Here is a 43,204-nt window from a genome sequence, read left to right as displayed (position 1 = left end):
CTTTGCGCCGGGGGAGATTTCTGCGCAAAGCGCCGGGGGAGATCAGAGCGTTTTTTACTTGTTGAAGATCTTGAAGATCTCGTCGATATCGTTGATGTCCGAAGCGGCATCTGCGGGAATGCTCTGCTGCTTGCTGCCCGCGGTCGGCTTCGAAGAGGAATAGATTCCCTTCGACTCCGGCTTCTTCTCGTCAAAGCCGGTTGCGATGACCGTCACGCGCATCTCGTCCTCGAAGTCCTCAGAGAACGTCGCGCCGAAGATGATGTTCGCCTCGGGGTTCGCAGCTTCCATAACGATGTTCGCGGCAGTCTCGACGTCGTCGAGGCCGAGGTCCGCAGCGCCCGTCACGTTAATCAGGACGCCCGTTGCACCGTTGATGGAGGTCTCCAGCAGGGGGCTGGCGACGGCGGCCATGGCGGCCTGCTCAGCCTTCTCGCGGCCGGAGGCAATGCCGACGCCCATGTGTGCGCGGCCAGCGTTCTTCATGATGGAGGAAACGTCCGCAAAGTCGAGGTTGATGATGACGCGGTCGGAGTAGCCGACGAGCTCGGAGATGGAGGTCACGGCCTGCTTCAGCACATCGTCTGCGATGCCGAATGCGTTGGCGAACGTGATCTTCTGATCCGTAACGTACTTCAGACGGTCGTTCGGGATGATGATGAGGGAGTCGACCTTATCGGACAGGGCGGCGATGCCGGACTCTGCCTGCTTCATGCGGTTTGCACCCTCAAATTTGAAGGGCTTCGTCACGACACCGACGGTCAGGATGCCAGCCTCATGTGCGAGATCCGCAATGATCGGGGCTGCGCCCGTGCCGGTGCCACCGCCCATACCGGCGGTGATGAAGACCATGTCTGCGCCCTCAAGGCACTTGGAGATGGCCGCGCGGCTCTCCTCGGCGGACTTCTTGCCGATGTCGGGCTTGGAGCCTGCGCCCATGCCGCCCGTCAGCTTCTCACCGATCTGCAGCTTGTTATCGCACTTGGACTTATTGAGATCCTGACGATCCGTGTTCACAACGACGAATTCGACTCCGCCGATGCCGCTGGTGATCATCCGGTTGACAACGTTGTTGCCGGCGCCGCCGACACCGATCACTTTGATATTTACGACCTTATCTGTGTAAGTTTCAGACATTGACAATCTCCTCCTATGTATCCACTGTTCGGGCGCGGCGCGCCGTACATAATATATGCAGATTTATACCGTTTTATTTTATCGTGGAATGGTCCGTAGGTCAATAGACTTTCTCGGATTTCAAAAAATAATTTACATTTTCCGTATCGTTTTCACTGCTTCGGGGTGAATCTGGCCTCGCTTCCCTCGCTGAAGGACAGATCGATCGTGCCGGTCTGGTAATCCGCGAGGCTTTCGAGCACCTTTTCAAGATAGGCCAGCTTATAGGGGAGATTCTCGGAATTTCCCAGCTTGACCTCGTACTGATCGCCGTACCAGAACGAGAGCTCATAGGAGCTCGGCACGGCGACGGACGCGGCCTTCTTCGTAAGGCCGGCCTCCTCGAGCGCCTGCAGCAGCGCGCACAGCGCGTCGTGCTGGCCCTGCGCGGCGACGTCATCGTCCCCGGCGACTGTGAGCTGCTGGCCGACGACCGGGTCGGCGAGCTGCAGGCCCGTCACGGCGATGTGGCCGCGCGCGGCAGTTTCGTCGATCTTTTCCGTGATCTTGCCGTCCGCCGTGATAAGATAGGAAGCACCGTCCGCGCCCTGCGCCGCATAGGTGACGTCATATTCCGTCACGGTCAGCTCCAGCGTGTCCGGCAGGCGGCGCGTGACCTGCACCGTGCTGACATAGGGCAGCTCCGCCATGATATTCCCGGCGATGCGCGCGCGGGAGAGCGTGAGCAGGTTGTCGCCCTGAGCCACGCCGCAGGCGGCACGGATCTCGTCGGCAGTATAATATGCCGAGCCCGTCACCTCCACAGAGCGCACGCGGAAGAACAGCACCATGCTCAGCACGACGGCAGCGACGACCGCCGCCATGATGAGGATGCGCTTCCAGACGCCGGGATTGATCCGGCGGCGCGTGCGGTGCCGCGCGCGCTTGCGCTGCTTCTGACGCAGCTCCTCCAGGTGCGCCTGCTCGCGCCGCTGGTCGCGGCGCTGCTGCGCAGCCTGTGCTGCGCGGGAATTTCGCTCCGGCGGCCTGCGCCGCGGCTCGTTTTTCTCGTGTTCCATGGTGTCCACCCCTCCGTGGGTCTTGTCAGCGTTCTGTAATGTCCGCGCCGCAGGCACGCAGCGTCGGCACGAGCTCCGCATAGCCGCGCTTCAGGTGCGCAGTCCCGGCAAGCTCGCTCTCGCCGCGGGCGCAGAGTGCTCCGATGACCATCGCAGCCCCGCCGCGCAGGTCTGTTGCCGTCATGCTTGCACCGTGCAGCTCCCGCACGCCCGTCACAACGGCGTAGCGCCGTGCGGCATGGATGTGCGCACCAAGCGCCCGCAGGGCCGGGACATGGCGGAAGCGGTTCTCAAACAGATTTTCTTCAAATACCGTCACGCCCTCCGCAACGGCCATGGCGGCCATCAGGGGCGCCTGCGCATCCGTCGGAAAGCCGTCATACGGCGCGGTGCGGATCGGCCCCGCCGCCCGCAGGCGGCTGCACTGCAGACGGAGCGAACCGTTTTGCTGCGTGAGCGTGCAGCCCGCGCGTTCGAGTGCGGCCAGAACGGCCGTCAGATGCTCCGGCCGGACATTCGTGAGCGTCACGTCGCCGCGCGTTGCGGCAGCCGCGGCCAGATACGTCGCCGCCTCCATGCGGTCCGGCAGGACCGTGTGGCATGCGCCGGTGAGCGGAACGCCGCCGCGGATACGCAGCAGGCTCCCCTCGCCGCGGATGTCTGCGCCGCAGGCGCGCAGGAAGGCGATCAGGTCTCCGATTTCCGGCTCGCGCGCGGCGTTGCACAGCGTCAGCGTGCCCCGGCAGCCGAGCGCCGCAAGGATGAGATTCTCCGTTGCGCCGACGCTTGGAAGCGGCAGCGCGACCGTGCAGCCGTGAAGGCCGTCGGTCCGGGCCGAAATATGCTCGCCGTCAAGCGTGATCTCCGCACCCATCCGGCGCAGGCCGCGCAGGTGCAGATCGATCGGCCGCGCGCCGAGCACGCAGCCGCCGGGCAGGCTCAGCTCCGCCGTGCCGAAGCGCGCGAGCAGCGGCCCGAGGAACAGGACGGCAGCGCGCATTTTCCGCATGAGTTCTGCCGGAATATCTGACCGGCATGCGGAGCCGGCATCGACTGCAACGATCCCGCCGTGCTGCTCCACCGCGCAGCCGAGGTGGCGCAGAATGGCGCAGGCAGCCGTGACGTCGGAAATATCCGGGCAATCGAGAAGCTCGCAGCGCGCACCGGTCGCCAGCGTGGCGGCCAGCAGCGGCAGCGCGGCATTTTTTGCGCCGTGCAGCGCAATGCGTCCGTGCAGCGGCGTTCCGCCGCGGATGCAGAATATGTCCATGACCGACCTCCGGATGGGAAGATGCCCCATCCTATGCGGCGGTCAGGATTTGTGTGTTTTAGCCAGATTCAGAATGATATCACAGATGCGAGACGCGGAATCGACGACAGCCAGCTCCTGCAGCGCTTTGCGCATGGATGCGCGGCGCGGAGCATCGGCCAGCAGCTCCTGCGTCGTGCGGAACAGCAGCTCGCCGTCGCAGTGGTTCTCATGCAGTACGACGGCCGCGCCGTGCTGCTCGAGGATGCGGGCGTTTTTCTCCTGATGATCGTTCGTCACATTCGGCGACGGGACGATGATGCACGGCGTGCCCGCTGCGGCGATCTCGTTGAGTGTCGAGGCTCCGGCGCGGCTGATGACCACATCGGCCGCCGCCATAAGCTCCGGCATGTTATAGATATATTCCTGCATCGTGATGAGCGGGTGCTTTTCCAGCTCGACTCCCTGCTCCTTCACATAGTCCGGCATCCAGCGCCAGCCGAACGAGCCGGTCGCATGGATATGCCGCCAACAGTCCTGCTCGCATTCGAGCTTCATGAACTGCGCGATCTTCTTATTCATTTCCCGCGCGCCGAGACTGCCCCAAGCGGAGACGATCATTGGCGTCTTCTCGTCGAGGCCGAGGGCGCGGCGGGCGTCGGCGCGGCGGGTGAAGACGAACTCCTCCCGTACGGGCATACCGACCGCGATAACGCGGGACGGGTCGCGGTAGGCCGAGCGGCTGTCCGCGAAGCTCACCAGGATGCGGTCGACCTTGTCGGCCACCATTTTTGTGGCGAGGCCCGGCACGGCGTTTGACTCGTGCACGGCCGTGGGGATGCCGAGGCGCGCGCCCTCGTGGAGCATCGGATAGCTGGCATAGCCGCCCGTGCCGAGGATGACGTCCGGCTGGAAATCGCGGATGATGCGGTCCGCCTTTTTCAGTGCGCGGCGGATGGAGAGCGCAGCCCTGACGTTATGCCGGATGGCGCTCGGCTTCAGGCTGCGCATATAGCTGGAGATCTGCAGCGTTTCGAGCCGGAAGCCCTCGCGCGGGACCAGAGTGGCCTCCATGCCGTCCTCCGCGCCGACAAACAGGATCTCGCTGTCCGGACGGCGCTCGAGCAGCACGCGCGCAACGGCAAGGGCGGGATTGATATGTCCGCCCGTTCCGCCGCAGGTGAATACGGCCTTCATGGGCCTGCCTCCTTTGACTTATCTGGGACTTTGGGTAATGCTGCGCGACACATTCAGCACGATGCCGTTTTCGGCGAGCTGCATGATGAGCGCGGTTCCGCCATAGGAGAAGAACGGCAGCGAAATGCCCGTGGAGGGCAGAAGATTCGTCACAACGGCGACGTTCAGGAACACCTGCAGGGCCAGAAGCGTCGTCAGGCCTGCGGCCAGCAGCATGGAGAAGCGGTCGCGCGCATGCATGGCAATCCAGTAGCCGCGGATGATGAGCAGAGCGAACAGGATGAGGATGCCGATGGCTCCTACAAAGCCCAGCTCCTCGCACGCAATGGCGAAGATATAGTCGTTGTGCTCCTCCGGCAGGTAGAGATACTTCTGGCGGCCGCGGCCGAAGCCGAGGCCCAGCAGGCCGCCGGAGCCGATGGCATACTGCGACTGCAGCACCTGCAGGCCCTTGTCGAGCGGGTCGTTCTCCGGGTGCAGCCATGCGCTGATGCGTCCGCCGGTGTAGCCCTTCGTCAGAAGATAAACGGCAACGAGCAGGCAGCCCAGAATAACAAGGCCGACCAAATACTTCCAGTCCGTACCGCCGAGCGTCATGAGGATAAAGCCGAGTGCCAGAATGATGAGCGTCGCAGACATGTGCGGTTCGAGGTAGAGCAGCACGGCGATGATGCCGAGGATCACGACATAGGGCGCCACGCCGTAGCGGATCGTCTTCATATCCCGCGTGTGCGCCGCCATAATGGCCGCAAACGAGCAGATGACGCCGAATTTTGCAATCTCGGACGGCTGGAAGCTCACGAAGCCGAAGTCGAGCCAGCGCGTCGCGCCGCCGCTCTCCGTGCCGATGAACGGCACGAGGACCAGCAGGCCGATGGACGCAGCCAGGATCAGGAGCGACAGCTTCTGATACCATTCATATGGCACGCGGCTGATGAGCCACATCACACCGATGCCCATCACGGCAAAGATGAGCTGATTCACGAAGACTGAGGCCGCGTTTTTCGTCTCGTAATAAGCGCGGGCATAGCTTGCGGAGAACAGCACCAGCAGACCGATGGCCACCAGCAGCAGCGTCAGCAGCAGGTACGGCAGGTCAATGACGCCGAGATCGCTCTCCACAACACGCACCGCGCTCTTTTTCAGTTGCTTTTCTCTGTGGGACATGGCCGCACCTCCTCTCCGCGGGATAGCGTGCAGAAATCAGATCAGAACCAGATGCGCACGCCGAACCAGGCGATCACGCACATGATCACGGTGACGGAGACGAAGACCACCCAGATCTTTTTCTCCGACCAGCCGCACATTTCAAAATGATGATGGATCGGGGCCATCTTGAAGATGCGCTTGCCATGCGTCAGCTTGAAGTAGCTCACCTGCAGGATATCGGACAGCGTCTCAATGATGTAGATGAGGCCCACGAACAGCAGCACGAGCGGCATATCGAGCGCATAGGCAAGGCCGCACACCGCGCCGCCGAGATACAGCGAGCCGGTATCTCCCATAAATGTCTTGGCGGGATAGAAATTATAGAACAGGAAGCCGCCGAGCGCGCCGACAAGCGTCGCCGGGAACGTGGCAAGGCCCCACTGCTTTGCCGTCATGGACACGAGCGTGAAGAACAGCATCACGGGAAGCGTCACGCCCGTGGCAAGGCCGTCGATGCCGTCCGTCAGGTTGACGGCGTTGACGCAGCCGACGATGATGAACACGGACAGCGCCAGATAGACCAGCGGCGGGATGTGGACGAGCGGTTCCCGGACAAACGGGACATAGAGATCATACGTCAGGGCATTCGTAAAATGCATGCCGGCGAGGAACAGGCAGGCAGCCAGTACCTGCAGAACGAGCTTCTGCAGGCCCGTCAGGCCGAGATTGCGCTTTTTCTTCACCTTGATGAAGTCATCGGCAAAGCCGATCAGGCCGAACATCAGCGCCAGCGCCAGCACGAACAGGTGCTTATAGTCGCCGGTCTCGCGCATGGCATACCAGCCGGTGACGATGCACAAAAGCGACGACAGAATAAAGACGATGCCGCCCATGGTCGGCGTGCCCGCCTTGCCCTGATGCCACTTCGGGCCGACTTCCCGGATGGACTGGCCCGCCTTCAGCGCGCGCAGCGCCGGGACGAGCACCCGGCCGAGCAGCAGCGCCAGGACAAAGCCGCCCAGCACCGAAACAAGGATCCAGATCAGCGTAGGTTCCATTTTTCATTCCCCCATATGTTCTTTCGTTTTCAAAAGGCGTGCAAGCACCTGCTCCATATGCATGCCGTGGCTGCCCTTGAACAGCAGCGTGTCTCCTGCGCGGCAGGTCTCCTCCAGCGCAGCGACGAGCGCATCGTGCGTGGCAAAGGCCCGTGCCCCGGCAAGGCCCGCCTCGTGCGCGCCCTGCACATAGCATTCGCTGCACGGGCCGTAGGCCAGCAGCAGATCCGCCGTCTTTGCGGCCTCGCGGCCGACCCCGGCATGGAGCTCCGGCGCAAAATCGCCCAGCTCCAGCATGCCGCCGAGTACAGCGATGCGGCGCCCCTCCGTCGGCGTGCCTGCCAGCACCCGCAGCGCGGCACGCATGGACTCGGGTCCGGCGTTGTAACAGTCATCAATGATCGTCATGCCCGCCGCATGGCTGACCCGCTGCCGCAGCGGCGCATAGGACCGCAGGCCTTCTGCAATCTGCTCCGGGCTCAGCCCGAGCAGCAGGCCGACGGCCGCAGCTGCCAGTGCGTCGAGCACATTGTGCAGGCCCGGCACGCTCAGTGCGGCCTCAAAGCTCTTTCCGAAGGCGTGGACCGTAAATTTGCTTCCCTCCGCCGATTCGCACACGCGGGAGGCGCGCACGTCGCAGCCCTCGGACAGGCCGAAGCACACGGCGTGATACCGCGCGGCCAGCGGCCGCAGCAGGGCGTCGTCCCCATTGAAGATCACGCGTCCGCCGGGACGCAGACCCTCGAGGATCTCAAGCTTGGCGCGGAGGATGCCCTCGCGCGAGCCGAGATTTTCGATGTGCATCGTGCCGATGTTCGTGATCACAGCCAGGTCCGGCTGCGCGATGCGCGTGAGCACGGACAGCTCGCCGAAGTGGTTCATTCCCATCTCGAGCACGGCCGCCTCGCAGTCCGGCTTCAGCCGCAGGACGCTGACCGGCAGGCCGATCTCATTGTTATAATTCTTTTCCGTCCACTGCGTGCGCAGTGCCGTGCGCAGGACGGCGGCGATCATTTCCTTCGTCGTCGTCTTGCCGACGCTTCCCGTGATGCCGACGCAGCGGCACGGCAGGCTCTCGCGGTAGCCGCGGGCGATGTCACGCAGGGCGCGGGACGTGTCTTCGACATAGATCGCGGGGCCGTCAACCGGGCGGCTGGCCAGCACGGCAGCCGCGCCGCGCTCCAGCGCGGAGGCCGCAAAGTCATGGCCGTCGCGCGCGCCGGGCAGGGCTGCGAACAGCTCGCCGGGCCGGATCAGGCGAGAATCAAAATTTGCGCCGAAAAACGGCCGTTCTTCCAGCTCGGGGGCGATCTGACCGCCGCACCACGCGGCGGCCTGCCCGAGCGTCAGGGTCTTATTGCTCATGGTCTTCCTCTTGCAGACAAGCGGCGACTTCCTCGCGCTCGTCAAAGTGAATTTTTTCCGTACCGAGAACCTGATAGGTCTCATGTCCTTTTCCGGCGAGCACTATCATATCATCTTTTTGCGCGAAACGCAAGGTCATGCGGATGGCCCTGCGGCGGTTCTCCTCCACATAGACGGGCTTCTCCGTCTGCGGGATCCCGGCAAGGATCTCGCGGATGATGGCCATCGGCTCCTCCGTGCGGGGGTTATCCGACGTCACAACGAGCACGTCGGCCAGCCGCGCGGCGATCTCGCCCATGATGGGGCGCTTTGTCCGGTCGCGGTCGCCGCCGCAGCCGAACAGCACAATGAGGCGGCCGCGGCAGAAGTCGCGCACGGAACGGAGAATGTTCTCCAGTCCGTCCGGCGTGTGGGCATAGTCGATGAGAACGGTGTAATCGCGGCCCGGCGTGGGCACGACCTCGATGCGGCCCTTTACGCCCGCCGCCGTGCCGAGCGCGCGGCAGGCGTCCTCCAGCCCAATGCCGAGGGCGCGGGCAATGCCGAGCGTCAGAAGCGCGTTCGAGACCGTGAAGCGGCCGGGGATGCCGATGCGGACATGTGCCGCCTTCTCCCCTTCCCGCACGTCCATCGCCACATGATCCGGCGCAAGCTGCACCTGCTCTGCGCGCAGCGCGGCGTCCTTCCCGGTGCCGACGAGCAGCAGCGCACAGGCCGCGCCCTGCAGCATGGTCCGGTAGGCCGGATCGTCCGCATTGAGCACACCCGTCCGGCAAAGCCGGAACAGGCGGGCCTTGGCGGCTCCGTAGGCCTCCATGGTCTTATGGAAATCGAGGTGGTCCTCCGTCAGGTTCGTGAACGCACCGACCGTGAACGGGATGCCGTCCACGCGGTGCAGCGCCAGCGCATGGGACGAGACCTCCATCACCACATGCGTGCAGCCCGCATCGAGCATCTGCCGCAGCAGGCCCTGCAGAGCAAAGCTCTCGGGCGTCGTGCGCTCCGTGGGGACGACGGTGTCGCCGATGCGGTTTTCGATCGTGCCGATGAGGCCGACCTTCGCGCCGAGCGTCTGCTCGAGCACATGCTTGACAAGGCAGGTCACGGTCGTCTTGCCGTTCGTCCCCGTCACGCCGATCATGCACAGGCGCTCCGCCGGATGGCCGAACCAGTTGCAGCCGAGCTGCGCCAGCGCCGCGCGCGCATCGCGCACGCGCACCCACGGCGTGTGCTCCGGCATGTCGTGCTCGCACAGCACACAGGCCGCGCCGCGCGCAAGGGCGGCGGGAATGAAGCGGTGGCCGTCCGTGGCATAGCCCGAAATGGCGGCAAACAGCTCGCCGGGCGCGGTCGAGCGGGAATCATAGCTCACGCCCGTCAGCTCCAGCTCCGGGTCGGCGTTCTGTTCGAGCACCTCGATGCCCTGCAAAAGCTCGTGTAATTTCATTGCATTCAACCTTCTTTAATCCAGTGCGGTCGTATCCGTGAATGTGACGGCGATCATCGTGCCGCGCGGGACCTTTGTTCCGGCGTCGATGTCCTGCTTTGTCACCACGACGTACCATGCATTCGAATCCGTGCCCTTGGCCTGCAGATAGAGCCCGAGCTGGGACAGCGTCGTGCTGGCCTGCGCCACGGTCATACCCGTCAGGTTCGGCACCTCGACCTCGTCGGTCGGCATGGAATCGTCCGTATAGAGCAGCACGGTCGAATTGCCGGGCAGCTCACGGCCGTGGGCCGGGATCTGGCTGACGATCTTGTCGCCGTCGCCGATGATCTTGTAGTTCAGGTGATCTTCCTCCAGAATGGCAGCCGCCTCGGACTCGGTCTTCCCGGCCAGATTCGGCATGCGAACCGTCACGCGGGACATATCCACCTCGGAATAATCCGGCTCGACGCCGAGATAGGGCAGGATATCCTCCATCACGCGGGCGACGGTCGGCGCGGCCATAACGCCGCCGGAGATATACGTGCCGGTGGCGGGGTTCGGCGTATCAAGTGCGATGAGTACCACATACTCCGGATCGTCCATCGGCGCAATGCCGACAAACGAGACGATCTTGTCGTTCGTCTGCTGGCCGTTCGAATCGGTCTGGTCGGTCTTTTCGGCCGTTCCGGTCTTGCCGCCGATGCGGTAGCCGACGACGCTGCCGTTCTTTGCCGTGCCCTCCGTGACGACGGACTCAATGATCTGCCGCATCGTGGCGGACGTCTCCTCGGAGATGACCTGCCGCACGACGGTGCGGGCGTTCTGCTGCACGACGTTGCCCTCGGAGTCGACGATCTCCGAGACGACATAGGGCTCGAGCAGGTAGCCGCCGTTCACCACGGCGGAAATAGCCGTGACGAGCTGGATGGGCGTCGGCTTGATGGTCTGGCCGAACGACGTTGCGATGAGGTAGCTCGTGCCGTAGGAGGCGGTGTTGGCCAGGCGCTCGCGCGTGTGGAACACGCCGGAGGCCTCGCCGGGCAGGTCGATGCCCGTCTGCTCCATCAGGCCGAAGGCGCGGCAGTAGTCATACAGCGTGCCGCCGCCCGTCCGCAGGCCGATGTGGGCGAAGGCGATGTTGCAGGATTTCTGCAGGGCCTGCGCCGTGGTCTCGCTGCCGTGGCCGGCATGGTTCCAGCAGTTGAGGATCTGCTCGCGGCCCTCGATCTTCTCGGAGCCGCCGCAGTAGAACGTATCGGCCGTCGTGACTGCGCCGGAATCGAGCGCCGCCGCCAGCGTGAGGATCTTGAACGTCGAGCCAGGTTCATAGCCGTCGGAGACGCAGCGGTTGCGCCACTGCTTCAGGCGGGCGTCGCGCACGGCGGCGTTATAGGCGTTGAAGGCCTCCGTGCGGGCCGTGGAATTTTCGGGCTGCTTTTCCGCCTTGGTGTAAAGCTCCTCGATCTGTGTGCGCAGGTCCTCGTCATAAATTTCCTGATAATCGTTCGGGTCATAGCTGCCGAGCGTGCACATGGCGACGATCTCGCCCGTTTTGCAGTTCATAACGATGCCGAACGCACCGTTGAGCACGTCATAGCGGTCCACGGCATCCTGCATCTGCTTCTGCAGATAATACTGCACCGTCGTGTCGAGCGTCAGGTGGATGCTGTCGCCGTCGGACGCCTGATAATACTTCTCATAGGAATAGAGCATCTGCGTCTCGTAGTTGCCCTTCGTCGTGATGACGGCTCCGGCCGTGCCCTGCAGCTCGTCATTATAATAGGCCTCCAGCCCCTCGGAGCCGACATTCTCGGTGTTCGTAAAGCCGATGATCTGCGCCGCGACATCGTGATAGGGATAGTAGCGCTGCGAATCCGGCTCGAGATGCACGCCGATGATCTTATCCTCCGCAATGATCTCGCGGACCTTGTCGCAGACCTCCTGCGCCTGGCGGCGCTTGATGACCTTGTAGCGCAGGCTCGTATCGGCGGCCTGCTCCTCGATCCAGCCCGCATCCAGATCGAGCACGGCCGCGAGCTTCTTTGCCAGCGCCGGGACGTCGACCTTGTTCTGCGACAGCTCCAGCGGGTCGAGGAAAACATTCTCCACGCTCGACGAGGCCGCCAGCACATTGCCGTTGCGGTCATAGATCGTGCCGCGCGAGGCGGTGACGCTCGTGCTGCGGGTCTGGTTGCGGATGGCCTTTGCCTCATAATAATCGTGGTCGACGAGCATGAGCTTCACGAGCATGCCCGCCACAGCGCAAAAGCTGACGACACCCAGCAGGATCATCAGGAAAAAGATGCCCTTGCGCACATGGGTCGTCGAGACCTCCTCGCGCTTCGGCGCGCGGCGGCGTCTTCTCTGCGGTTGCTGCTTCATAGTATTCCCTCCCGGGGCAAAACAGTGGAAAAAAGATGGGCGGCAATTCTCACTCACCGCCCATGCTCTGTATACGATATGAATCGGGCGGCGGGACCATGCCTGAAATGGCCGTCCCTCCCGAAATTCTGCGGCAGGCTCAGGAGAAGTAGTTGATGGCGTCCGTAAAGGCGCTGCGGAATGCGTCGATCACGCGGACGAACACATTCTTCTCCGCAGGCGCGGCATAGACCTCCGTCGTATCGTCCGCATCGACCTGCACATAGATGATCTGCGAGCTGCCCGGCTGGCGCATGCCAAGCTCCTTGGCGCGCTTTTCGATCTGCTCGAGATCGAGGGCATTGTCATACTGCGACTGCAGTCTGGCCTGCTGCTCCTCCAGCGTGCTGAGCTGCGTCTGCAGCTTGCCGACATCGCTGCGCGCCTCATAGAGGCGGATATAACTGAAAACCACCAGAGCAAGCATCAGCACGGCGGCGGCCGCGCCGAGCGCCGTCAGGGGCGAGATACCCAGACGTGCACGGACATGGCGCGCCGGCTTGCGCCGCGCAGGCGCGTCCGGCAGACGCTCCGGCTGCTCCAGAGGCTGTGCGGTATTCCGGCGGCGGACATCATAGGCCGCCGAGCCGTTGCTGCGATAAGGGTCTGCCATGGTGGCTCATCCTTTCTGTCAAAGTTTTTCCGCAACGCGGAGCTTTGCGCTCCGGGCGCGGGGATTTTCCTCCAGCTCCGCAGGGCCGGAGACGATAGGCTTGCGCGTAACGAGCTTCACGAGCGGCTTTTTGCCGCAGACGCACACCGGGAATTCCGGCGGGCAGGTGCAGCCGCGCGCCGCCTGCTGCATCTCGCTCTTGACGATGCGGTCCTCGAGCGAATGGAAGGTGATGACGGCCAGTCTGCCGCCGGGATTGAGGCGGCCGACCGCAGCCTGCATCATGCGGCTGACGGCGCCGAGCTCATCGTTCACGGCGATGCGGATGGCCTGAAAGCTTCTCTTTGCGGGGTGCTGCTTTTCGCGCAGCGCCTGCGCGGGCATGGCCGAGCGGATGATGTCCACCAGCTCCAGCGTCGTTTCGATGGGCGCTTTCTCACGCGCCCGGCAGATGGCTGCCGCGATCTGCGGTGCATAGCGCTCCTCGCCGTAATCATAGAGAATGCGGCGCAGCTCGCCCTGCGGCCAGGTGTTGACGACCGCCCCCGCCGTGAGCGCGTCGTCCTTATCCATGCGCATATCGAGCGGGGCGTCCGCCATGTAGGAAAAGCCGCGCGAAGCATCGTCGAGCTGCGGCGACGAAACGCCGAGGTCGAACAGCATGCCGTCCACGGCCGGAATGCCAAGGGAATCGAGGATCGCGTCGATCTCCGCAAAATTGGAATGCACGAGTGTCACGCGGTCGGCATAGGGGGCTAAGCGCTCCTTTGCGGCGGCCAGCGCCGTGCGGTCGCGGTCCACGCCGATGAGACGCCCACCCTCCGTCAGGCGGCGGGCGATCTGACTGGAATGCCCTGCGCCGCCGAGCGTCCCGTCGAGGTAGATCCCGTCCGGGCGGATGTTCAGCGCGTCAATACACTCCTGCAGCAATACGGATTTATGTTGAAATTCCATCAGATCCCGATCTCTTCCATCAGTGCGGCCAGCTCCTCGGCGGAGACATTGGCCTCTTCCTCCTCGTAGCGCTCTGCCGCCCAGATCTCAGCGCGGCCGGCCTGCCCGAGGAAATAGACCTCCTGCTGGATCCCGGCATATTTGCGGAGATCGTCCGGCAGCAGGAAGCGGCCCTGCTTGTCCGGCTCACAGCGGACGACGTTGGCAAAGAACGTGCGCAGGCCGCGGGCCTTGGACGACGGCGCAGCCTTGCTGCGCTCGACGATGCGCTGCCACTCCTCCTCGGTATAGACCGTCAGGCAGGGGTCCAGTGAACGGGCAACATAGAACGCGCTGCCGAGCTCCTCGCGCAGCTTGGCGGGAACGAACAGCCGTCCCTTGGGGTCAAGCGTGTGCTTGTATTTGCCGAACATTCCCTCACCTCCGCTCCATTTTGCTCACATTTCATCCATTTCGCTCCACTTCGCTTGTAGTATACTATTCCTGCCCCAAAAATGCAATCACTTTTTCGGATTCTGCCCGAGATTTTTCCGGAAATTTTTCCCATAAACCCGCGAAAACCGAATTTTTGAACATATGTTTGTCTATATTATGGTAACAAGCCCCAAGGCGCACAAAAAGGCCCGTACAGCAAATCGCTGCACAGGCTCAACTGCCGGGAAACCCCTTCGGGCTTTTCCGGCAAAAGGCTTGCAGTCCGCTGCGCGCACGAATCGCCCGCCAAGGGCGGACAATTCGCACACTGGCGGACTGAGCGGTATTTTCTCCGACGTACACGCCGCCGGAGAAAATGATCTTACTTCATTCGCCGCCTGCGGGCGGCGAACTCTGCGAGGCATTTGGACGTGCAAAAAGCCCGTGCAGCGATCCACTGCACGGGCTGATTGGCTTTTCAGCTGCACCACGCGGTCCGGCGGAGGCCGAAGCCGCAATGGCGCGGGAATTTTATTTACTTCTGCTCGTTATCGATCATGCTCTGCGTCACGGAGGACTCCGGCCAGTTGGTCGGCTCGAAATCGCGGTAGATATCGAGGCCGGAACCGGCGGGGATGAGCTTGCCGATGATGACGTTCTCCTTCAGGCCGACCAGATGGTCTACCTTGCCCTTGATGGCGGCTTCGGTCAGGACCTTCGTCGTCTCCTGGAAGGAGGCTGCGGAGAGGAAGGACTCCGTGGCAAGGGAAGCCTTCGTGATACCCATGAGGATGAGGGAATCCGTGGCCAGACGGAGGTCCGTCTCGCCGGCATCGATGCGTGCCTGCACAACGGCATTGGCGTCCTCGAACTCATAGACATCCACGACGGTGCCGCTCAGGAGCGTGGTGTCGCCGGGATCCTCGACGCGCACCTTGCGCATCATCTGGCGGATGATGACCTCGATGTGCTTGTCGTTAATGTCAACACCCTGCTGGCGGTACACGGCCAGAACGCCCTGCGTCAGATATTCCTGCACGGCCTCGACACCGGAAATGCGCAGCACGTCATGCGGGTTGAGCGCGCCGTCGGTGATGGGCTCGCCCTTGCGCACACGCTTTCCCTGCTCGACCTTCAGGCCGACGGAATACGGGACCTGATAGAGCTTGACCTCGCCGTCGTCCGCGGTGATCGTGATGTCGCGCAGCGCGCTGCGGTGGCTCTCGTCGATCTCGACGACGCCGTCGATCTCTGCAATGGCCGCCATCTTCTTCGGCTTTCTGGCCTCGAAGAGCTCTTCGACTCGCGGAAGGCCCTGCGTGATATCGTCGCCGGCAACGCCGCCGGTGTGGAAGGTACGCATGGTCAGCTGCGTGCCCGGCTCGCCGATGGACTGGGCGGCGATGATGCCGACCGCCTCGCCGAGGTTCACAAGCTCGGACGTTGCAAGGTTCATGCCGTAGCACTTGGCGCAGACGCCGCTGCGGGCGCGGCAGCCGAGCACGGTACGGGCATAGACGGAGTGAATGCCGTGTGCCTCGAGCATCTTGGCATCGTCCTCATGCATCATGCGGTTATTCGGGATGAGCACCTCGCCCGTCTCCGGATCGACGATATCATGCACCGGGAAGCGGCCATGGATGCGGGAGCCGAAGGACTCGATGACCTGGCCCTTTTCCACGACCTCGGACAGGTGGATGCCATGCGTCGTGCCGCAGTCGGGGATGCGGATGATGACCTCCTGCGAGACGTCGACCAGACGGCGCGTCAGGTAGCCGGAGTCGGCGGTACGCAGCGCAGTGTCGGTCAAGCCCTTACGGGCGCCTCGGGAGGAGATGAAGTATTCCAGAGCGGAAAGGCCTTCACGGAAGTTTGCCTTGATCGGAATCTCGATCGTGCGGCCGTTCGTATCTGCCATCAGGCCGCGCATACCGGCGAGCTGACGGATCTGGTTCATGCTGCCGCGGGCGCCGGAGTCGGCCATCATATAGATCGGGTTGAAGCGGTCAAGGTTCTCCTGCAGAGCGCCGGTGACGTCCTTGATCGTCTGCTCCCACTGGTGGACAACGAGGCGATAGCGCTCGTCGTTCGTGAGGAAGCCGCGCTTGTACTGGCGGTCGATCTTGACCGTCTGCTTCTCGGCCTCTTCGATGAGAGCGTACTTCTTCTCCGGGATGGCCATATCGGCGATGGAGACGGTGATGGCGCCCTTCGTGGAGTACTTGTAGCCGAGGGCTTTGACGCGATCGAGCATCTCGGTGGCGATGGTGAAGCCGTGACGGCGGATGCACTTGTCGATGATGACGCCGAGTTTCTTCTTGCCAACAAGGAAGCTGACCTCAAGGTCGAACAGATGCGCGGGATCGCTGCGGTCCACGAAGCCAAGGTCCTGCGGGATCGGCTCGTTGAAGATCAGGCGGCCGACCGTCGCCGTGATGATGCGATACTGCATCACGCCGTCGATCTCCTTGCCGTAGCGCACGCGGATGGGCGCATGCAGGCCGATGCAGCCGTCGGCATAGGCCGTGATGGCCTCATCGACGCTGGAGTAGGCATGCAGCGGCAGATAGGACGGGGCGCGCTTCTTCTCATTCTCGGCCTTCTCGACCGCGGCTTCCACAAGGTCGCCGTCGACGAGCTGGTTCACGGGAAGGTCGAAGTCGCCCGCATCGGTCACAAAGACCTGCTCCGCACCCTTCTCCTCCTTGCCAAGACGGACATAGGTCAGGTAGTAGGTACCGAGGATCATATCCTGCGTCGGCACGGTGACAGGCTTGCCGTCCTGCGGACGCAGCAGGTTGTTTGCGGAGAGCATCAGCACACGGGCCTCAGCCTGGGCCTCTGCCGACAGCGGGACGTGGATCGCCATCTGGTCGCCGTCGAAGTCGGCGTTGAAGGCGGTGCAGCACAGCGGGTGCAGCTTCAGGGCGCGGCCCTCGACCAGCACCGGCTCAAAGGCCTGAATGCCGAGGCGGTGCAGCGTCGGCGCACGGTTGAGCATGACGGGGCGGTCCTTGATGATGTCCTCGAGGGCATCCCAGACCTCGGGCTCGCCCTTGTCGATCTTCTTCTTGGCGCTCTTGATGTTGTTGGCAACACCGTCCTCGACGAGCTTCTTCATGACAAACGGGCGGAACAGCTCAATGGCCATTTCCTTCGGCACGCCGCACTGATAGAGCTTCAGCTCCGGGCCGACGACGATAACAGAACGGCCGGAATAGTCGACGCGCTTGCCCAGCAGGTTCTGACGGAAGCGGCCCTGCTTGCCCTTGAGCATGTCGGACAGGGACTTCAGCGCGCGGTTGTTCGCACCGGTGACAGCGCGGCCGCGGCGGCCGTTGTCGATGAGGGCATCCACGGCCTCCTGCAGCATGCGCTTTTCGTTGCGGATAATGATATCCGGCGCATTGAGCTGGATGAGGCGCTTGAGGCGGTTGTTGCGGTTGATGACGCGGCGGTAGAGGTCATTGAGGTCGGACGTTGCGAAACGACCGCCGTCGAGCTGGACCATCGGGCGGATGTCCGGCGGGATGACCGGCAGGACATTCATGATCATCCACTCGGGCTTGTTGCCGGAAGCGCGGAAGGCCTCGGCGACCTCGAGCCGCTTGATGATGCGCAGCTTCTTCTGGCCGCTGGCGTTGACGAGCTCGCTGCGGAGCTGGCTGCACAGGGCCTCGAGATCGATCTCGGCCAGCAGCTTCTGCACGGACTCGGCGCCCATACCGGCCTCGAAATCGTTCTCATACTTTTCGCGCATGTCGCGGTATTCTTTTTCCGTCAGGATCTGGCACTTGCTCAGGGGCGTGTCGCCGGGATCCGTGACGATATAGTTGGCAAAATACAGGACCTTCTCCAGAATGCGCGGGCTGATGTCCAGCAGCAGGCCCATGCGGGAGGGGATACCCTTGAAATACCAGATGTGGCTGCACGGCGCGGCCAGCTCGATGTGGCCCATGCGCTCGCGGCGCACCTTGCTCCGGGTGACCTCGACGCCGCAGCGATCGCAGATCTTGCCCTTGAAGCGGATCTTCTTATACTTGCCGCAGTGGCACTCCCAGTCCTTCGTCGGTCCGAAGATGCGCTCGCAGTACAGGCCGTCGCGCTCGGGCTTCAGGGTGCGGTAGTTGATGGTCTCCGGCTTTTTGACCTCGCCGTAAGACCAGTCGCGGATCATTTCCGGAGAAGCAATGCCGATTTTGATCGCGCTGAAGGTTTTATTGCTCATCGTCTGCCTCCTCCTTATTCTTCGTCCTCGGGCGCATCGGAGATGTCATACGGGCACTCCGGCTCGGGGTCTTCCTCTTCCTCGTCATCGTCGATGCCGATGATCTTTTCCAGAGCGTCGAGGCCCTGCTTCGCCTCGCTGTCGGCATCGATGCCGTAGCCGGAGGAGAGCACCTCGTTCTCATCGGTGACCAGATTCTCGCGGCCGGAGTCGGTGTAGACGATCTCATCATCATCGTCATCCTCCCGCAGCTCGATCTCCTCACCCTGATCGTCGAGCACGCGAACGTCGAGGCACAGGGCCTGCAGCTCCTTGACAAGGACCTTGAAGGACTCCGGAACACCGGGCTTCGGCACGTTGTGGCCCTTGACGATGGCTTCGTACGTCTTGACACGGCCGGTCACGTCGTCGGACTTCACGGTCAGGATCTCCTGCAGCGTGTGGGCTGCACCGTAGGCCTCGAGGGCCCAGACTTCCATTTCGCCGAAGCGCTGGCCGCCGAACTGTGCCTTGCCGCCGAGCGGCTGCTGCGTGACCATGCTGTACGGGCCGGTGGAGCGGGCATGGATCTTATCATCGACCAGATGATGGAGCTTGAGGTAATACGGATAGCCGACCGTGACAAGGTTATCGAACGGCTCGCCGGTGCGGCCGTCATACAGGACCGTTTTGCCGTCCTCGCGAAGACCGGCAAGCTTCAGAGTCTCGCGGATGTCCTTCTCGTTCGCGCCGTCGAAGATCGGCGTTGCGACCTTCCAGCCGAGGGCGTGGGCGGCGTAGCCGAGGTGGACCTCCAGGACCTGTCCGATGTTCATACGGGACGGAACGCCCAGTGGGTTCAGAGCGATATCCAGCGGCGTGCCGTCCGGGAGGAACGGCATATCCTCCTCCGGGAGGATGCGGGAAACGACGCCCTTGTTGCCGTGGCGGCCGGCCATCTTATCGCCGACGGAAATTTTACGCTTCTGTGCGATATAGACGCGGACGATCTTATTGACGCCGGGGGCCATCTCGTCGCCGTTCTGGCGGGTGAAGACCTTGACGTCCACGATGATGCCGGACTCGCCGTGCGGGACCTTCAGGGAGGTATCGCGGACCTCGCGGGCCTTTTCGCCGAAAATGGCGCGCAGCAGGCGCTCCTCAGCCGTCAGCTCGGTCTCGCCCTTCGGGGTGACCTTACCGACGAGATAATCGCCGGACTTGACCTCTGCGCCGATGCGGATGACGCCGTTCTCGTCGAGGTCCTTGAGGGTGTCCTCGCCGACGTTCGGGATATCGCGGGTGATCTCCTCCGGCCCGAGCTTCGTGTCGCGGGACTCGGTCTCGTATTCTTCAATATGAATGGACGTAAAGACGTCCTCGCGCACCAGGCGCTCATTGAGCAGGATGGCGTCCTCGTAGTTATAGCCTTCCCAGGTGACGAAGCCGACAAGCACGTTCTTGCCCAGTGCGATCTCGCCCTGCGAGCAGGCGGGGCCGTCGGCCAGGACCTGCTCCGTCGTCACACGCTCGCCGACCGCGACGATCGGGCGCTGGTTGACGCAGGTGCCTTGGTTGGAGCGGGCGAACTTCGTCAGGGTGTAGTCGCGGACGCTGCCGTCGTCATAGCGCACGCTCACGCCGTCGGCGGAGACGCGGGTAACGACGCCGTCGCCCTCGGCCTTGATGCAGACCTCAGAGTCCACGGCGCACTTCTGCTCGACGCCGGTGGCGACGATCGGGGCCTCCGTGACCATCAGCGGCACGGCCTGACGCTGCATGTTCGCGCCCATCAGGGCACGGTTCGCGTCGTCGTTCTGCAGGAAGGGGATGAAGGCCGTTGCGATGGAGGTCATCATCTTCGGCGAGACGTCGATATAGTCGATGACCTCGCGATCGACGGCGATGATCTCGTCGCGGTGGCGGCAGGTGATGCGCTCATTGAGGAGCATGCCGTTCTCGTCGACCGGCTCCTTTGCCTGCGCGATATGGTAGTCGTCCTCGACGTCGGCGGACATGTATTCCACCTCATCCGTCACGCGGGAGCCGACATATTTGCCGTTTTCGTCATAGATGCGCTCGACCTTGCGGTACGGCGCTTCGACGAAGCCGTATTCATTGATCTGGGCGTAACTCGCCAGATAGTTGATCAGGCCGATGTTCGGACCTTCCGGCGTCTCGATCGGGCACATACGGCCGTAGTGGCTGTAGTGGACGTCTCGGACATCGAAGGAAGCGCGCTCACGGCTCAGGCCGCCGGGGCCGAGGGCAGACAGGCGGCGCTTGTGCGTCAGCTCTGCCAGCGGGTTATTCTGATCCATGAACTGGGACAGCGGCGAGGAGCCGAAGAATTCCTTGATGACCGCTGTGACCGGGCGGATGTTGATGAGGCTCTGCGGCGTAACGGTATCGAGATCCTGCACGGTCATGCGCTCGCGGATGACGCGTTCGAGGCGGGTGAAGCCGACGCGGAACTGATTCTGCAGCAGCTCGCCCACGCAGCGCAGACGGCGGTTGCCGAGGTGGTCGATGTCGTCCGTCGTGCCCGCGCCGATGACGACGCAGTTGAGATAGTTGATGGTGGCGAGGATATCGTCGCGCGTGATGTGCTTCGGAATGAGCTCATCGCGGCGCTCCTCAATGGCATCCTCCCAGGCCTCGGGAGCCGCACCCTTGAGCTGCTCGAGCATCTCGAACAGGACCTTGCGGCAGACCTTCTCGTGGATTCCGTACTGCTCCGGGTCGAAGTCCACGAAGTTCTTCATGTCGACCATGTAGTTCGAGAAGACCTTGTGGTCCTTGTCGCCGACGCGGATGACGGCGTCGCACACGCCGCGGGCCGACAGGGCCTGCGCCTGTGCACGGGTCAGGACAGTGCCCGGCATGGCAAGGATCTCGCCCGTCAGCGGGTCAGCGACCGGCTCGGCCAGCTCCTGACCGCTCAGGCGGGTCCAGATGTCCATCTTCTTATTGAACTTGTAGCGGCCGACACGGGAGACGTCGTAGCGGCGCGGATCGAAGAACAGCGCGTCGAGATAGGCCGCGGCGTTGTCGACCGTGGGCGGCTCGCCCGGGCGCAGACGGCGGTAGATCTCGAGGAGGCTGTCCTCGCGGGTCTTGCACGGGTCGCGCTCCAGCGTGGCGACGATGCGGGGATCCTCGCCGAACAGCTCCAAAATCTGCGCGTCGGTCTCCACGCCGAGAGCACGGATGAGGCAGGTGATGGGGAGCTTGCGGTTCTTATCGATACGGACGTAGAACACGTCCTGCAGGTCGGTCTCATATTCCAGCCATGCGCCGCGGTACGGGATGACCGTTGCGGTATAGATGTGCTGGTCGGCCTTATCCACGGTATCGCCGAAGTACATGCCGGGGCTGCGGACGATCTGGGAGACGATGACGCGCTCTGCGCCGTTGATGACGAACGTGCCGCCGTTGGTCATGAGCGGGAAATCGCCCATGAAGATCTCCTGATCCTTGATCTCGCCGGACTGCTTGTTGAGCAGGCGCACGCGGACCTTGATCGGCTTCGCATAGGTGGCGTCGCGCTCCTTGCACTCTTCAATGGTGTACTTGGGCTTCTCGTCGAGGGAGTAGTCCAGGAAGGACAGCTCGAGGTTGCCGGTGTAGTCGCTGATGGCGGCCACATCGCGGAAGACCTCATGCAGGCCCTCCCGCAGGAACCAGTCGTAGGAGTCCTTCTGGATCTTCAGCAGGTTGGGCATCTGCAGGATCTCCTGATACTTGGCATAGCTCTTGCGAACGGTCTTGCCATAGTTCACGTCCTTGACTTGCATTTGCTTGATCACGCCTTTCTGTCGTCGTTTCGTGCGCTGTCTCAGCAATGACACGCGTGGGTCAGTTGCTGTTTTTTCATTTTAGTCCCTTGCCGTGCGGCGCGGTCTGTGGTATAATCTGACCATGAGGTGGAGGTTGGCCTGCGCCGCACTTCACAGCATTGGGTATTGATTTTACCACATTTTTTCTTCCGCGTCAATGCATTTCTTTGGAATATCCCCTGATTTTTTCGTCTGGCTTCCCGAAAGCCGGGCTTTTTTTGCCCGATTTTTCCGCCCATTCGTCCATTTTTCAGGGAAAAATCCTGTTTTTGTACATTCTGACGGATTCCGACCCCGAATTGCGCGAAAAAATCAGAAGGTTGCGGATTGTATTTTTTTCGGTCAGAGAATACAATGCAGACGTTTTTTGAAATTGAAATTTCTATGGACTCCGGAGGGACTCTTATGGCAAAAACCGCATCCCGGAACCTGACGACCGGTTCCCCCACGCGGCTGGTCATCGGCTTTCTGCTGCCGCTGCTTGGTGGCCTGCTGTTCCAACAACTATATAATATGGTAGACACGCTCGTCGTCGGCCGTTTTCTCGGCATGGACGCGCTTGCGGGCGTCGGCTCGACGAGCTCCGTCAATTTTCTGGTGCTCGGCTTCTGCATCGGCATCTGCAACGGCTTCGTCATCCCCGTAGCGCAGAAATTCGGTGAGGGCGACGAGGCGGAGCTGCGCCGCTTTGTGGCAAACAGCATCTGGCTCTCGGCTGCGTTCGCCGTGGTGCTCACCGTGGCCACGGCACTGCTGTGCACGCCCGTGCTGCGCTGGATGAACACGCCGGACAATATTTTCCGGTATGCCTACGACTACATCTTCGTCATTTTCCTCGGCATCCCCGCCATCATCCTTTATAATCTCGTCTCCGGCGTCATCCGCTCGCTCGGAGACTCCCGGACCCCGATCTATTTTCTCGTTCTCTCCTCCCTGCTGAACGTTGCGCTCGACCTGCTGGCCGTCGCCGTGCTCGGCATGGGCGTGGAGGGCCCGGCATGGGCGACCGTGATCTCGCAGGCCATCTCCGGCCTGCTGTGTCTGGCCATCATGGGAAAGCGCTATCCCGTTCTGCGTTTTCGCCCCGGTGAGCTGCGGCCGAGCCGCACACATATCACGCGGCTGTTTGCCATCGGCGTGCCGATGGGCCTGCAGTATTCCGTCACCGCCATCGGCACCATCGTCGTGCAGACGGCCGTGAATGGCCTCGGCGCGGTCTCCATCGCAGCCGTCACCGCAGCAAACAAGGTCAGTCAGCTCTTCACCTGTCCGTTCGACGCCGCAGGCACGACCATGGCCGTCTACGGCGGGCAGAACTATGGCGCAATGAAGCTCGACCGCATTCACCGCGGCGTGCGCGCCTGCGTGCTGCTGATGTTCGCCTATTCCGCCCTCGGCCTCGGCGTTCTTGCCCTCTTCGGCGGCAAGCTGTCGCTGCTGTTCCTCGACTCTGCGGAGAGCGCCGCCGTCCGGAACCAGATCGGTCTGCTGGCGCAGCAGTTTCTGGTGTGGAACGCCAGCTGCTATTTCCTGCTGACGCTTGTCAACGTGCTCCGATTCCTCATTCAGGGCGTCGGCTTCACGCAGCAGGCCGTGTTTGCAGGGGTGTTTGAGACGATCGCCCGCTGCTTTGTCGGCTTTGCCGTCGTGCGCTGGATCGGCTACACCGCCATCTGCCTTGCAAACCCCGCCGCATGGCTGCTGGCCGACTGCTTCCTTGTCCCCATCTATTTCCACGACATGCACATTCTGCAGCGCCGTTTCGCGCAGCGCCGCGCAGAGGCTTGACGAACGCCTGCTTTGCCCGTATAATCATCCCATAGAAAATCGGAAAGGCGGGCCTGCGAATGGACCATCTCTGTGCGCTTCAGCGCGACTTCATCAACCTCCGGCTCGGCACGTTTATCCACTGGAACAGTGCCGCCGTGCAGTTCCACGCAAACCCCGACATCATCGACTGGGAATTCGATCTGGAAAACGGCGGAGAGCCGCGCCGTTATCCCTTCCCCGAATCAGACTGGGCGCCCCGCGCGCCGGACTGCGATCGCTGGGCGCAGATCGCCAAAAGCGCAGGCTGCCGCTTTGCCGTCCTGACGGCAAAGCACCACGAGGGCTTCGCACTCTGGCCGTCCGAATTTGGGAACCACAGCGTCGCGCAGGCCACGGTCCGGACGGACATCGTCGCGGAATTCCTGCGGGCCTTCCGCGCAGCCGGTCTGCAGGCAGGCCTGTACTTCTCCGTGCTCGACCTGACGGCCGGGATCGGGCGGCGCTCCTTTCCCCCTGCGCAGCGCGAGCTCGTGCTCGGGCAGATCACGGAGCTGCTGACGAACTACGGCGAGATACCTTATCTTATTATAGACGGCTGGAACGCCCCGTGGGGCGGCCCGTCCTACCGCGAGCTGCCGTTCGAGGAAGTCGATGCCCTCGTCAAGCGCCTGCAGCCGAACTGCCTGCTCATGAATATCGGCTGCACGGAGGGCATCTCCGGCACGGACGTCGTCTTCTTCGAAAACGGCGCCGGGCAGGAGCTGACGCCCGGCTTTGCCGGTCCCGGCGCACTGTGCCAGAAGCTGACGCGGACGTGGTTCTACCGCGACGACGAAAAGGAGCCGAAGAGCGCCGACTGGGCGCTCGGCCTCATGGAGCAGTGCTTCGCCAGCCACGCCAATTTCATGCTGAACCTCAGCCCGGACCCCGACGGCCGCATCCCCGCGCCGCTGGCAGAGCGCTTTGCCGAGATCGGCGCGCGCGTCTCGTTCCCGGCCCCGCTCACGGAGCTGCCCGCAGGCTGGCTGCGGCGCTGAGCCGGGTTCCCGATCGCCCTCCTTCGGCATATGCTGTCGAAGGAGGGCGATGTGCTCTCCGGAAAGGAGAAATACTATGGCAACCTTTACGAATCAGGCCACGCTGACCTACAACGGCGGCACCGTCAACTCCAACATCGTCACGGGCGAGCTCGTGCAGGTCCTGACCGCCTCGAAAACGGCAGCCGCAGAGAGCTACCGCACCGGCGACCTTGTGACCTATGTCGTCCAGCTGCGCAGCACCGGTGCGGCGGCGCTGACCGGGCTGACCGTGACCGACACGCTCGGCACGACGAACTTTCCTGCCACGGGCGGCACGGTGCAGCTCACGCCGCTGACGTATCAGGCAGGGACGCTCCGCTATTTCATGAACGGCGTGCTGCAGACGGCCCCGGCCGTCACAGTACTGGCAAACGGCATCCGCATCGAGGGCGTCACCGTTCCAGCAGGCGGCGTAAGCACACTGGTCTATACGGCCCGCGTCAATGCCTTTGCCGATCCCTCGGCAGAGGGCACGATCGAGAACACCGTGACCGTCACCGGCGGCAGCCTGACCGAGGCTGTCACGGCCGTGGAGACGCTCCCGGCAGCCACAGAGCCGGACCTGCGCATCACCAAGGTGCTCGAGCCCGTGCAGGTCAGCGACAGCGGCACGCTCACCTATACGTTCGCGATCGAAAACTACGGCGGCGCTGCGGCCGACGCAGCCGCGGGCATTACCGTCACCGACCGCTTCGATCCGATCCTGCGCGGCATCGCCGTCACCTATAACGGCGACACCTGGCTTCCGGCCAACTACACCTACGACACGGCGACCGGTCTGTTCCGGACCGTGCCCGCCGCGATCACTGTCCCGGCCGCTTCGACCGTGCAGGACCCCGAGACCGGCGTTTGGACAGTCCGCCCCGGCACGGTCACCCTGCAGATCACCGGCACGATCTGATTCGAGCCAGCCAGCCGCGGATGCGGCGGGCATTTTTTTGAGATTTCCGGCTTGCATCCTGCAGCGATTTATGCTACCATGTGGTTAGTATATACTAACCACAATAGGAGGCGCCTATGACAACATTCTATGGGATCCTCATCCCGTTTCTCGGCACCACGCTCGGCGCGGCCTGCGTGTTCTTCCTTCGCAGAGCGCTCGGCGACCGGCTGCAGCGCGCCCTGACCGGCTTTGCCGCCGGTGTGATGGTCGCGGCCTCCGTCTGGAGCCTGCTCATCCCGGCCATTGATCAGTCTGCCGCGCTCGGCCGTCTTTCGTTCCTGCCCGCCGCCGTCGGCTTCTGGATCGGCGTGGCCTTCCTGCTGCTGCTCGACCGCGTCATCCCCCACCTGCACCGCAACGCCGGTCAGGCCGAGGGCCCGCGCACGCAGCTGCAGCGGACGACCATGATGATCCTCGCCGTGACGCTGCACAACATCCCGGAGGGCATGGCCGTCGGCGTCGTCTACGCCGGATATCTGACCGGAACGGCCCAGATCTCGGCCGCTGGGGCGCTGGCGCTCTCGCTCGGCATCGCCATCCAGAATTTTCCCGAGGGGGCCATCATCTCCCTGCCGCTGCGCGCCGAGGGCCAGAGCCGCATGCGCGCCTTCGCGGGCGGCGTGCTCTCCGGCATCGTCGAGCCGGTCGGCGCAGTGCTGACCGTTCTGGCCGCGCGCTTCGTCGCCCCCGCCCTGCCCTATCTTCTGAGCTTTGCGGCAGGCGCGATGCTCTATGTCGTCGTGGAGGAGCTGATCCCCGAGATGTCCGAGGGCAAGCACTCGAACATCGGCACGATCTTTTTCGCCGTCGGCTTCAGTGTGATGATGATCCTGGACGTCTCGCTGGGCTGAATCGTGCCCGTTTTCGCAGCGATTCCATGTAGAGTCTCATACATATGGTCAAAATGCCGAAAAGCGTTTTTCGTGCTGTCCTTAGCAGGACAGCACGTTTTTTATATTGCATATGCAGCATATTGTCCAGAATTTTCCTGTTTTTTCTGTCAAAATCCCGCCGGACACGCTGTGGCTCCCTTTGCTGCAAAAAATGCAGGAAAACGTTGCGACAGCGGCGCTTTGCGCAGTTTTTGCTGTTTTTCACAAAGAGAAAATCAGCTTCCCGTAACAAGACTTCCTTGTCAGTTCTCCCAATTTTTCCCTCAGGTCTCCCCGCTTCCTTTACAATTTCTTTACAAAGTGTTAGAATATTGCCGACGGAACCTGTGATGAATGGTGGATTTTTGTCACGATTTCCAAAACGTGCAGCGCAGCTGCAACTACAAACAAAGGAGTCTTGAAATGAAACACATTGCAAAGCGTCTTCTCTCGCTTCTGCTCGTGGTCTGCCTCGTTCTTTCCGTGGCAGTCATCCCGGCAGGCGCGGCAGAGACCAAGCTGACCTCGGTCTACGCGTCCTACGCAGCCGAAGGCCACACGAATGCCCCGGTCGCGGATGACGTCTTCGAGGCGAAGTCCGATTCGATCACCGTCAGCATCCTGACGACCACCGATATGCACGGCCGTGCATACGACTGGAACTCCTACACGAACAGTGCCCTGAGCAACAACTTCCTGCAGGCGGCGAAGCTCGTCGCAGAGCGCCGCGCCGACGTGGACGACAGCATTCTTATCGATGTTGGCGACATTCTGCAGGGAAGCGCGCTGAGCAGCTACAACATTCTCCAGGAGGGCGGCGAAAACAGCCCCATGGCGACTGCGCTGCGCTACATTGGCTATGATGCCTTTGTGCTGGGCAACCACGAGTTCAACTATGCGCCGCAGATTCAGTGGAACTACTACAATCTGCTGACCTCCACGGACAAGGCCGTCGCCGGTCAGCCCGTCGACGTCATCTGCTCGAACGTCGTGGAGACGGAGACGAACGAATCCGTGTTCTCCCCGTACAAGACCTTCACCTACAAGTTCGAGGATGGCACGACCTTCACCATCGGTCTGCTGGGCTTCGAGAACATGAACAACGCGAACTGGGACGTCGCCAGCCACTATGAGGGCTGCACGTTCGGCCATCCCGACAACACCGAAAAGTCCTATGTCTATGAGTGGGAAAACTACTACGGCAAGGAAATGCAGGAGAAGTGCGACTACATCATCGTCGCCATGCACAGCGGCGAGGGCAATCCTGACATCTACAATCAGGAGAACCAAGGCGGCTACTTTGCAACGCATACCACCGGCGTTGACATGCTGCTGACCGGCCACAACCATCAGAGAAGCGCCGTTACCCTGCAGAACAAGAACGGCGAGAACGTCCTCGTCATGAACGGCGGCGGCTCCACCCTCGGCGAGACCGTCCTCACCCTCACGAAGGGCGCCGACGGCAAGGTCACCGTTACCGCAGCCGAGTCCACCATGCATCCTCTGAACTCTGCCCTCGGCAAGGACGAGAACGGCAGGGACATCCGCGTCCCCAGCCCGGATTTCAAGTCCGGCGACCCCAACTACGACGGTCTGAAGGACCTCATCACTCCGCTCTTCGAGCGCTCCGATGCCTTCGTCAACAAGAAGATCGGCACGGTCTCCGGCACCTGGGACACCATCTCAAACTACTACCTCACGCAGAGCGATTCCTATGATCTCGTCCACAAGGCACAGATCTGGGCCGCCTGCACCGACAACAACATCGACCCGACGAAGGAGCACGTCATCTCCATGACGACGCCGGTCGCAAAGCGCGGCTGGAGCGTCAGCTCCCTGCTGGCCGACGGCGCAACCTCCGGCGACATCAGCCTGCGCGACTGCTACTCCCTGTATCAGTACGACAACAACACGCTCTACATGATCCGGATGACCGGCGCCCAGCTCAAGAGCTGGATGCAGCACACGGCACAGAACTACCGTGTCAAAGACGACGGTCAGCTTGGCGGCGGCGGTTTCGGCTGCGACACGTTCTACGGCGTGAACTACGACGTCTATGTCGGCAATCCCGACAACCAGCGCGTGCAGAACATCACCTACGCGGACGGCACGGCCGTGAAGGATGACGACACGATCTACGCCTGCCTCAGCTCCTACCGTCTGAGCGCGACGAAGGACTCCGACGCCTACGGCTGGTTTGCCTCCACCGGCATCACCTCCAGCAGCGACGAGGTTCTGTGGGATGCCACCATCTCCGAGCGCTTCAACAACGTCGGCGGCTCCGTGCCCCTCATCATTGGCGAATACATCAAGGAAATGACCGCCGAGGGCAAGGACATCACCCCGGGCCGTGAAACGAAATGGGCCGTCCACGCAGAAGCAAATCCCGTGAAGACCATCGAGGTCTTTGAGACCACCGACGTGCACGGCTACCTTGTCGACACATCCTCCGGCAACGAGTCCACGTTCCAGTACCGCATGGCCTACATCGCCAATGCCGTGAACGAGGCCCGTGCCAATGCCGAAAACGACGCCGTTCTCCTGCTTGACGGCGGCGACATCTATCAGGGCACTCCCGTTTCGAACCTGACCTACGGCAACGCTCTGCGCGCCGCCTTCGACGCCATGGGCTATGACGCAGTCTCGCTCGGCAACCACGAGTTCGACTGGGACGTCAAGGCCTATGCCGCCGATGAGAACGGCACCATGCCCGCCTATGAGATCGGTGAGTTCAAGGGCGACAGTAATATCCCCGTTCTGGCCTATAATCTCTATGATGCAGGTACGACGAACCGCGCCTCCTTTGTCAAGGACTATGTCATCGTTGACAAGGCCGGTGTGAAGGTCGCGCTTGTCGGCTACATCCCTGACTACTCCATGGATATCATGACCGCCAAGATCGCCCCGTATGACATCGACCCGAGCATTGAGAAGCTCAATGCGAAGATCGAGTCCATCGTTGCAGCCGAGAACCCTGACGTCGTCGTCGTTGTGGCGCACGCCAGCCCGCGCGGCCTTGCAAACAGCGTCAACTCCGAGCTTGTCGACCTCGTCGTCGGCGGCCACTCCCACAGCGTTTCCTACGGCGTCGCCGACAACGGTGTAGCCTATATTCAGGGCAACTGCCAGGCGAAGGGCTATGCCAACGCCAAGATCCAGTTCAACACCGAGACGAAGGAAGTCACGGTCGTGAACCCGAGCTATGTGAACACTACCGGCCGCGACAACACCCAGAACCTCTATGACACCGAGGGCAACACGAAGCTCGACCCGACCGTTCTCGCCATCAGCCACGCCTCCTGGGATGCGGTAAAGGGCGACATGTCCGAGGTCCTCGGCGTTGCCGACCAGAGCATCACCCGCCGTGCACCCATCGGCAACAGCAGCAGCACCATCGCGGGCAACTGGCTGACCGGCCTGATGCTCGAGGCTACGAAGGAGCTCAACACCGTCGTCGCCTTCACGAACAGCGGCGGCATCCGCTGCGACCTTCTGGCCAACGAGGGCGAGACGACCCGCACCGTCACCGTCGGCGATATCTACGCCATCACCCCGTTCGGCAACCGCCTCTACACCTATGACCTCACCGGCGCGGAGCTTGCCGCTACCGTTGAGAATTCCTTCAGGAACAGCAATTACGGCGATCAGTTCTCCGGCATGGTCGTAAAGTACACGGCAGAGCCGGACGGCAAGGATGAAAACGGCCGACCGGTCCGCGGTGCCCGCACCGTCGTGTCCATCGTGCTCGATGACGGCACCGTCGTCGACATCAAGGACAACACGAAGACCTACCGCGTTGCCGTCAATGAGTACTGCGCCACCCTGCCCGGCTCCGTCTTTGAGAACAAGACTCCCGTGCAGAACGTGAACGAGGCTCCCGTTGACAACATCAGCGCCATCGAAGCTCTGCGCGCCATCGGCAAGGCCAACAACGGCAAGCTGCCGCTGGACCTGACCGAGCGCTGCGTGAAGGTCGAGCTTGTGGAAGAGGATCCCTGCGAGCAGTACACCGACCTCGATGCAAACGCCTGGTACGCCGAGAGCGTCCACTTCGCTCTGGTCAACGGCCTGTTCGTCGGCTTCGGCGATGGCACGTTCCGTCCGGAAGCCGCGCTGAGCCGCGCCATGGTCGCCACCGTCCTGTACCGTCAGGCGGGCAGCCCTGCCGTCACCGGCACGAGCACCTTCCCCGACCTCAAGGATGACTGGTATGCTGACGCCGTCGCATGGGCACAGGAGGCCAAGGTTGTCATCGGCGATGACAAGGGCCTGTTCCGTCCGGATGACGACGTCACCCGCGAGGAAATGGTCACGATGCTCTATCGCTTCGCCGCCTCCCAGAACATGGACACGACGACGACCGGCGATCTGAGCAACTTCACTGATGCCTCCAGCGTGCAGAGCTATGCCACTGAGCCCATGACCTGGGCTGTCGGCAACGGCATCATCCTCGGCATGGGCAACAACGAGCTCGCCCCGCGTGAGAGCGCGACGCGCGCCCAGTTTGCCGCCATCACGGCCCGTCTGGCTGCGCTGAAGTAAGCGCAGGGATACGGCCCTGAACGCATAAAAATGATCCAGCCAGGGTTGGGAGTGATCCCACCTTGGCTGGATTTTTTACGATTTATGTTCTCTTATTCCGCGCGGTACACGACCTCGCCGTTCACAAACGTCATCCACGCCTCGCCGCCGATCGTCGTAAGCGGGTCCGCCGTCCAGAGGACGAGGTCCGCATCCTTGCCCGGCTCAAGACTGCCGACACGCGCATCGATGCCGAGGCTGCGGGCCGGGTTGATGGTGATGGCGCGCCACGCCTCCTCCATCGGCAGACCGGCCGAAGCCGCCAGTCCGGCCGCCAGCGGCAGATACTGCAGCGGAATGACCGGCGCATCCGTGATGATGCTGACCGTCAGGCCCGCGCGGTACAGCGTGCCCGCCGTTGTGAAGCTCTTGTTGCGCAGCTCGACCTTCGTCTTGCCGCCGAGCGACGGTCCGACGAAGACCGGGACCTGCTCCTTTGCCAGCTCGTCGGCGATCAGCTCGCCGTCCGTACAGTGGTCCAGCGTGAGCTTCAGGCCAAACTCGCGCGCGATGCGCACGGCCGTCAGGATATCGTCCGCGCGGTGGGCGTGGCACTTGAGCGGGATCTCGCCGTTGACCACGGGCAGCATGGCCTCGAGCTTCATGTCGAACGCCGGATTCTTGCCCGCCTCCTTGTCGTCGCGGTAGCGGAGCGTGCGCAGCAGCAGCTCGCGCAGCAGGGCGGCGACCGCCATGCGCGTCATGGGGCTCTGGCGCTTGTCGTGGCCGTAGCAGCCCTTGGGATTCTCGCCGAAGGCGCACTTCATCGCGGCGGGTGCGCGCAGAATCATCCGGTCGACGCGCTTTCCGGCCAGCTTTACGATGACGAACGTGCCGCCGACGACGTTTGCGCTGCCGGGTCCGGTGCAGGCCGTCGTCACGCCGCCGCGCAGGGCCAGCCCGAAGGCCTCGTCCTGCGGATTGATGGAGTCGATGGCGCGCAGCTGCGGCGTCAGCGGCTCGACGATCTCATTATAATCCATGCCCTCCCAGCGCATGCCCTCGTTGTCGAGGCCGATATGGCAGTGCGCCTCCACGCAGCCGGGCGTGAGCAGGCGGCCCTGCGCATCGAGAGTCTCAACGCCCTCCGGCGCGTCGACCGTCTGGCCGACGGCGGCGATTTTCCCGTTTTCGAGGAGCAGGCAGCCGTTTTTCAGGTCCGGCCCGGCCATGGTCTTGATATTTGCGTTGCGGATCAGCAGCATCGTTGTTCTCCTTTCGTGCGCGGTGCGCACCTGGTTTCTATTTCCAGTATAACGGCACGGCGTGCTTCTGACAAGTGCTTTTCTTTTTCATTCCAGCCGGCTTCGTGTTAAATCCGCATAAATTTCATGTAAAATCGTCATTTTTTCATGTTTTTCCGAGCTTTTCTGACGAAAAGACATATTTTCACGCAAACGAAAAAATTTTTCGGCCAAACCTGTGATATAATCAAGTTACGGCAGCAGGGGCGCGGTCCGGATCATCCGCACGAGCCTGCCAACCGCCGCACAAAGGGAGGCCCGCCATGCAAAACCGGATCGTCATCTTCGATCTCGACGGAACCATTTATCAGAACAGCGTCTTTCACCGCGGCTATCTGCGGACGCTTGTTGCCGGGACGTGGGCCGAATCACTGGAGGCGGACCTTGTCCGGCTGGCAGAGGCGATCTTCGCCGGGCGTGAGCTGGACATGAACCGTTTTTACCGCCGTGGGCGTGCAGAGGCCGCCACCGTGCCGGAGCTCGTGCAGGCCCTGCGGAAGCGGGTGCTTCCAAATATGACCTATGCCGAAGCGCTGCAGGCAGACGATGTGGTCTATCTCGGCGATGCGTGGGCCGTTCTGGCCTACCTTGGCGATGCGCTCGGCTGTCTGGACGGCGACCGCGCCAATGAGGTCTATCGCCTGACCCGCCTGCAGATGGAGCAGGCCGGGATGCACGGTGACCGCGGGCTTTATGAGGCCATCATGCGGCTGGAGCAGCGCTGCCGTGTCGTTCTGCTGAGCAATTCCTACGAAGAGACCGTGCGGGAGTTCCTGCGGCAGCTCGGCTTTGCCGGAGCGTTCCGCGAGATCTGCAGCAGTGCGAACAAGCCCTACGGCATGATCGCGAGCCTGCAGGCCCTTGACCCTGCGCTGCTGGCGCGGCCGGAGGCCCTGATCAGCATCGGAGACCACGCCTTCAATGATCTGATGCCCATTTCTGCCATCGGCGGGCAGACGCTCTGGATCGACCCTTATCCGGGCATCCACGAGCCGGAATATACCTGGTGTGTCCACACGCTTGCGGAGCTTGCCGCATTTCTGGACACCATTTCCTGAGCAGTGAGCGTCATCCGACGTTCCGATAAAAACACGAGACAATGGAGGAGAAAACACATGAAAGCACGCATTCTTGCCCTTCTGCTTGCTCTGGTCATGGTCGCGAGCCTGTTCGCGGCATGCAGCGCAGGAAAGACGGACGCTTCGGGCGCCAGTACCGGAGCCTCGCAGACCACCGATGACAGCAAGACCACCGAAGACACGAAGCCCGTAAAGACCGAGAAGACGAAGATCGTCTACTGGCACGCCTACACCGACCAGCACGAAGAGAAGTTCCTCGAGCTCGCAGCCGCCTTCAATGCCTCGCAGGATGAGTACGAGCTCGTCGCCGAGCAGCAGCCGTACAGCGAGATCGACAGCAAGACCATGCAGGCCGTCCGCAACGGCACCGGCCCTGACCTTGTGAACATGTATCCGTCCGACGCCGTCAACTATCTGAACGAGGGCCGCCTTGTCGACCTGTCCGTTTACATCAACGACCCGGAGATCGGCATCCCGAACTTCAAGGACAACGTTCCCGCCGGTCAGTACAGCGAGATCACCCAGTGGGGCGACGGCATCTACGTCTTCCCGTGCACCACGGCGGGCGAGGTCCTGTTCTACAACAAGACCATGTTCGACAAATATGGCCTCGAGGCCCCGAAGACCTGGACAGAGCTCGCAGAATGCAGTAAAATCATTCACGAGAAGGAAGGCATCCCCGGCTTCGGCACCGACTCCCTCGTGGACACCTATCAGTGCCTCATCATGCAGGCCGGCAGCGGCTACATCGACGAGGACGGCAACTATGCCATTGACGAGACCATCGCCAAGGAAAAGCTCAACTGGTTTGCAGACCTTGTGAAGTCCGGCGACTTCCGCCTTGTCGGCGAGGACGTCTTCTTCTCCGGCCCGTTCGGCAGCCAGGCCGTCGCCTCCTACATCGGCTCGAGCGCCGGTGTCAGCTATGTCGAGCTGGCCGTAAACGATGCCTTCGAGATCGGCTGCGTGCCCATCCCGCAGGAGGGCCCCGTCCGCTACATCTCCTCCTGGGGCAACAACTTCGCCTGCCTCAGCACCGATGAGGATCACGCCCGCGGCGCCTATATGTTCCTGAAGTTCCTCACGTCCACCGAGAACATCGTGCAGTGGGCCGAGGCCTTCGGCACCGTCCCCATCTATAAGGAAGCCCGCGAGAGCGCCGAGTTCCAGCAGTTCGCCGAGACGAACATCGCCGTCAAGGCCCTGACCGAGGAAGCCGACGACATCGGCATGCTGGCCAGCGTCCCCGGCGCAGCGGCCATGCGCACCGAGATCGACAAGATGGTCCAGAGCGTTGCCCTCAACGTCAGCGACGCCGACACCGCCTATGCGGCCTTTGAGACCGCCTGCCGCGAAGCCCTCGCAAAGTAATACCCGCCCACTCCAACAGGCGGACGTCCCGGCGGACGTCCGCCTGTACGCAGACCAGCGCATTCCGGTCGGGCCCACACCCGCCGCCGTTCCAACAGGAAGGAGAACCTATGTCGAAAGTCCTTGTATTCTGTATCGATGCCCTCTGTGCCTCCGACGTCGCGCGCATGCGCCGCATGCCGCACTTCGCGCAGCTTCTGGAGCGCGGTGCGCTCGTCGAAAAGATCGAGCCGGTGCTCCCGGCCCTGACCTACACCTGCCATACCTCGATCCTGACCGGCACCTATGCCGGGCGGCACGGGATCGTGCACAATGAAAAAATGACCCGCGGCGGCCATCTTGACGCGCCGTGGTACTGCATGAAGTCCGATGTCCGCGGCAAAACGCTGCTGGACCATGCCCGCGAGAACGGCCTGACGACCTGCTCTCTGAGCTGGCCCGTCTCCGGCGGCGCGGACTATACCATGAATATGCCGATGATCGTTCCATACAGCTATCAGGGCTACCAGCCCCAGCAATGGCTGGAGCACACGGCCACTGCAAACCTGATGGACCGTTACTTCTATAAACACGGCCGCTACCTGATGGGACCGACGCGCAGCCTTGACCTGTTCACCATGGCGCTGGCGCTGGACATCCTGGAGGACGGCCCGCAGCCGGACATCATGCTCGTCAAGCTGTGCGACCTCGACTCCGCCCGGCACACCTACGGCGTGGAAAGTGAGCAGGCCGAGACGCAGCTGCGCATGCACGACGAGCAGCTCGGCGCTATTCTGGAATGCCTGCGCCGCAAGGGCACGCTGGACGAGACGAACATCATCGTCCTCGGCGACCACGGCCAGACCGATATCCGCGATGCCTTCCTGATGAACGTCTACTTCCGGCAGCTTGGGCTTCTGTCCGTTGACGCCGAAGGGCAGATCACCTCGTTTGACGCCGTCTGTCACTCCACCGGCCTTGCCGCCCTCATCGAGGTGCGCGACCCGGACGATGCTGCACTGATGGCACGCGTGCGCGAGGCGCTCGAGGCCCTGCGGCATGACCCGGACGTACAGCTCAGCATGGTGCTGGACGCCGCCGAGGCGCAGGCGCGCTACGGCCTGTCCGGCCCGTTCGACTTTGTTGTGGAGAGCAGTCTTCCCATTGCGTTCGGCGAGTACCCGGACGGTGACACGCTCTGGCGCAGCTGCCAGCCGGGAGACAAGAAGACCGGCGTGGCGACCCACGGCGGCAGCCCGGCCCGCGAGGAGGTCACAACATTCTTCGCCGCCGGACCGGATGTGCGGCCCGGCACGGTGCACGGCAGCCGCTCCATGGTCGACGAAGCGCCCACCATGGCCGCCATGCTCGGGCTGACGATGCCCGATGTCGACGGCGCACCCATTTTCGAAATATTGAGGTGATACGGACATGCAGATCAAACTCGAACATCTGACCAAGCGTTTCGGCGACACCGTTGCCGTAAACGACCTTTCCATCACACTGGAAAGCGGCAGGCTCATCGCCCTGCTCGGTCCGAGCGGCTGCGGCAAGACCACAACGCTGAACATGATCTCCGGCATTCTCCCCGTGAGCGGCGGCAGCATTTTCTTTGACGACCGCGATGTAACGAATCTGCCGCCGGAAAAACGCGGCATTGGCCTCGTCTTCCAGAACTACGCGCTCTATCCCCACATGACGGTCCTGCAGAACATCTGCTTCCCGATGGAAATTCAGCGCATCCCCAAGAAGGAGCGCATCCGCCGCGCCGAGGAGCTGGCGGAGATGGTGCACATCACCCCGTATCTCAAGCGCAAGCCCGCGGAGCTCTCCGGCGGCCAGCAGCAGCGCGTCGCCATTGCGCGCGCCCTGTCCAAACGGCCGGACGTGCTGCTGCTCGACGAGCCGCTGTCCAACCTCGACGCCAAGCTCCGCGTGGAGATGCGCGAGGAGATCCGCCGCATCCAGCGTGAGGCCGGCATCACGACCGTCTTTGTCACGCACGATCAGGAGGAGGCCAGCAGCATCGCCGACCGCGTCGTCCTGCTGCGTGACGGCGTGCTCCAGCAGGAGGACACCGCCCGCGGTCTCTATGAAAACCCGGTCAACCTCTTTGCTGCGGACTTCCTCGGCACGCCTCCCATCAACCAGCTGCACGGCGTTGTGCAGAACGGCCGCCTTGTGCTGGACGGCGGCATTCCCGCTGCGCTGGCGCTGCCGGACGGCCTTGCAGAGGGGCAGGAGATCGTTCTGGCCGTCCGCGCCGAAAGCATCCTGCCGCAGAGTGATACGCCCGCCTTCCGCACGACTGTGCTGGAGCGCTATTCCCTCGGCAAGGACGAGCTCGTCCGCCTGCAGGCCGGCCCCGCCGAGCTTCGCGGTCTTGTCCCGGCCGAGCTGGAGATTCTGCCCGGCGCAGAGCTGGCCGTCGGCCTGAAAAAGCGCGGCGTGTTCCTGTTTGACGCCAAGACGGGGGTGCGGTACTTATGAGCCGCCGCAAGCTGCGCACGCGCGCAGACGGCGAGCGCGTGACCTTCCGCACCTTTGCGGAGCCGGGGCTGTTCCTGCTCCCGTTTCTCATCGGTCTTCTGGTCTTCACCGTCTATCCGTTCATCAATGTCATTCTGCTGTCGTTCCGGCAGGACTACAGCCTGATGACCGGCGAATTCTCCGGCATCGGTCTCGGGAACTACGCCGAGATCTTTCATGACGCGAATTTCCTCAACGGCCTGCGCAACACGGCACTGTACGTCCTGTTTGTCGTGCCGATCGTCACGGTGCTGTCTCTGTTCCTCGCCTCGCTGCTCAACTCGTGCACAAAGCTGCAGGGCCTGTTCCAGACGTGCTATTTCCTGCCGATGGTCACGTCCGTCACGGCGGTCGGCCTCGTGTGGAAATGGATGTTCAACTACGATTACGGCCTGATCAACTATGCGCTGTCGCTGTTCGGCGTTTCCCCCGTGAACTGGCTGAACGACCCGCACTACAATCTTGCCGCCCTCATCATCTACGGCATCTGGAGCATGCTGCCGTTCACGATCATTCTGCTGCTCTCCGGCTTCCAGAACATCAACCCGCAGTATTACACGGCCGCGCGCATCGACGGTGCGTCCTCCGGGCGCATCTTCCGCCGCATCACCGTGCCGCTGCTGGCCCCGACGCTGGGCCTGACGATGATCGTGAACGTCATTTCGGCTTCGAAGGTCTTCTCGGAGCTGTTCCCGCTGTTCAATGGCAATCCCGGCTCGGCCTACTCGCTGTATACCGTCGTATATTACCTGTTCGACATGTTCTACAAGCAGTGGCAGCTCGGCCCGGCTGCGGCCAGCGCCGTCGTGCTGTTCGTCATCGTCCTGATCTTCACCATGCTGCAGCTCTTCATCCAGCGCAAGTGGAAGAATTATTGAGGTACCGCCATGAAAACTGCAAAAAAATCCTTTGCCTATCTCGTTCTGATCATCGGCGCGCTCATCATGGTGCTGCCGTTCTTCTGGATGATCATCTCCTCGCTGAAAACGGCCGCCGAGGTCAACACGACTCCCCCGACGTTCTGGCCGAAGGAGCTCGTGTTTGAAAACTATGTCTATGCGTTTGAGAAGGCCCCGTTCCTGCGCTATTTCTGCAACTCGCTGCTCGTGACCATCGTCTGCGTTGCCTGCACCATGTTCACAACCATCCTCGCGGCCTTCGCCTTCTCCCGGCTGAAATTCCCGGGGCGCGACCTGCTGTTCTCCCTGCTGCTTTCGCTGATGATGATCCCGTTCGAGATGCTCATCATCACGAACTACACGACCATCGTGAAGCTCGGGCTCAACGACACGCTCATCGCGCTGATCCTGCCGTTTACCTCCAGCATCTTCTACACCTACATCCTCCGGAATTTCTTCCTTGCCATTCCGGACAGCCTCTATTATTCCGCCCGCGTCGACGGCGCGAGCAACTGGCGCTACCTCTGGCGCGTCATGGTGCCCATGTCCCGCCCTGCCCTCGTGACGATTGGCCTGCTCGACGCCATTGCCTGCTGGAACTCCTTTCTGTGGACCGTCATCGCCACGAACACGAAGGAGGTCCGGACGCTGCCGTTCGGCCTTTACGCCTTCATGACCTCCAGCGGCATCCGCTATGAGCGCCTGATGGCCGCCTCGACCATCGTCGTGGTGCCGATGATCCTGCTGTTCATCTTCTGCCGCAAGAGCATCGTCACCGGCGTGTCGCGCGGCGGCCTGAAGGGATGAGCGCCATGGGAGAGCTCGTTCTAGACCTGCTTTGCCACGCCGATTTCTCCGGCCGCATCCGTCCCTCCCGTGAGGATATCGGCTTTCCGGCCTTTTCCGCCGAGATCGCAAAGCTGCGCGCGCAGAATCCGGAGGGAACGCTCCTGCTCGACGCCGGTGACGCCTTCAGCACGAACTACTGGCCCGGCCTGCCGCTTGTCGGCGCCATGATCCGCAGCAAAACGGACGTCATGACGCTCGGCAACCACGAATTTGACCGTGGCCCAGCCTTTCTGGACAGCTGCATCAGCGCCTGTCCCTTCCCGATCCTCTGCGCCAATGTGCGCCGGAAAGCGGATAGTGCGCCCGTCCCCGGCACAAAACCGTGGGTATTGCTCGAGCGCTGCGGCATTCGCATCGGCGTGCTCGGCCTCACGACGGAATACACGCCCTACATGGTGGAGAAAAGCGCGTTTGCCCCGTTTGAAATGACCTCCGCCGCCGAAGCAGCCGCGCGCCATATCCCGGCAATGCGCGCCGCGGGCGCGGACGTCGTCGTCGTGCTGACGCACATGCCGTTTTATCAGGCGGCGGACGGCACGCTCACGGGTGAGCTGCCGGAGCTGATCGACGCCTCGCCCGCTGCGGACGTCTGGATCGGCGGGCACATCCCCGGCGACTGCGCGCAGGTCCGCAGCGGAGCCTGCGTCGTCAAGGCCGGGTTCGGCGGGGCAAGCATCGCGCATGTCCGCCTGACACTGGACGCCGCATCGCACCGCATTCTGGACCGCAGCTGCGCCGTCGTGCAGACGGACCCGAACGGGCAGGCCGATCCGGAGATCACCCGGTATATCCGCTCCGTCACCGACCCGTTCGAGCCGTATTTCCGGGAGCCCCTCGGGTCCCTGAACGAGCGCTGGCGCATGACGCTGGCCCACGAGTCGAAGCTCGGCGACTTTCTGGCGGACTGCCTGCGCTATGGCGGGCAGACGGAGCTGTCCTACATGAACACGACCAGCGCCTGCGGTGAGCTGCTTCCGGGTGAGATCACGCGTGAGGAGCTGCTCTACTGCGCTGCATTTGACGACGAAATGTTCACCGGGATCATCACGGGCGCGCAGCTCCATGCCCTGCTCGAGGCCGTCTATGAGCCGGAGCGCTTCGGCAATAATGCTGCCATCGCCTTCTCCGGCTTCCACGCCGCAGTGGACCATACCCGCCCCGGCGGGCAGAAGGTTCTCTCTGTCACGCGGCCGGACGGTACGCCCATTGCGCCGGACGAGCGCCTCAGCGTCACGGTCAGCGCCTATATGGCCTCCGGCGGCAATGACACCGGAGCCATTGCCGGACAGATCGCCTGGAAACCGACCGGCCGCCACTATCACGAAGCCGTCAGCGCCTATGCAAAGTCCCTCGGCGTACTCACGGTCGCAGACTACCCGCGCCTGCACGAGACCGGCGAACCGGAAAACAACCACGCGCCCTATTGAGCGCACGGAAAAGGCCATAGATTTGTCATTGCGAGGAGCGAAGCGACGTGGCAATCTCGCAGCAGAGGACCTTCTGTTCCCGGAATGCTCCGGCGAATTCGCAGCGCAGTCCCCGCACACCGGAATGACGCAAAGAGCCGCTGCGGCGCACCGCAGCGGCTCAAATGAAACATATGCATCTTCTTATCGGAAAAGCCGTCCCATCAATTCCTCGAACGCGAGGATGACCTTGCCGAAGAACTGATTCGGCACGGCGCTGATGAGCGTCTGGTTGGAGGCGTCGACGAGGAACGTCAGGTCCGACATTCGCGCCAGCTTGGAATCCGAGCGGCGCGTGAAGCAGATGGCGGAAAAGCCCTTGCTCTCCGCTTCGCGCACGTCGTTGATGATGGCCTCCGTTTCGCCGCTCTGCGAGATGGCGATGATGAGTGAGGACTCCACGTTGCTCGTGATCTGGCGGTTCGCCTCCTCGCGGAAGAGCATGTAGTCATAGAAGTGGACGTGGTTGAACACCATGAAGCCACAGATGGCGAGCCGCTTGACGATGTAATTGGCGACCTCTTCTGCAAAGCCCTCGCCGACGACGAAGATCTTGCGTTCCTTGTACTGCATCAGCATTTTGCAGAACTGCTCGGCCTGCTCCGGCGTATAGCCGTCGATAAGGCCGCACAGCGGGTCCGGATCGCTGGAGCGGTGGCCCTCGCCGCTGGACTGTGCCAGATTATAATAAAGCTCGCTGTAGCCCGCAAAGCCCAGCCGCTTGCACAGCTTCATGATAAACGCCGTTGAAACATAGTTTTCGCTTGCGATCTGCTGAATGCCGACCTTGTTCCCGCCAAGCTCGATATGCCGGACGATGCTGGTAATCACCCGGCGCTCATCATCCGAGAGCAGGTTCGTCAGAATATAGTAGTTACTCACCTCAAGTGCCGCCTTCCTGAAATTTTACTCCGCCCATGCACCCGGCACAGCCGGTGTGCGGAAAGGAATCATTCATGTCATACATCATTTCACCGCCCGAAGATGCGGCACTGCAGGCGCACCTGCATAAGCTCCGCACGCAGCTCCACGAAGACCCGGAGCTTTCGTGGCAGGAGCACCGGACCACCCGGCTCGTCCGCCAGGAGCTGGAGGCTCTCTGCCTCGAGCCGGTCCCGCTCGGTCTGCCGACCGGCACTGCCGCGCTCCTGCGCGGCGCCCTGCCCGGCCCCACCGTCGGCCTGCGCGCCGATCTGGACGCCCTGCCGATCACGGAGCGCACCGGAGCGGAATTTTCCTCCCGCGTTCCCGGCGTCATGCACGCCTGCGGACATGATATCCATATGGCCGCCCTGCTCGGCGCAGCACGCCTGCTTGCAGCGCGGCGGGACCGGCTGGCAGGAAACGTGCTGTTCCTGTTCCAGCCCGCCGAGGAGGCCGCAACGGGCGCCATGCAGGTGCTGGAGCAGGGGCTGTTCCGCCGCGTTCCGGTGACGGGCATGCTGGCGCTGCACGTCTGGCCCGGTCTGGCGCAGGGGCAGCTCGGCATCCGGTCCGGCGCGATCCTCTCCGCCGTGGACAGCTTTGAGATCACCGTCACGGGGCGCGGCGGCCACGGCTCCGCACCGGAGCGGGCCTGCAACCCCATCCCCGCGGGCGCTGCGCTGGCTTCGGCCCTCACAACGCTGCGCGCCAACGACCTGCCACAGGCAGAGCCAGCCGTCACGGCCGTGACGTGCATTCAGGCCGGGACCTGCAACAATGTCATTCCGGACCGCTGTATCCTGCTCGGGACGATCCGCACGTTCTCCGCACGGACGCGGGCCCAGGCAAAGGCGCGGCTGGAGGCCCTCACGGCCGGTATCGCGGCCGCGTGGGGCTGCACCGCAGCAGTCGGCTGGACGGACGGAACGCCCGCCCTGTGCAACGATGCCGGGCTTGCAGCGGCAATGGAGCGCGCCGCCGTCTCCGTGTTCGGCAAAAGCGGCTGCGTGCAGATCGAGCCGCAGATGATCTCCGAGGACTTCGCCTGCTACGGAAGCGAGGTCCCGATCTGCTGCGCCCTGCTCGGCGTCGGCAGCCCGGTGGGCCTGCACAGCGCCGCGTTCTGTCCGGACTCTTCCGTTCTGCTCCCCGCCGCCCGCTTTCTTGCGGAAAGCGCATGGAGCGTGCTGGAGGACGCCCGTGCTTAAGCATGCGCTCTTTTCTATTATAGCGAAGTACGACCATTTTCGCAATTCCTATTCACGAATCAAACCAGAAAGAAAAATCCTGCCGGTCATCACTGGCAGGATTTGGGCGGATTTATGTTAATAGGCTGTTATAGATGGGGCACGCGAATAGCCTTTGTGAAATATTTTGCTGGCGCAAACTATGAAAGAAACGCTCTCGCGTTTGTGATATTTTCTGCTTCGCAGAAAGTGATATGAAATCCAGCCACCGCCGCAGCGATTTCACACACCGCAGGCGTATATCACACCGCGAAGCGGTATTTCACCCACCCGAAAGGGTGG

29 protein-coding genes are annotated in these 43,204 nt (G+C 62.6%); 13 read left to right on the top strand and 16 right to left on the bottom strand.

The window, feature by feature from the left end; all coding sequences use genetic code 11:
* Nucleotides 1–54 precede the first annotated feature (54 nt).
* From ftsZ to rpoB, 14 genes are all read right to left on the bottom strand, one after another.
* A complete protein-coding gene (gene ftsZ, locus WMO66_RS04780) occupies nucleotides 55–1,137 on the bottom strand; it encodes a cell division protein FtsZ (protein WP_349135247.1) in 1,083 nt (360 codons plus the stop codon).
* Between the two features lie 152 nt (nucleotides 1,138–1,289).
* Nucleotides 1,290–2,195 (bottom strand): cell division protein FtsQ/DivIB, encoded by a 906-nt coding sequence (locus WMO66_RS04775; RefSeq protein WP_349135246.1) that lies wholly within the window; start codon nucleotides 2,193–2,195, stop codon nucleotides 1,290–1,292.
* A gap of 25 nt (nucleotides 2,196–2,220) precedes the next feature.
* Nucleotides 2,221–3,465: a UDP-N-acetylglucosamine 1-carboxyvinyltransferase gene (gene murA, locus WMO66_RS04770; RefSeq protein WP_349135245.1), complete on the bottom strand. Its 1,245-nt coding sequence runs from the start codon at nucleotides 3,463–3,465 to the stop codon at nucleotides 2,221–2,223.
* A 42-nt stretch (nucleotides 3,466–3,507) separates the two neighbouring features.
* On the bottom strand, nucleotides 3,508–4,641 hold the full coding sequence (locus WMO66_RS04765) for a UDP-N-acetylglucosamine--N-acetylmuramyl-(pentapeptide) pyrophosphoryl-undecaprenol N-acetylglucosamine transferase (protein ID WP_349135244.1): 1,134 nt from the start codon (nucleotides 4,639–4,641) through the stop codon (nucleotides 3,508–3,510).
* A gap of 18 nt (nucleotides 4,642–4,659) precedes the next feature.
* A complete protein-coding gene (gene ftsW / locus WMO66_RS04760) occupies nucleotides 4,660–5,808 on the bottom strand; it encodes a putative lipid II flippase FtsW (RefSeq protein ID WP_349135243.1) in 1,149 nt (382 codons plus the stop codon).
* A 41-nt stretch (nucleotides 5,809–5,849) separates the two neighbouring features.
* A complete protein-coding gene (gene mraY / locus WMO66_RS04755) occupies nucleotides 5,850–6,848 on the bottom strand; it encodes a phospho-N-acetylmuramoyl-pentapeptide-transferase (RefSeq protein ID WP_435387784.1) in 999 nt (332 codons plus the stop codon).
* Between the two features lie 3 nt (nucleotides 6,849–6,851).
* Complete coding sequence (locus WMO66_RS04750) at nucleotides 6,852–8,213, bottom strand: UDP-N-acetylmuramoyl-tripeptide--D-alanyl-D-alanine ligase (protein WP_349135242.1); 1,362 nt, start codon at nucleotides 8,211–8,213, stop codon at nucleotides 6,852–6,854.
* Nucleotides 8,203–9,660 carry a UDP-N-acetylmuramoyl-L-alanyl-D-glutamate--2,6-diaminopimelate ligase gene (locus WMO66_RS04745; RefSeq protein ID WP_349135241.1) on the bottom strand — a complete coding sequence of 486 codons (1,458 nt, stop codon included), beginning with the start codon at nucleotides 9,658–9,660 and terminating at the stop codon, nucleotides 8,203–8,205. Before WMO66_RS04745 ends, WMO66_RS04750 begins: the two co-directional genes overlap by 11 nt.
* Before the next feature lie 15 nt (nucleotides 9,661–9,675).
* The gene (locus WMO66_RS04740) at nucleotides 9,676–12,024 is read right to left on the bottom strand and encodes a penicillin-binding transpeptidase domain-containing protein (RefSeq protein WP_349135240.1); all 2,349 of its coding nucleotides are present in this window, start codon (nucleotides 12,022–12,024) and stop codon (nucleotides 9,676–9,678) included.
* A gap of 139 nt (nucleotides 12,025–12,163) precedes the next feature.
* Nucleotides 12,164–12,676 carry a septum formation initiator family protein gene (locus WMO66_RS04735; RefSeq protein ID WP_349135239.1) on the bottom strand — a complete coding sequence of 171 codons (513 nt, stop codon included), beginning with the start codon at nucleotides 12,674–12,676 and terminating at the stop codon, nucleotides 12,164–12,166.
* 18 nt (nucleotides 12,677–12,694) lie between these two features.
* Nucleotides 12,695–13,630 (bottom strand): 16S rRNA (cytosine(1402)-N(4))-methyltransferase RsmH, encoded by a 936-nt coding sequence (gene rsmH, locus WMO66_RS04730; RefSeq protein ID WP_349135238.1) that lies wholly within the window; start codon nucleotides 13,628–13,630, stop codon nucleotides 12,695–12,697.
* On the bottom strand, nucleotides 13,630–14,043 hold the full coding sequence (mraZ, locus tag WMO66_RS04725; RefSeq protein ID WP_349135237.1) for a division/cell wall cluster transcriptional repressor MraZ: 414 nt from the start codon (nucleotides 14,041–14,043) through the stop codon (nucleotides 13,630–13,632). Before mraZ ends, rsmH begins: the two co-directional genes overlap by 1 nt.
* Nucleotides 14,044–14,579: 536 nt before the next feature.
* Nucleotides 14,580–18,272, bottom strand: coding sequence for a DNA-directed RNA polymerase subunit beta' (gene rpoC / locus WMO66_RS04720; RefSeq protein ID WP_349135236.1), 3,693 nt, complete (start codon nucleotides 18,270–18,272; stop codon nucleotides 14,580–14,582).
* Nucleotides 18,273–18,286: 14 nt separating this feature from the next.
* Complete coding sequence (gene rpoB, locus WMO66_RS04715; RefSeq protein ID WP_349135235.1) at nucleotides 18,287–22,048, bottom strand: DNA-directed RNA polymerase subunit beta; 3,762 nt, start codon at nucleotides 22,046–22,048, stop codon at nucleotides 18,287–18,289.
* Nucleotides 22,049–22,495: 447 nt separating this feature from the next.
* Here rpoB and WMO66_RS04710 point away from each other — a divergent pair, with 447 nt between their 5' ends.
* The 5 genes from WMO66_RS04710 (at nucleotide 22,496) to WMO66_RS04690 (ending at nucleotide 31,296) form a co-directional block, all read left to right on the top strand.
* Entirely contained in the window at nucleotides 22,496–23,878 is a 1,383-nt protein-coding gene (locus tag WMO66_RS04710) for an MATE family efflux transporter (RefSeq protein ID WP_349135234.1), read from the top strand.
* A 59-nt stretch (nucleotides 23,879–23,937) separates the two neighbouring features.
* The gene (locus WMO66_RS04705) at nucleotides 23,938–24,897 is read left to right on the top strand and encodes an alpha-L-fucosidase (protein ID WP_349135233.1); all 960 of its coding nucleotides are present in this window, start codon (nucleotides 23,938–23,940) and stop codon (nucleotides 24,895–24,897) included.
* 76 nt (nucleotides 24,898–24,973) lie between these two features.
* Nucleotides 24,974–25,840, top strand: coding sequence for a hypothetical protein (locus WMO66_RS04700; protein WP_349135232.1), 867 nt, complete (start codon nucleotides 24,974–24,976; stop codon nucleotides 25,838–25,840).
* 116 nt (nucleotides 25,841–25,956) lie between these two features.
* Nucleotides 25,957–26,733, top strand: a complete 777-nt coding sequence (locus WMO66_RS04695; protein ID WP_349135231.1) for a ZIP family metal transporter — start codon at nucleotides 25,957–25,959, stop codon at nucleotides 26,731–26,733.
* Between the two features lie 444 nt (nucleotides 26,734–27,177).
* Nucleotides 27,178–31,296, top strand: a complete 4,119-nt coding sequence (locus WMO66_RS04690; RefSeq protein ID WP_349135230.1) for a 5'-nucleotidase C-terminal domain-containing protein — start codon at nucleotides 27,178–27,180, stop codon at nucleotides 31,294–31,296.
* Nucleotides 31,297–31,388: 92 nt separating this feature from the next.
* Here the strand turns inward: WMO66_RS04690 and WMO66_RS04685 are convergent, their stop codons facing one another.
* Entirely contained in the window at nucleotides 31,389–32,540 is a 1,152-nt protein-coding gene (locus WMO66_RS04685; protein ID WP_349135229.1) for an amidohydrolase, read from the bottom strand.
* Between the two features lie 302 nt (nucleotides 32,541–32,842).
* Between WMO66_RS04685 and WMO66_RS04680 the strand changes: the two genes are divergently transcribed.
* From WMO66_RS04680 to WMO66_RS04650, 7 genes are all read left to right on the top strand, one after another.
* Complete coding sequence (locus WMO66_RS04680; RefSeq protein ID WP_349135228.1) at nucleotides 32,843–33,637, top strand: HAD family hydrolase; 795 nt, start codon at nucleotides 32,843–32,845, stop codon at nucleotides 33,635–33,637.
* 57 nt (nucleotides 33,638–33,694) lie between these two features.
* Nucleotides 33,695–35,029, top strand: coding sequence for an extracellular solute-binding protein (locus tag WMO66_RS04675; RefSeq protein WP_349135227.1), 1,335 nt, complete (start codon nucleotides 33,695–33,697; stop codon nucleotides 35,027–35,029).
* Between the two features lie 110 nt (nucleotides 35,030–35,139).
* The gene (locus tag WMO66_RS04670) at nucleotides 35,140–36,432 is read left to right on the top strand and encodes an alkaline phosphatase family protein (protein ID WP_349135226.1); all 1,293 of its coding nucleotides are present in this window, start codon (nucleotides 35,140–35,142) and stop codon (nucleotides 36,430–36,432) included.
* A gap of 7 nt (nucleotides 36,433–36,439) precedes the next feature.
* Nucleotides 36,440–37,498 (top strand): ABC transporter ATP-binding protein, encoded by a 1,059-nt coding sequence (locus WMO66_RS04665; RefSeq protein ID WP_349135225.1) that lies wholly within the window; start codon nucleotides 36,440–36,442, stop codon nucleotides 37,496–37,498.
* Nucleotides 37,495–38,415 carry a carbohydrate ABC transporter permease gene (locus tag WMO66_RS04660; protein WP_349135224.1) on the top strand — a complete coding sequence of 307 codons (921 nt, stop codon included), beginning with the start codon at nucleotides 37,495–37,497 and terminating at the stop codon, nucleotides 38,413–38,415. Before WMO66_RS04665 ends, WMO66_RS04660 begins: the two co-directional genes overlap by 4 nt.
* Before the next feature lie 9 nt (nucleotides 38,416–38,424).
* Nucleotides 38,425–39,243 (top strand): carbohydrate ABC transporter permease, encoded by an 819-nt coding sequence (locus WMO66_RS04655; RefSeq protein WP_349135223.1) that lies wholly within the window; start codon nucleotides 38,425–38,427, stop codon nucleotides 39,241–39,243.
* 5 nt (nucleotides 39,244–39,248) lie between these two features.
* Nucleotides 39,249–40,712 (top strand): bifunctional metallophosphatase/5'-nucleotidase, encoded by a 1,464-nt coding sequence (locus tag WMO66_RS04650; RefSeq protein ID WP_349135222.1) that lies wholly within the window; start codon nucleotides 39,249–39,251, stop codon nucleotides 40,710–40,712.
* A 183-nt stretch (nucleotides 40,713–40,895) separates the two neighbouring features.
* Here the strand turns inward: WMO66_RS04650 and WMO66_RS04645 are convergent, their stop codons facing one another.
* Nucleotides 40,896–41,633, bottom strand: a complete 738-nt coding sequence (locus WMO66_RS04645) for a MurR/RpiR family transcriptional regulator (RefSeq protein ID WP_349135221.1) — start codon at nucleotides 41,631–41,633, stop codon at nucleotides 40,896–40,898.
* A gap of 74 nt (nucleotides 41,634–41,707) precedes the next feature.
* On the opposite strand from WMO66_RS04645, the gene WMO66_RS04640 reads away from it, so the two are divergent.
* Entirely contained in the window at nucleotides 41,708–42,883 is a 1,176-nt protein-coding gene (locus WMO66_RS04640; RefSeq protein WP_349135220.1) for a M20 metallopeptidase family protein, read from the top strand.
* The last annotated feature ends 321 nt before the right edge of the window (nucleotides 42,884–43,204 follow it).

The organism is Faecousia intestinalis, from assembly GCF_040096185.1.
Lineage (GTDB): Bacteria > Bacillota > Clostridia > Oscillospirales > Oscillospiraceae > JAZOXB01.
Note: the sequence above shows the minus strand (reverse complement) of the source record. Positions and strands in the feature narration are given on the sequence as shown.

Bases quoted from the DNA above. Each gene is read 5' to 3' on its own strand.
- ftsZ (WP_349135247.1), bottom strand. From the start codon at position 1,137: ATGTCTGAAACTTACACAGATAAGGTCGTAAATATCAAAGTGATCGGT.
- WMO66_RS04775 (WP_349135246.1), bottom strand. From the start codon at position 2,195: ATGGAACACGAGAAAAACGAGCCGCGGCGCAGGCCGCCGGAGCGAAAT.
- murA (WP_349135245.1), bottom strand. From the start codon at position 3,465: ATGGACATATTCTGCATCCGCGGCGGAACGCCGCTGCACGGACGCATT.
- WMO66_RS04765 (WP_349135244.1), bottom strand. From the start codon at position 4,641: ATGAAGGCCGTATTCACCTGCGGCGGAACGGGCGGACATATCAATCCC.
- ftsW (WP_349135243.1), bottom strand. From the start codon at position 5,808: ATGTCCCACAGAGAAAAGCAACTGAAAAAGAGCGCGGTGCGTGTTGTG.
- mraY (WP_435387784.1), bottom strand. From the start codon at position 6,848: ATGGAACCTACGCTGATCTGGATCCTTGTTTCGGTGCTGGGCGGCTTT.
- WMO66_RS04750 (WP_349135242.1), bottom strand. From the start codon at position 8,213: ATGAGCAATAAGACCCTGACGCTCGGGCAGGCCGCCGCGTGGTGCGGC.
- WMO66_RS04745 (WP_349135241.1), bottom strand. From the start codon at position 9,660: ATGAAATTACACGAGCTTTTGCAGGGCATCGAGGTGCTCGAACAGAAC.
- WMO66_RS04740 (WP_349135240.1), bottom strand. From the start codon at position 12,024: ATGAAGCAGCAACCGCAGAGAAGACGCCGCCGCGCGCCGAAGCGCGAG.
- WMO66_RS04735 (WP_349135239.1), bottom strand. From the start codon at position 12,676: ATGGCAGACCCTTATCGCAGCAACGGCTCGGCGGCCTATGATGTCCGC.
- rsmH (WP_349135238.1), bottom strand. From the start codon at position 13,630: ATGGAATTTCAACATAAATCCGTATTGCTGCAGGAGTGTATTGACGCG.
- mraZ (WP_349135237.1), bottom strand. From the start codon at position 14,043: ATGTTCGGCAAATACAAGCACACGCTTGACCCCAAGGGACGGCTGTTC.
- rpoC (WP_349135236.1), bottom strand. From the start codon at position 18,272: ATGAGCAATAAAACCTTCAGCGCGATCAAAATCGGCATTGCTTCTCCG.
- rpoB (WP_349135235.1), bottom strand. From the start codon at position 22,048: ATGCAAGTCAAGGACGTGAACTATGGCAAGACCGTTCGCAAGAGCTAT.
- WMO66_RS04710 (WP_349135234.1), top strand. From the start codon at position 22,496: ATGGCAAAAACCGCATCCCGGAACCTGACGACCGGTTCCCCCACGCGG.
- WMO66_RS04705 (WP_349135233.1), top strand. From the start codon at position 23,938: ATGGACCATCTCTGTGCGCTTCAGCGCGACTTCATCAACCTCCGGCTC.
- WMO66_RS04700 (WP_349135232.1), top strand. From the start codon at position 24,974: ATGGCAACCTTTACGAATCAGGCCACGCTGACCTACAACGGCGGCACC.
- WMO66_RS04695 (WP_349135231.1), top strand. From the start codon at position 25,957: ATGACAACATTCTATGGGATCCTCATCCCGTTTCTCGGCACCACGCTC.
- WMO66_RS04690 (WP_349135230.1), top strand. From the start codon at position 27,178: ATGAAACACATTGCAAAGCGTCTTCTCTCGCTTCTGCTCGTGGTCTGC.
- WMO66_RS04685 (WP_349135229.1), bottom strand. From the start codon at position 32,540: ATGCTGCTGATCCGCAACGCAAATATCAAGACCATGGCCGGGCCGGAC.
- WMO66_RS04680 (WP_349135228.1), top strand. From the start codon at position 32,843: ATGCAAAACCGGATCGTCATCTTCGATCTCGACGGAACCATTTATCAG.
- WMO66_RS04675 (WP_349135227.1), top strand. From the start codon at position 33,695: ATGAAAGCACGCATTCTTGCCCTTCTGCTTGCTCTGGTCATGGTCGCG.
- WMO66_RS04670 (WP_349135226.1), top strand. From the start codon at position 35,140: ATGTCGAAAGTCCTTGTATTCTGTATCGATGCCCTCTGTGCCTCCGAC.
- WMO66_RS04665 (WP_349135225.1), top strand. From the start codon at position 36,440: ATGCAGATCAAACTCGAACATCTGACCAAGCGTTTCGGCGACACCGTT.
- WMO66_RS04660 (WP_349135224.1), top strand. From the start codon at position 37,495: ATGAGCCGCCGCAAGCTGCGCACGCGCGCAGACGGCGAGCGCGTGACC.
- WMO66_RS04655 (WP_349135223.1), top strand. From the start codon at position 38,425: ATGAAAACTGCAAAAAAATCCTTTGCCTATCTCGTTCTGATCATCGGC.
- WMO66_RS04650 (WP_349135222.1), top strand. From the start codon at position 39,249: ATGGGAGAGCTCGTTCTAGACCTGCTTTGCCACGCCGATTTCTCCGGC.
- WMO66_RS04640 (WP_349135220.1), top strand. From the start codon at position 41,708: ATGTCATACATCATTTCACCGCCCGAAGATGCGGCACTGCAGGCGCAC.